We start from the raw sequence: 57,671 nt of genomic DNA on the forward strand, positions 1-57,671 counted from the left end.
CTCCAGAGCGCCTATCTGCGCTGGGTGTACGAGCGGTCGGTGGCCGGCCTGCCGCCCGGGACCACCGTCCATGAGCACCGGGACCGGGCCGTCCGTGTCACCGGGCCGCGCGACGGACGTCAACAGGTGTGGCTGGAGGGGCGGACCGCACCGCTCACCGCCGACGCCGTGGTCCTCGCCCTCGGCCATCTCGACGCCGAACCCGGCGCCGAGCAACGGGCGCTCACCGCCTTCGCCGCCGAGCACGGCCTGGTCCACCTGCCGCCGGAGTTCACCGCCGACAGCGATCTGAGCGCGCTGCGCCCCGGCGAGCCGGTGCTCGTGCGCGGCCTCGGCCTCGCCTTCGTCGATCTGATGGTGCTGCTCACCGAGGGGCGCGGCGGACGCTATGAGCGCGGCTCGGACGGGGAGTTGGCCTACCGGCCCTCCGGCCGCGAGCCCGTGCTGTACGCCGGTTCGCGGCGCGGCGTTCCGTACCACGCCAAGATCGGCTACTCGCTGAGCGGTGAGCGGCCCCCGGTGCCGCGCTTCTTCGGCCCCGCCCAGGTCGACGCGTTGCGCTCGCTTCCCGGGCGTCCGGATTTCCGGCGCGACGTCTGGCCGCTGATCGCCAAGGAGCTGGGATTCGCCCACTACCACCGGCTGTTCACCGCCCATCCGGAGCGGACGGCCGGGGAGTGGCCCGCGTTCGAGGAGAAGTACGCCGCCTGCCCGCCCGGCAGCCCCGAACTGGACGCCCTGGTCGCCGCGGCCGTCCCCGACCCGGCCGACCGGCTCGATCTCGACGCCCTCGACCACCCCCTGGCCGGGCTGCGGTTCCCCGACCACGAGGCCCTGCAGCAGGGGCTGCGCGCCCATGTCGAGGCCGACCTCGCTCGCCGGCACAACCCCGAGCACAGCCCTGACCTGGCCGTCTTCCTCGCCCTGCTCTCCGTCTACGGCCAGTTGATCCGGCTCGGCGACATCGGCGGCTGGTGGCACGGCTTCTTCAGCTACCTTGCCTCCGGCCCGCCCGGCCCACGGCTCGAGCAGCTGCTCGCGCTCTCCCGCGCCGGAGTGGTCCGCTTCCTCGGCGCCGAGACGACCGTGACCGCCGATCCGCTGCGAGGGGTGTTCCGGGCGAGCTCCGCCAGCGTGCCCGGCCATGCCATCGAGGCCCGTGCGCTGGTCGAGGCCCGGCTGCCGGAGCCGACCGTGGACCGCTCCCGCGACACCCTGCTGCGCTCCCTGTACCGCGACGGCGCCGCCGCCACCCCGGCCGGACTGCTCGCGGTCAGCCCCGCCGACGCCCGGATCCTGGACCGGGCCGGCCGTCCGTATCCGCGCCGCTTCGCGCTCGGGCCGCACACCGACGCCCGCGCCTCCGGCGCCTTCGCCCGGCCCCGTACCAACGCCCCCGCGTTCCGGCAGAACGATGCCACCGCGCGGGCCCTGCTGCGCTGTCTGCGCGACCTGTCCTGTCGCGCCTCGCTCACCGCCTGAGCATCCCCCCGGACGACCGTTCCCGGGAAAACCTCCGCTCTCCTCCGAAGGACCCGAAGGACCCTCCATGTCGCTGACGTCCGATCCACCCCTCGACAAAGCCGCCGAAAGTGGCGCCGAACGCGAGGACTACTCCGCCCTCAAGGTCGTCCCGGTGCGCCACCCCTGGCGCTGGGCCGCCGTTGCCATCACCGCCGTCCTGGTGGCCCAGTTCGCCCACGGCCTGATCACCAACTCCGGCTGGGAGTGGGACGTCTTCGCCGAGTTCTTCACCACCCGGACCATCCTCAAGGCGGTCTGGATCACCATCCAGCTCACCTTCTACGGCACCGCGCTCGGCTTCGCCCTCGGGATCGTCCTCGCCTTCATGCGGCTGTCCCAGAGCCCGTTCCTGAAGTCGGTCGCCTTCACCTACATCTGGGCGTTCCGCTCCATCCCGCTCATCGTCCAGCTGCTCTTCTGGTTCAACCTCACCTATCTCTACAAGCGGCTCGACTTCGGCATCCCCTTCGGCCCCGGCTTCTTCTCCTTCGACACCGCGGGGCTGGTCGGCGCGATGAGCGCGGCGGTGCTCGGACTCGCCCTCCACCAGGCGGCCTACGCGGCGGAGATCGTGCGCGGCGGAGTCCTCGCCGTCGACGGCGGACAGCTCGAGGCGGCGGCCGCGCTCGGCATCCCCCGGCTGCGGCAGCTGCGCCGGATCGTGCTCCCGCAGGCGATGCGGTCGATCCTGCCGAACGCCGCCAACGAGGTCATCTCGCTCTTCAAGGGCACCTCGATCGTCTCCGTCATGGCGATCGGCGAGCTCTTCTACCAGGTGCAGGTCATCTACGGACGCAACGGCCGGGTCGTGCCGCTGCTGATGGTCGCGACCGTCTGGTACATCATCCTGACCACCGTGCTCTCGATCGCGCAGTACTACGTCGAGCGCCGCTTCTCACGGGGAGCCACCCGATGACCGCCATGGTCGACATCCGTTCCGTCCACAAGAGCTTCGGGTCGCTGGAGGTGCTGCGCGGCATCGACCTGGAGGTGCGCTCCGGAGAGGTGGCCGTCGTCCTCGGGCCGTCGGGCTCCGGCAAGTCCACCCTGCTGCGCGCCATCAACCACCTGGAGAAGGTGGACAGCGGCTGGATCAGCGTCGGCGGCTCGCTGGTCGGCTACCGCCGCCAGGGCGACCGCCTCTATGAGCTGCGCGAACGCGAGATCCTCAAGCAGCGCACCCGGATCGGCTTCGTCTTCCAGAACTTCAACCTCTTTCCGCATCTGACGGTGCTGGAGAACATCATCGAGGCACCGGTCTCGGCCCTGCGCCGCCCCAGGAAAGAGGCGGTCCACAGCGCCGAGACGCTGCTCGCCCGGGTCGGTCTGGCCGACAAGGCGGCCGCGTACCCCCGGCAGCTCTCCGGCGGACAGCAGCAGCGGGTGGCGATCGCCCGCGCCCTCGCTCTGGAGCCCGAGCTGCTGCTCTTCGACGAGCCGACCTCCGCCCTCGACCCCGAACTGGTCGGCGAGGTCCTCGACGTCATCAAGGGCCTGGCCCATCAGGGCACCACGATGATCGTCGTCACTCATGAGATCGGCTTCGCGCGGGAGGTCGCCGACACCGTCGTCTTCATGGACGACGGCCGGATCGTCGAGCAGGGCCCACCGGCCGAGGTGCTGGACGCCCCACGCCAGGAGCGCACCAAGGCGTTTCTCTCCAAAGTCCTCTGAGGCCACCGGTGTTCACGAGACCACCGAGGTCCGCGAGACGACCGGTGTCCACCAGGCCACCGATGTTCACCAGGCCACCGATGTTCACCCACGCAAGGAGCACCCCCGTGAAGACCCGCCGCACCCTCGTCACCGCCGTCGCCGCCCTCACCGCAGCCGCCCTGCTCGGCGGCTGCGGCGACGGCGATGGCCAGGAGACGGTGGGCTCCAAGGGCACGAAGGGCGCCATCAACATCGGCCCCGACCAGCACCGCGTCAGAGGGAAGAAGGTCGCCTCGATCGCGGCGAAGGTGCCGGCCGCGATCCGTGAGCGTGGCACCCTGCGCATCGGCGGCAGCGCCGACGCCTCCCCGCCGCTCGGCTTCTACGCGACCGACGACAAGACCCGGATCGGCTCCGAGATCGACCTCGCCACGCTGGTCGCCGACACCCTCGGGCTCAAGGTCGACTTCCAGGCGGTCTCCTGGGAGAACCTCTTCGTCGGCCTCGACAGCTCCAAGTTCGACGCGGTCTTCTCCAATGTGACGGTCACCGAGGAGCGCAAGGAGAAGTACGACTTCGCCACCTACCGGCTGGACGACCTCGCCTTCGAGGCCAAGAAGGGCGCCTCCTGGAGGGTCAAGGGCCCCAAGGACGTGGCGGGCAAGACCATCTCGGTCTCCTCCGGCACCAACCAGGAGAAGATCCTGGTCGACTGGAGCAAGGAGAACGAGAAGGCGGGCCGCGAGCCCGTGGACATCAAGTACTTCCAGAAGGACACCGATTACTACCTCGCCCTCCAGTCCGGCCGTATCGACGCCTACTTCGGCCCCCACCCCACCTCCGCCTACCACGTCGCCTCGGCCGGCCAGACCCAGGTGATCGGCCGGTTCTCGGGCGGTGGAGAGCAGGTGCAGGGCAAGATCGCGGCCACTACCCGGAAGGGCAGCGGGCTGGTCGACGCCTACGCCGCGGCCATCGACCATGTGATCAAGGACGGTTCGTACGCCAAGGTCCTGAAGCGGTGGGGGCTCTCCAGCGAGGCGGTGAAGAAGTCCGAGATCAACCCGCCTGGTCTGCCCAAGCAGTGACCCCCCACCCCCGACCCAGGAAGGCCCCGGCCATGGCCGTACCGACCGGCACCCTGCACCTGGCCGCCGCCATCGACGGCGACGGGCAGTACCAGGCGCCGTACTACGTGGAGCTCGCCCGCCTCGCCGAGGGGGGCATGCTCGACTTCATCACCCTGGACGACACCTTCGGCCCTCCGGGGCCGGGCCGGGGCAGGCTCGACGCACTCGCCGTCCTCGCGCGTGTCGCGCCCGCCACCGGGCGGATCGGACTGCTGCCGACCGTCACCACCACCCACACCGAGCCGTTCCATGTCTCCTCCGCCGTGGCCACCTTGGACTGGGTCAGCCGCGGCCGGGCGGGCTGGCGGGTCGAGGTGTCGGCGACGGAGGCGGAGGCGCGGCTGGTGGGCCGCCGCCCCGCCGCCCCCGCCGGGGAGCTGTGGGCCGAGGCGGGGGAGGTCGCCGATGTGGTGGCCCGGCTGTGGGACAGCTGGGAGGACGGCGCCGAGATCCGTGACACCGCCACCGGCCGTTTCATCGACCGCGACAAATTGCACTACGTGGACTTCGAGGGCGCGCACTTCTCGGTGCGCGGCCCGGCCATCGTGCCCCGGCCGCCGCAGGGCCACCCGGTGGTGGCCATCGCCGCCACCGACCCGGTGACCTGGCAGACCGCGGCCCGACACGCCGATGTGGTGTACCTCCGCGCCACCTCCCCGGAGGAGGCGGGCCGCATCCGCGACGAACTGCGGCGCCGCGCGGTGGCCCACGGCCGGGAGGCCCGCGCGCTCACCGTGCTCGCCGCCGTCGCGGTGGACCTGGCCGACGGGGAGGGCGCGGCCGGGAACGCCCCGCCGGTCGCGCTGACCGACACGCCCGGAGGGCTCCCGCTGTACCGCGGGGAGCCGGCCGGGCTCGCCGAGCTGATCACCGGCTGGCATCACGCCGACGCGGTGGACGGTTTCCACATCACCCCCGTCGCCCCACGCCATGACCTGGAGCGTTTCGTCAACGGCACCGTGGCGCTGCTCCAGCACCGAGGGCTGTTCCGCACCTTCTATCCCGGTGCGACACTCCGCGACCACCTGGGGCTTTCCCGCCCGGCCAGCCGCTACGCCCTGGCGAGGAAGGTCGCCCGATGAGCAGGCAGCACACGCAGATCCATCTCGCGGCCCACTTCCCGGGCGTCAACAACACCACCGTCTGGACGGATCCCCGCTCCAGAAGCCAGATCGACTTCGCCTCCTTCGAACATCTCGCGCGCACCGCCGAGCGCGGGCTGTTCGACTTCTTCTTCCTCGCCGAGGGGCTGCGGCTGCGCGAGCACAACGGCCGGATCCACGACCTCGACGTGGTCGGCAGGCCCGAGTCGATCACCGTGCTGAACGCGCTCGCGGCCGTCACCGAACGGCTGGGGCTGGCCGCCACCGTCAACGCCACGTTCAACGAACCGTACGAACTGGCCCGCCGGCTGGCCTCCCTGGACCATCTCAGCGGGGGCCGCGCCGCCTGGAACGTGGTCACCTCCTCCGACGCCTTCACCGGCGAGAACTTCCGGCGCGGCGGCTTCCTGGACCGGGCCGACCGCTACACCCGGGCCGCCGAGTTCGTCGCCACCGCCCGTGAGCTGTGGGACTCCTGGACGCCGGACGGCACGCCCCGCCCGTTCGCCCACACCGGCCGGCACTTCACCATCGACGGCGAGTTCGGCGTGGAGCGCTCACCGCAGGGCCATCCGGTGGTGATCCAGGCCGGGGACTCCGACGAGGGCCGGGAGTTCGCCGCCTCCGCCGCCGACATCATCTTCACCCGGCACGGCTCGCTGGAGGCCGGGCGCGCCTTCTACGCCGACGTCAAGCGGCGGCTGGCGCGGTACGGGCGCGCCCCGGAAGAGCTGAAGATCATGCCCGGGGTGACCCTGGTCCTCGGCGACACCGCGGCCGACGCCCAGGAGAAGGCGGCGGAGATCCGGCTCCAGCAGGTCTCACCGCAGACCGCGCTCCTCACCCTGGAACAGATCTGGGGTGTGGACCTGTCCGGCTACGACCCGGACGGGCCACTTCCGGACTTCGACCCCGCCCCCGACTCCCAGCTGGCCCAGGGCCGGGTGCGGCACGGTGATCCGCTGGCCGTCGCCGCCAAGTGGCGGGCGCTGTCGGAGGAGAAAGGGCTGTCCATCCGGCAGACCGTCATCCAGGCGAACGGACGTCAGTCGTTCATCGGCACCCCGGAGGCGGTCGCCGCGCAGATGGCGGAATTCGTCGCCGCCGACGCCGCCGACGGCTTCATCCTCGTCCCGCATCTGACCCCCGGCGGGCTCGATGACTTCGTGGACCGGGTGGTGCCGCTGCTCCAGGAGCGGGGGGTGTTCCGCACCGCGTACACCGGTACGACACTCCGTGACCACCTGGGACTTCCCTATCCGGGGGAGCGGGGCTGAGCGGCTTTGTGCCGGCCCGGCCGGGGGGTGTGACCGGCCGACGCCATAGCGGAACCCGATCGCCCGTGCGTCCGTCTCAGGGGTTACCCAGGGGATGGGAGCACAAGCCCCGGCGGCCTGAACCCGCCGGGGCTATGTGGCGTGTGCCCGAAGGCTGTTCCGAATTGTCCTCTTGCGCGGTCTGCCCGCGGCCACGAATACTTCCGGAAGCGCTTGTCAGGGGCACGCCGAATCGGGTCGTATCGGGTCATCGACGTGCTCATTGACTGCGCCTCACGGGCCTGCCCACCCAGGCGGACCCCCGATTCCCCCGGAGGAAGAGTTGAGGATCAAGCGCAACGCCCCCCACGGCAAGCAGGCGAGACGCATCGCCCTGATCGCCGCGACCTCCGCCCTGGTGGCCGGAGCGGCACTCGCCGCCCCCGCCGCCTACGCCGGAAGTGACGGCGCCCGCACCTTCAGCGCGGCGGAGGCCAAGTCGGCGAGCAACGCCGTCCTCGAGGCCGATGTCGCGGGCACCGCCTGGTATGTCGACAAGGCGACCAACAAGCTCGTCGTCACCGCCGACAGCACGGTGTCCCAGAGCGAGATAGCCAAGATCAAGAACACCGCCGGCGCGAGCGCCGACGCGATCGAGGTCAAGCGGACCTCGGGCAAGATTCAGAAGCTGATCTCGGGCGGAGACGCTATCTACGCGGATAGCTGGCGCTGCTCCCTCGGCTTCAACGTGCGCAACAGCAGTGGGGCCAACTACTTCGTCACCGCCGGTCACTGCACCGACGGTGCGGGTACCTGGTGGTCGAACTCCAGTCACTCCACCACCATCGGCCCGACGTCCGGCTCCAGCTTCCCGACCAACGACTACGGTCTGGTCCGGTACAGCGGCTCGGTCACCCCCCAGGGCACCGTCGGCAGCCAGGACATCACCTCGGCCGCCAACCCGACCGTGGGCCAGACGGTCACCCGGCGCGGCTCCACCACCGGCATCCACAGCGGCCGGGTCACCGCGCTGAACGCCACGGTCAACTACGGCAACGGCGACATCGTCTACGGCATGATCCAGACCACGGTCTGCGCCGAGCCCGGCGACAGCGGTGGCCCGCTCTACGCCGGCTCCACCGCCCTCGGCCTCACCTCCGGCGGCAGCGGTAACTGCACCTCCGGTGGCACCACGTTCTTCCAGCCGGTCGTCGAGGCGCTGAACGCGTACGGCGTGAGCGTCTACTGATCGGCGCCGTCCCTTCGCTGATCATCTCCGCACCAGGCTGAACGAGAGCCCCCGTCCGGGCCACCGGACGGGGGCTCTCCGCGCCTCCGGGCGGGAGCCTCGCCGCATCCCTGGGTGGAGCCATTCCGTGCCGCCGGAAGGGGGCATTCCGCAGCCCTCCCCACTGTCCGACGAGCGGACTATCGTGGACATGTACCCCACGAGGGGCATTGTTCACGATACGGACGGCAGGTGGCCGTGATGGTCGATGCGCTCGTGACATTGATAGTGGTACTGGCTTGCCTCGGCGCCCTTGGCGTGCTGGCCGCGGCCCGGGTGGTCAAGCAGTACGAGCGGGGTGTGGTCTTCCGGCTCGGGAGGCTGCGCTCGGATATCCGGGGGCCCGGGTTCACCATGATCACTCCGATGGTCGACCGGCTCCAGAAGGTCAATATGCAGATCGTGACGATGCCCGTGCCCGCCCAGGAGGGCATCACCCGGGACAATGTGACCGTGCGGGTCGACGCCGTCGTCTACTTCAGGGTCGTGGACCCGGCCGAAGCGCTCATCGAGGTCGAGGACTACCGCTTCGCCGTCTCCCAGATGGCCCAGACCTCGTTGCGGTCGATCATCGGGAAGAGCGATCTGGACGATCTGCTCTCCAACCGGGAGAAGCTCAACCAGGGCCTCGAGCTCATGATCGACAGCCCGGCCGTCGGCTGGGGCGTCCATATCGACCGGGTGGAGATCAAGGACGTGTCGCTGCCGGAGACCATGAAGCGGTCGATGGCCCGCCAGGCGGAGGCCGACCGGGAGCGTCGCGCCCGGGTCATCAACGCGGACGCGGAGCTGCAGGCGTCGCGGAAGCTGGCCGAGGCCGCCGCCCAGATGGCCGACACCCCCTCGGCCCTCCAGTTGCGGCTGCTGCAGACGGTGATGGCGGTCGCCGCCGAGAAGAACTCCACGCTGGTGCTGCCCATCCCGGTCGAGCTGCTGCGCTTCCTGGAGCGGGGTGCACAGGAGATCCCGGCCACGGCCCGGGCGGAGGGCGATGCGGAAGGCGGCGCCCCGGCCGCCGGTCCGGCCACCGCCCCGGAGCGGGAGACCGCGCCCGCGCAGCCGGCCCAGCCCGCCCGGCAGGCGATGCCGACGCTCACCGAGCGCGAGCCGGAGCCGCGTGGTGTGGACCGGTGAAAGGAAACCCCGCCTCTCCCGCCGGAGTCGATCTGATCCGTCAAGAGGGCTCTCGCCAGAGGGTCTTTCGCCAGGGGATCCCGCGAGGTTGATTCGCCCGGTTTGACGGCCCGTCCGGATACCTGATTCGGTGCCCGTACACCCAGAAGGTGTGCGGGCACCGCCATGTCCGGACATGAGGCCGCCGGGTAAATTTCACGCCCGTGACGCGAACGCACCCTTGTGCGCGGCCGGTGGTGATGGGAATACTCGGCGGCGCAATTTGGCATGGACGCGCCCCTGAGTGGGGAGAAGCGCCATGTCACTACGCCCTCCGGGCCCTGGCACCCCACTGCCGTCGGGCCCAACCCCCCACTGGAAGGCAGAGACTTGAAGCACCGCCGCATACCCAAGCGTCGTGTCGCCATAGCCGGAGCCGGCATCGCGGCCCTGGTCGCCACGGGCATCACCCTGCAGAGCGCCAACGCCGCCCCCGGTGAGACCCAGCCCGATACCCTCTCGGTCGGCGCCGCCGGAAAGCTCGCCAACACCCTCACCTCCTCGCTCAAGAGCGACACGGCGGGTGCGTACTACGACGCCAAGGCCAAGAAGCTGGTCGTCAATGTGGTCAACAAGGGCGTCGTGGACAAGGTCCGGGACGCCGGGGCTGAGGTCAAGGTCGTCAAGCACACCCTGGCCGAGCTGAGCGAGGCGCGTCAGACGCTCAAGGAGAAGGCCACCATCCCCGGCACCTCGTGGTCGGTGGACCCCAGAAGCAACAAGGTCGTCGTCACCGCGGACAGCTCCGTCAAGGGCGCCCGGATGGCCACCCTCGACAAGGTCGCCGACGCGCTGGGCGACAAGGTCGAGGTGAAGCGCTCGGCCGGTAAGTTCTCCACCTTCATCGCCGGTGGCGACGCCATCTGGGGCAACGGCGGGCGCTGCTCGCTGGGCTTCAACGTGGTCAAGGGTGGTCAGCCGTACTTCCTGACCGCCGGTCACTGCACCGAGGCCATCAGCAGCTGGTCGGACTCGCAGGGCGGCGAGGAGATCGGCACCAACGAGGGCAGCGACTTCCCCGGTAACGACTACGGGCTGGTCAAGTACACCAAGGACACCGACCACCCGAGCGCGGTCGACCTCTACAACGGCAGCACCCAGGCCATCTCCAAGGCCGGTGACGCCACGGTCGGCCAGAAGGTGACGCGCAGCGGCTCCACCACTCAGGTGCACGACGGCGAGGTCACCGGCCTCAACGCGACCGTCAACTACCAGGAGGGGACGGTCGAGGGGCTGATCCAGACCACGGTCTGCGCCGAGCCCGGCGACAGTGGCGGCGCGCTCTTCGCGGGCGACACGGCGCTGGGTCTGACCTCCGGCGGCAGCGGTGACTGCTCCTCGGGCGGCGAGACCTTCTTCCAGCCGGTGCCGGAGGCGCTGCAGGCGTTCGGCGCCGAGATCGGCTGACCTGGGAGGCGTTTCGCTCCCGTGTGAACAAGAGCAGGCCCCCGGACACCCGTGGACGGTGTCCGGGGGCCTTCCCTTGCTGCGCTCAGTCTGTCGTACTCATTGCCGTACTCGTCGGTCGTTCAGCCGGTCAGAACTCGAAGACCATCGTCGGGGCCGCGCTCTTGAAGCAGTTGTTCGCGAAGGTGTGCTCGTACGACACCCGGCGGCCGTCCCAGATCCCCTCGGCGGTGACCGTGATGGGGTGCCACTCCTTGGTGCACACCCGGCCGGGCTCCGCGCCGGTGCGCAGCTGGCCGAACGTGCCGCCCACGGAGCGGAGTTCGGCGCATGCCTTGGCGGGTGCCGGGTGGGTGCCGGTGGCGGTGGGGCGACAGCTCAGTGTCACCGCTCGCTGGACCTCGGTCGTGGCCCCGTCGGCCCCCCAGCCGACGGTGAGGACCAGTGCGGAGGGCGGGTACAGGCTCTGCGGCTTGGCGGGCTGGGCGCTCGCCGTGCCGCTCGTGCCGATCCCCAGCACGGCGCTCACGGCCAGAGCGGCTCCGAGCCCGATCGCCCCAGTAGTCTTCCGCATTTCGAACACTCCCTTGCTCGTCGTTGCAGATACCGGACGGAGTCTTACGCGGTGCGCGTCAGGAACGCACGTCGATCGAGCACTTCCGGTCGCTACAAGTAGTCGTTCGGTGGCTTATTGTCGCGTGCGGGAGATGGCCGGGCGCGGAACGCCGCGTGGCGACCGGGTGCGCGACGGCGCGCCGTTGCGCCCCTCGGAGGACCCCGGCGCCGTTTCGCGCCCCCGGTGGAGGGCGTGCTCAGCGAGGTGCCCGATGCGCTCAAATCGATTCAAGGACGCTCAAATGGGCAATCCCGGGCGATGTCCATGATGCCTCTGGGGCGAGGGCTGCCGCATGCCCCGCCAGAGCGAGAACCTGCCAGGGCAAGCTGACCGGTGGTGGCCGCTCTAGCCCAGCTCTCCACTCAGGGCCCCGGCCTGCCGGCCCCAGCCATAGCCGCGCCCCACGCGCAACCGCAGCACCAGCCGCCGCTCGGCCACCATCGCGGTGCGGAACTCCTGCCAGTCCGGATGGTCGCCCTGGATCGCGCGGTAGACCTCCACCAGCTCATCGGCGGTGGCGTCATGGGGGTCGGCGGCGACCGGCGTCAGCTCGGCGTCGCCCTCGGTCACCAGATAGGAGGAGTGGTCCCCGCTGGTGACGTAGAAACTCGCGCGCGGATCGCGGCGCAGATTGCGGGTCTTGGCGCGGTCATCGGTGACCGAGATCCGGATGAGGCGCGTCGCGGGGGCATAGGTGAAGGCGACATTGGACAGCTGCGGCCGTCCATCACGCTTGAGGGTGACGAGCGCGCCGGTGCGCTGCTCCCGTAGCAGATCGAGCAGGGATCCCTCCGTCATGGTGATCAGCATACGCGCGGGCCGGTGGCCGGCCCATGGATTCGACCGACCGGCTTCCGCGCGTCGCGTTCGCAAGGCGACACGCGGGATTAAAGGGCGTTTTAGGTGCTTATGGTGGAGAGAGGGAGCGCGATCGAACCGACTCGCACGCTTGTTCGAGAATGGGGTTATGGTGGGGCGTGGGACAAGCAGGGTCGGTCAGGGGGTGTGAGCAGCGGGAGGTGCGGATGCCAGGCTTCACGCATCTGCACACCGCGTCCGGGTTCTCCATGCGGTACGGGGCCGCACACCCGGAGCGGCTGGCGCAGCGTGCCGCCGAGCGCGGTATGGACGCGATCGCGCTGACCGACCGCGACAGCCTCGCCGGAGCGGTGCGGTTCGCCCGGGCGTGCGAGCGCGCGGGGGTGCGGCCGCTCTTCGGGGTGGACCTCGCCGTACGGAGGGAGGACCCGGAGCCGGGGCGCACCGTTCGGCGCCGTACGCCGGTGCGCGGCGGGGCGTTCATCGACGAGTCCACCCCCCGGGCGGTCTTTCTCGCCCGGGACGGCGCGGCCGGCTGGGCCGCGCTGTGCGGGCTGGTTTCCGCCGCCCACGCGGGGCTCACCCACTCCGGATCCGCCCGGACGAACGGCGACGGGCCGCCCCTGCTGCACTGGCGCGACCTGGTGAGCGACCCCGGCGCGCTCGCCCCGCTGACCGTGCTGCTCGGCCCGGACTCCGACGTCGGCCGGGCCCTGGCCGCCGGGCGCCCCGACCGGGCCGCGCGGCTGATCGCCCCCTGGCGTGAACTCTTCGGCGACGCGCTGCGGCTGGAAGCCGTATGGCACGACCGCACCGGCACCGGCCCGGGCTCGCTGCGGCTCGCCGCCCGTACCGTCGGCTTCGCCGCCGACCAGGGCATCCCGGCCGTCCTGAGCAACGCCGCCCGTTACGCCGACCCGGGGGAGGGGCCGGTCGCCGATGTCCTGGACGCGGCCCGCCGGCTCGTCCCCATCGACCCGCGCACCCCCGGGGCGCTCGACAGCGGTGAGCGCTGGCTCAAGGGGCCCCGGGACATGGCGAAGGCGGCCGAGCGGATCGTGGAGGCGGCCGGGATGCGGCGGGACGCCGCGCACGGCCTGCTGGAGGAGACCCGGCGCACCGCCGCCGCGTGTCTGGTCGACCCCGAGGACCACATCGGCCTGGGCAGCATCCACTTCCCCGAGCCCCGGCTGGTCGGGGCCGGGCGGCGGAGCGCCGAGCGGGTGCTGCGGTCGCGCTGCGCCGCCGCCATGGTGCTGCGGGGGTACGACCGGGACCGGGTGCGCTGGGAGCGGCTCGAGGACGAGCTGCGCACCATCGAACGGCTCGGCTTCGCCTCGTACTTCCTCACCGTCGCGCAGGTCGTCGACGACACCCGGGAGCTCGGCATCCGAGTGGCCGCCCGTGGTTCCGGCGCCGGGTCGTTCGTCAACCATCTGCTGGGCATCAGCCACGCCGACCCGGTGGCGGGCGGCCTGCTGATGGAGCGCTTCCTGTCGGTGCGGCGCGCCGCGCTGCCCGATATCGACATCGATGTGGAGTCCGCGCGCCGGCTCGACGTCTATCGCGCGATCTTCGAGCGGTTCGGGGCGGAGCGGGTCGCGACCGTCTCGATGCCGGAGACCTACCGGGTGCGCCATGCCGTACGGGACGTGGGTGCGGCGCTCGGCATGGACCCGGCCGAGGTGGACCGGCTCGCCAAGTCCTTCCCGCACATCCGCGCCCGCGATGCGCGCGCGGCGCTCGCGGAACTGCCCGAGCTACGGGCGGTCGCTGCCGAGCAGGAACGTTTCGGCAAGCTCTGGGACCTGGTCGAGGCGCTCGACGGGCTGCCCCGTGGCATCGCCATGCACCCCTGCGGCGTGCTGCTCTCGGACGCCGGGCTGCTGGCCCGTACGCCCATCGTGCCGACCAGCGGCGAGGGCTTTCCCATGTCGCAGTTCGACAAGGACGACGTGGAGGAGCTCGGACTGCTCAAGCTCGATGTCCTCGGGGTGCGGATGCAGTCCGCGATGGCGCACGCGGTCGCGGAGATCCGGCGGACCACCGGGCGGGTCGTGGACATCGACGACCCCGGGCAGGTCCGGCCCGGCGATCCGGCCACCTACGACCTGATCCGCTCCACCGAGACGCTCGGCTGCTTCCAGATCGAATCGCCCGGTCAGCGCGATCTCCTTGGCCGGCTGCAGCCCACCTCCTTCCACGATCTCGTGGTCGACATATCGCTCTTCCGGCCGGGTCCGGTCGCCGCCGACATGGTCCGGCCCTTCATCGACGCCCGGCACGGCCGCAAGCCCGCGCGCTATCCGCATCCGGACCTGGAGGACGCGCTGCGCGAGACCCACGGGGTCGTGGTCTTCCACGAGCAGATCATCAAGATCGTGTCGATCATGACCGGATGTGAACGGGACCTCGCCGACGAGGCGCGGCGCGCGCTGTCCGATCCCGAGCGGCAGGGGCGGGTGCGGGCCTGGTTCCACGCGGAGGCGGAGAAGCGGGGCTACGCGCCGGAGGTACGGCTGCGCACCTGGGAGATCGTCGAGGCGTTCGGCTCGTACGGCTTCTGCAAGGCGCATGCCGTCGCCTTCGCGGTCCCGACGTATCAGTCCGCCTGGCTCAAGGCACACCATCCGGCCGCCTTCTACGCCGGGCTGCTCACCCATGACCCCGGGATGTACCCGAAGCGGCTGCTGCTGGCGGACGCGCGGCGGCGCGGGGTGCCGATCCTGCCGCTGGATGTGAACCGGTCGGGCGCCGCCTATCGAATCGAACTGACGTCTGGTGATTCTCGGGGCGGACGCGATGAGGAGGACAGGCACAGCAAGGGGAACGGGCACAACGAGGAGGACAGGCACAGCAAGGGGAGCGGAGACAGCATCGGCGTCCGGCTGGCGCTGAGCGACGTCCACGGCATCAGCGAGGCCGAGACCGAGCGGATCGCGGCCGGACAGCCCTACTCCTCGCTCCAGGACCTGTGGCTGCGCGCCCACCCCGGGCGGCCGGTCGCCGAACGGCTGGCCCAGGTCGGCGCGTTGGACGCGTTCGGCACCAGCCGCCGCGATCTGCTGCTGCAGATCGCCGAACTGCACCGGCAACAGCGGGGCACCGCCGCCCGGCATAACGCGGAGGGTCAGCTTCCGCTGGCCGAAACCGGCCCCGCCGCCCCCGCCGGGCTTCCCGACCTCGACGCGGACGAACGCCTCGGCGCCGAACTCGGCATCCTCGGCATGGACGTCTCCCGCCATCTGATGGGCGACCACCGGGACTTCCTGGAGGAATTGGGCGCGATCCCCGCGAAGCGGCTGCGCGACGCGCCGCACGGGGAGGTCGTGCTCGTCGCCGGCGCCAAGGCCGCCACCCAGACCCCGCCGATCCGCTCGGGGCGCCGGGTCATCTTCACCACGCTCGACGACGGTACGGGGCTGGTCGACTGCGCCTTCTTCGACGACAGCCACGCGGCGTGCGCGCACACCGTCTTCCACTCCTGGCTGCTGCTCGTACGCGGCGTGGTCCAGCGGCGCGGCCCGCGCAGCCTCAGCGTCGTCGGCTCGGCCGTGTGGAACCTCGCCGAACTGGCCCAGCTCAGGAAGGAGGGCGGCCTCGAAGCGGTCGCCGCCGAACTGGCGGGGGCGGGCCCGGAGACGGCCGAAGCGGGCTCCGGTACCGGCCGCGAAGCGGGCCCCGATTCCGGCAGTGACTCCGACTCCGGCCGCCGGATCGAGATGCCCACCGGTTACGCCATGCACCCCTGGGCCGACCTCCAGCCCGCGGGCGACCAGGCCGCCACCGGCCGCAAGTTGTGGCATGCGAGCCCGGGGAGCGCGGGATGATTTTCGGCCACCCCCTCCAGGTCCGCCCGCCGGGCAGCACCCTGCCGGGTGCCGTGGCAGGGGCGTATCCGCTCGATTCGCCCCGCCCGCCGGGCACTACCCGGCCCGGGGCCGGGGCCGAGGCGCGTCCGGCCGGTGCCGTGGCTGGGGCACGTCTGCCCGCCGTTGTGGCCGGGACGCACCCGGTCGCGCCGACGGCCGTGGCCAGGGTGCGTGGTGGTGTGGTCTCCTTGGCCTCCTTCGTCACCTTGGCCGCCTCCGCCGAACGCCCGGCGGGCGCCGTTGTGTGCCCGCCCGCGGCGGCGTCGCCGAAGTCGCCCGTGCCGAAGGACCGACAGCCGCGCCGTGCTTCCGGGGCCACCTCGCCCGGCCACCTGGCCGAGGCGCGCTCGGCCGCGCCGGCGCCCGAGGGCGGGGTGGACGAAGGGGCCTCGGGGGCCTCGGGTGGCGTCGGGGGAGTGACCGAAGAGGGCGACGTGGCCGAGGATTCGTCGGCCGGGCCCCGGGCCGGAGGCTCGGGCGGCGGGGGCTCGGCTGGGGCGGGCGAGGATTCGGCTGAGGCGGGTGGGGGCGGCGGGGGCCGGGCCCCGGGCCCGGGCCAGCAGAACGACGTGCCGCATGTGTTGTACGTGCGGTTTCATCCCGCGCCCGGGGAGGACGTCTACCAGGGCCTGCTCACCCTGCTCGGCGAGCTGACGCCCGTCGTCGAGGCGCTGCCGCCCGATGCCGCGTTCGCGGATGTGCGGGGTGCGCTGCGGTACTTCGGGCGGGACGCGGCGGGGCTGGCCGAGATCGTACGGGTCCGGGCGCTGGCCCGGTACGGCGTGGACTGCACCGTCGGCGTCGCCGCCAACCCCCTGCTCGCCCGCATGGCCGCCCAGGAGGCCCAGGAGTCCGGTGCCCCCGCATCCAGGGGCGGCCGGTCCGGCGGCGGGTCCGGCCAAGCGGCCGGGTCCGTCCGTACCGTTCCCGGCGACCCGGACGCCGTCGCCGCGTTCCTGGCGCGCAAGCCGCCCATCGCCCTGCCCGGGGTGGGGCCCGCGACCGCGCGCACCCTGAGCGCGTACGGGCTGGACAGCGCCGCGCGGATCGCCGCCGCGCCGCTGTCCACCCTGCAGCGGATCCTCGGCGCGACGACCGCGCGCCGCGTCCACGCGTGGGCGCGCGGTATCGATCCGGCGCCGGTCACCCCGAACGCCCCCGCCCGTGCGATGGGTGCGGAACACCGCTTCCGTCACGACGAGTTGGACCCCGTCCGCAGGCGCCGCGCGCTGCTCACCCTCGCCGACGGGCTCGGTGTCCGGCTGCGGACGAGCGGGCAGGTCGCGGCCGCGATCAGCGTCACCGTGCGCTACGCCGACCGCTCCACGACCACCCGCTCCCGCACCCTGACCGAGCCGACCGCGCACACCCCCGCACTGACCGCCGCCGCGTACGCGCTGCATGACGCGCTCGGGCTGCAGCGGGCCCGGGTGCGGTCCGTGGCGTTGCGCGTCGAGGGGCTGATGGACGCCGAACTCGCCTCCCATCAGCTCACGTTCGACCCCGCGGACGAGAAGTCACGCCGCCTGGAGGCCGCCGCCGACCGGGCCCGGGCCCGCTTCGGCATCTCCGCGGTCCGGCCCGCCGGATTCCTCGACGTCGCATAGCGTCGCCGGATTCCTGGGCGTGGCGTGGCCCCGCCGGACTCCTCGACGTCGCGTAACCTCGCCAGCACCACGGATGTCGGGTAACCCCACCAGTTCCCTGGTTGTCACGTAGCCCATCGGATTCCTGGACGTCGCGTGAAAAGGGTGTAAACGTTCCTTCACCGGCGAATGGCTGGATGCCTTTGCTACTCGCGCGTAATTTCGATTGAGCGCACCACTTCTTGTGATCCGGATCGCAGGGCGCAGCGCAAGCGCACCGTCAGCGCGACTCTCCCCCACCAGCGAGGAGTTCATGTGATGCTGCCCCGGAGGCGTATCCGGCGATTCCGGAAGACCACGAAGACCAAGCCCCGTACCTTACTACCCGCCCTGGCCCTCGCGGTCGCGGCGACCGCGGCGACCCCCACCGCCGCGCTCGCCACGGACACCGCGTCGCAGGGGGTGAGCAGCGGCTGGAACGACTACTCCTGCAAGCCCTCGGCCCAACACCCCCGCCCCGTCGTCCTGGTGCACGGCACCCTCGGCAACTCCGTCGACAACTGGCTCGGCTTCGCGCCCTACCTGGTCAAGCGGGGTTACTGCGTCTTCTCCCTCGACTACGGCCAACTGCCCGCCGTGCCGTTCTTCCACGGTCTCGGGGCGGTCGACCAGTCCGCGAAGCAACTCTCCACCCATGTGGACCGGGTGCTCGCCGCCACCGGCGCCGCCAAGGTCGACATGGTCGGGCATTCGCAGGGCGGGATGATGCCCCGCTACTACCTCAAGTTCCTCGGTGGCGCGCCGAAGGTGAACGCCCTGGTCGGCATCGCCCCCACCAACCACGGCACCACCCTGTCCGGGCTGACGAAGCTGCTGGACTACTTCCCCGGGGTCGGCGACCTCATCGCCAAGGGCGCCCCGGGGCTGATGGACCAGGTGGTCGGCTCGGACTTCCTGCGGCGCCTCAACGAGGGCGGCGACACCGTCCCCGGAGTGCGCTACACCGTCATCGCGACCAAGTACGACGAGGTCGCGACCCCCTATCAGGCGCAGTTCCTCTCCGGTCCGAACGTCAAGAACGTGGTGATCCAGGATCTGTGCGCGACCGACATCTCGGAGCATCTGGCCATCGGGCTGACCGACGGTCTGGCCTTCCACGAGGCCGTCAACGCCCTCGATCCGGATCACGCCACCCCGACCACCTGTGCGTCGGACGACTGACGTTTGCCCGTCATGGCGCGCCCTGCCTCGGTCCGTACGAGCAGGGCGCGTCGCCCGTCGGGCTGGTCCGCCTCGCGCCGCGACCAGCCCGCCCTCGACCGCCCCGGCGACGAGCGGCCGTCGTCCGATTACTCGGCGACGAGCTCGACCTCGAGGTTGCCCTTCGTCGCCTTGGAGTACGGGCACACCTGATGCGCCTGCTCGACCAGCTTGCGGCCGGTCTCGTTCTCCAGGTCGCTCGGCAGCTCGACGCGCAGCGTCACCTTGAGCCCGAAGCCGCCGTCCGCCTCGTCCTTGCCGATGCCGACCTCGGCGGTGACGGAGATGTCCTTGGTGTCGACCTTGGTCTGGCGGCCGACGAGGCCGAGCGCGGACGCGAAGCAGGCGGCGTAGCCCGCGGCGAAGAGCTGCTCGGGGTTGGTGCCCTGGCCGTTGCCGCCGAGGGCGGGCGGCATGGCGAGCGGCAGGTCGAGCTGTCCGTCGGAGCTCACGGCCCGGCCGTCGCGTCCGTTGGCAGTGGCCACCGCGGTGTAGATCGCGTCCATGAAGACCATCTCTTTCGTGTTCAGGCAGTCGGTGAGGCGGGGGCTCGGGGGCCCCGCCTTCGAGCAGAAGTACAGCACACAATTAAGTTGTGCACAACTAAAGGGTACGCTGGGCACATGTCACACCAGTCCGACCGCACCACCGACCCCACGACCGAGGGCGCCGACCCCGAGCCGCCGTCCGCCGATGAACTGCTCCGGCTCGATCGGCAGCTCTGCTTCACCCTGCACGCCGCCTCCCGCGCCTTCGACGGTCTCTACCGCCGGGTGCTGAGCGACACGGGGCTGACCTATCCGCAGTACCTGGCCATGCTGGTGCTCTGGGAGTACGGGGAGATGCCGGTCAAGCGGCTGGGGGAGTTCCTGCGGCTGGACTCGGGTACCCTCTCGCCGCTGCTCAAGCGGATGCAGTCGGCCGGACTCGTCCAGCGCGAGCGCAGCGCACACGACGAGCGCTCGGTGACGGTCCGGCTGACGGCGGAGGGGGCGGCGCTGAAGGGGCGCGCCCAGGGCGTACCCCTGGCGGCGATCGAGGCCAGCGGCCTCGGTCTGGAGGAGGCGGTGGATCTGCAGGCGCGGGTCCGGCGGCTGACGGCGGCCCTGGACGCGGCGCTGGCCGAGGAGGCGTAGTCACCGCGCTGGAGTGATGGCGAGGGGCGCGAAGAGAGCCGTGCCCGGCCGCGAGTGTGGCCGGGAGGTGACCTGCCCCACATTTGGATCGTACGATCCGTAATTCGTTGACGGTCACGCGATGCCGGAGTACGAATTACGGCATGAACGATCCACAATTCGTCGCGAGCGATGCGGCCCGCCCTCGCACAGCGCCCGCTGACGAGCCCGGTACCGGCCCTCCGACCCTGAGCCGGGCGACGGTGCTGCTGCTGGCCGTGGTGTGTGGCGCGGCGGTGGCGAACATCTACTACGCCCAGCCATTGATGCCCGTGATATCGCGGGCGCTCGGGGTGTCCCAGGGGGCCGGCGGCCTGGTGATCACCGTCTCGCAGGTCGGCTACGCGCTCTCGCTGGCACTGCTGGTGCCCCTGGGGGACGTACTGGAACGGCGCCGTCTGGTGACCGTGCTGCTGGGCCTGAGCGCCCTCGCGCTCCTCGGTGCGGCGGCGTCCCCGTCGCTGGGGCTGCTGCTCGCCGCGATCGCCGTGGTCGGGGCGACCTCCGCGGTGGCGCAGATCGTGGTGCCCATGGCCACGTCACTGGCGCCGGATCACCAGCGCGGGTCGGCGGTGGGCACGGTGATGAGCGGGCTGCTGATCGGGATCATGGTCGCGCGTACCGTCGCCGGGGTGCTCGCCCAGATCGGTGACTGGCAGCTGGTGTTCGTCTTCGCCGCGGTCCTGATGGCGGCCCTGGCGGTCACCCTGCGCCTGGTCCTGCGCCCTGTCCCGCGGCCGGAGAGCAGCACCTATCGCCAGCTGCTGCGCTCGGTGCTTGCGCTGGTTCGCGGCGAATCGCTGCTGCGCAGGCGCATGGCCCTGGCGGCGGTCGGCATGGGCTGTTTCACCGTCCTGTGGACCGCGTCGTCGTTCCTGCTGGCCGGCCCGCCGTACGAGTTCGGCCCCGCCGTCATCGGCCTGTTCGGCCTGGCCGGGGTCGTCGGAGCCGCCGCTGCGGCGAGGGCCGGCCGGCTCGCCGACCGCGGACACGGCCGTCGGGTGACCACGGGCGGACTGGTCCTGCTGGCGGTCAGCTGGCCCGTGCTCGCCATCGCCGGCGTGGGCGGGCCGAGCGGCCTGATCGCGTTGACCGTCGGCATCATCGTGCTCAACCTTGCCCAGCAGTCCCTGTTGATCAGCCACCAGAGTGCGATCTACCGCCGGGCCCCGCACGCACGGAGCCGCGTGACGACGGCCCTCATGGTGTCCGCGTTCGCCGGGGCCACCGTCGCCTCGGCGCTGACCGCGGCGCTGTACCAGTTCGTGGGGTGGCCGGGCGTGTGCGGGCTCGGCCTGGTCATCGCACTGGCCGGAGCCGGCATCTGGATTCTGGAGCTGGTCCACCCCAGCCCCGCCGAACCGCCGGCCGCCCCGTCGGCGGCCGTGCGTCACCCGGTAGGAGCGGGCCGTGTGAGCTCGTGCCGTGAGGAGGTCGGCCGTGCCTGAGATCCACCGAGTGGCGATCCTCGACGACTACCAGGGAGTCGCGCGCGGGTACGCCGACTGGGGCACCCTGCCGGACGGCGCGCACCTCAGGGTCTTCACCGAGCCCCTGGGCGGTTCCGAGGACGTGATCGCCGCGCTGGAGCCGTTCGACGTCATCGTGGCCATGCGGGAGCGCACCGCGTTCCCGGCCGCGGTCATCGACAGGCTGCCGCACCTGCGCCTGCTGGTGACGACGGGCCCGGCCAACACGGCCATCGACGTGGCCGCGGCCCGGCGGCGCGGAATCGTGGTGGCGGGTACCCGTGGGGCGGGGCTGACATCGACGGCCGAGCTCACCTGGGGCCTGATCCACGCCCTTGCCCGCTCCATTCCCGCCGAGGACCGCGGCGTACGCGGGGGTGCCTGGCAGCGGACCGTCGGGCGCGATCTGCACGGCGCCCGCCTCGGCGTCATCGGGCTCGGCGGCGTGGGCACCCGGGTGGCCCGCGTGGGGCTCGCCTTCGGCATGGACGTCGTCGCCTGGAGCGCCCAGCTCGACGCCGAGCACGCCCGTGCCGTCGGGGTCACCCCGGTCGACAAGCGGGAACTGCTGGCCACGTCCGACGTGGTGACGATCCACCTCAAGCTCTCCGCCCGCACCACCGGACTCCTGGGCCGCGACGACCTCGCGCTCATGCGACCGGACTCGCTGCTGGTCAACACCTCGCGCGCACCCGTCGTGGACGAGGAGGCGCTGCTCGCGGCCCTGCACGCCGGGGCCATCGGCGGAGCCGGTCTGGACGTCCACTCCACCGAGCCCCTCCCGGCCGACTCGCCGTGGCGCACGGCCCCGCGCACGGTGCTCACCCCGCATCTGGGCTACGTCACCGCGGGCACCTACGACGTCTTCTACTCCGACGCGATCGAGGACATCATCGCGTACGCCGCGGGCCATCCGGTCCGCGTGGTCGCCGCGTGAGCGGACCACCCACCACCACGTACGGCACCCACGAACACGAAAGGCACGGCTCCGTGGCAACGCATGAGCAGCACACCACGACGAAAAGCGTCGAGGACGGCGACGACTCGGGATTCCGGCTCCCTGCCATCTGGACACGCACCCTGGGTGAACTCACCTTGAGCTACGTTCCCGACGCGGGCGTCGACATGATCCCGACCCGGGTCTACCCGGCCTCCGTCGAGGAGGACTGGCACGCGCACCGCACGCACATGACCGAGGCGGGCCATCTGCCCATGGGATGCGGGGCGCTGCTCGTCGAGCGGGGCGGCACCCGCCTGCTCATCGACGCCGGCCATGGCCGCATATCGGGCGAGGACCCGGAGCACTTCCAGCACGCCTTCGGCCATGTGCGGGACCTGCCCGAGTCACTGGCGGCCCTCGGCGTGGACCCGGCCGAGCTGGAGACAGTGGCCTTCACCCACTTCCACGGCGACCACACCGGGTGGGCCAGGACCGACGCGGTCGAGGATCCGCGGAGCCTCTTCACGAAAGCGCGCTGGATGGTCGGGAAGGGCGAGCTGGAGAGCGTTCCGCCCGGGACCGGCCCGATACTGGCCGGCCAGGACGAACGCACCGTGGTCGTGACCGACGGAACCGAGATCGCCGACGGCGTCCGCGCGTGGTCCCTCCCCGGGCACACCCCCGGGCACACCGCCTGGATCCTCGACACCGGCGACGGCCGGGAGGTCGTGGCCTTCGGCGACGCCATGCACTCACCGGTCCAGGTCCAGCACCCGGACTGGGAAGTGGTCCTGGACACCGACCGGAACGAGGCCGAACGGTCCCGGCGCCGGCTCGTGGACTACCTGGCTCGGGACGGGGTCTACGGCTTCGGTGTCCACTTCGCCGACCAGCAGCTGGGAACCGTCGACGGCTCCGGCCGCTGGCGCCCCTGGCCCACGCCGTCGGCCGAGTGGGGACACGGCGTCCCCGCCCGCTAAACTGGATTGATCGTTCCTTTATGGAGGAGGTATGCCGTGTCCCCCGCCGGCCGCCCCCGCGCCTTCGTTACCGAGGGCGTCCTGGAAGCCGCGATGCGGCTGTTCTGGGAGCAGGGCTATGAAGCGACATCGATGGCCCAGCTCCGGGAGGGCACCGGCCTGTCCTCGGCAAGCCTGTACGGTGCGTTCGGTTCGAAACAGGGTCTGTTCGAGCGGGTGGTTGAGCACTACATCGCCGGGCCGGGCAGCGTCACCGACGTCATCGGAGACGAAGCTCTGAGCCCGCGCGAGGCCGTCGCCCGGATGCTGCACGGATCCATCGACATGCAGACCGACACCTCCCACCCGCGCGGCTGCCTCGTAGCCCTGTCGGGTACCGTCCGGGCCCCCGGTGACGACGAAGCCGCAGTGCGCCGGACAATCGCGGCGCGCCGTGCGACGGACCGGGCACGTATCAGAGAGTGCGTCGTGCGTGGCATCGCGACGGGAGAACTCGCCGAGGAAACCGACGTGGACGGTTTCACATCCATGATCCACGGCTTCCTGCTCGGCGTCTCCACGCAAGTGTGCGACGGCACGCCCGCCCGGGATCTGCATGCCGCGGCGGACGCCGCCCTCGCTGCCTGGCACGTGGCGTCCGCGCGGACGGCCGACGCGTAGGCGAGCCGGTCCCGGGTGTGCCGTCATCCTCCCCGGAACCGACTCCGTCCGATCGGCCGCGGACGACTACGGCGTCAGCGGCGACCTGGTCGTGTTGTCCCGGCACGTTGGTGACGGGACAACACACCCAGGGCCTCAGCCGCGGCCGCGGCGTACGGCCTTGCGGCGGTTGGCCGCGGCGAACAGCACGGCCGCGCCGGCGGCGAGGACCGCGGCGCCGCCGATGGCCATGGGGGCGGTGGACCCGTCGCCCCCGGTCTCGGCGAGACGCTGCCCGTCGGCGGCGCTGCCGTCCTGCGGTTCGGCGTCCGAGGCCATGACCTTGGCGCTCTTGGCCTCGGGCTGGTTCGCCTCCGTGCTCTTCTCGTCCGCCGCCTTCGGCTGGTGGTTGGCCTCGGGGCCGTCGTCACCGCCGTGGCCGTGGTGATCGACGGTCGACTTCTCGGCGCCCTCCGCTATCTGTGCGTCATTGGGCGCGGCGGCGGTCGGTGCGGAACTCGCGCTCGTCCCGGCGCCCTTGGCCGTCGCGGCCCCGGCCCCGTTCCCGCCTCCGCCGAAGGTCACGTCCGAGCAGGTGTAGAACGCCTCCGGGCTGTCCGAGCGCTGCCAGACGCTGTAGATCAGATGGCGGCCCGACTTGTCGGGGACGTTCCCCGTGAAGACGTAACTCCCGTCCTTCAGCGTGGGATCGGTGACCTTGGCGAACGGCTCCGACTCCAGGTCCGCCCAGGTCAGCGGCTTCGTCGGGTCGTATCCGTCCTTGGTGACGTACAGCTCGAAGCTGCCCCGGTGGGGCGCGGTGGCCCGGTAGGTGAAGGTGTGCTCACCGGCCGTCATGGCGGTGGCGGGCCAGTCGGCGCGCGGCAGGTCCAGGCCCTTGTACTTGTCGCGGCCCGCGCTGCACAGCTTTCCGTCCGGGATGATCTCCTTGTGGCGCCCGGCGGCGTCCGGGATGTTGACCTCGTTCCAGTCGTAGAGCGCCTGGGTGCCGCCCGCCTGGACGGCCGCCTTGCAGGCCGCCGAGTCCGGGCTCTCCGGCCCCTCCGCGAAACACGCCGACACCCGGCTGACCGGGTCCTGCATCGAACCGTGGGCGGTGGCCGGGTCGGCGTTCAGCGCGGTGAGGGCGAGCGGCACCACGCCGAGTACGGCGAGCCGGGCGGTTCTGCGGTGAGCGGTCGCACGAGCGGTCATCGTCGGGGACTCCTTCGGTGGGGGGCGCGCTGGGAGGTCACGCGGTTGGGGGGTGATGCGGTTGGGGGGTCACGCTGTTGGGGGGGGTGATGCGGTTGGGGGGTGACGCGCAGCACGCTAGCCCCGCCCAACGGCTCCCTCGCCGGTCTTATGGCGCCGTTAAGGAGCAGCTCAGGCAGAGCTGAGACTGGGCCGGTTCCGGGGGCACCCGAGGTGATCGCCGATGATTGCGGGGGGTCGGTGGCGTGGAAGGGTGACACATATGACCGCAACGAACTCCTCCGGCGGCTCGGGCGCCTCCCGTGGCGCCGCCCGCGCCTCGGCCCGTGAGCTGATCGAGGCCATCGTCGACCCCGGCAGCTGGCACGGCTGGGACGAACCGGTGGCGATCACCACGGACGACCCCGACTACCGGGCCGACCTGGAGCGGGCACGTGAGCGCACCGGGCTGGACGAGTCGGTCATCACCGGTGAGGGCCGTATCGAGGGGCGCAGGGTGGCGCTGGTCGCCTGCGAGTTCCGCTTCCTGGCCGGTTCGATAGGGGTCGCCGCGGGGGAGCGGCTGGTACGGGCCGTGGAGCGGGCCACGGCGGAGCGGTTGCCCCTGCTCGCCGCCCCGGCGTCGGGCGGCACCCGGATGCAGGAGGGCACGGTCGCGTTTCTGCAGATGGTGAAGGTGGCCGCGGCGATCACCGACCACAAGGCGGCGGGCCTGCCGTATCTCGTCCACCTCCGCCACCCCACGACCGGCGGCGTCCTCGCCTCCTGGGGCTCCCTCGGCCATGTCACCGCCGCCGAGCCGGGCGCCCTGATCGGCTTCATGGGCCCGCGGGTGCACGAGGCCCTGTACGGGGAGGAGTTTCCGCCCGGCGTGCAGAACGCCGAGAACCTGATGAACCACGGCCTGATCGACGCGGTCCTCCCGCTGAGCCGCCTGTCGGGCGTGGCCGCCCGAGTATTGAGGGTCCTCTGCGCGGGCGACACCGCGCCCGCCCCCGCCCCGGCCCCCGCCCCCGCCCCGGCCGCCGGGCCCGGGGCGGCCCCGGCGGCGACCGCCCCCGGTCAGCCGGGGGACGCAGGCGGGGCATCCACCGAGCCCACGCCCGACCCCGGTGCGCCGGGTGACGCGCCCGGCGGGACACCGGAGCGGCGCGGGGGTTCGTCGGCCGGGGGCGGCCCGTCAGCCGTGTCCGGCAGTCGGCGTGGCGGCGCGGGTGGCGCCGACGCCACGGAGCCGAAGGGAACCGCCGCACGCGGCGAGACGACCGAGGGCAGGGGTGTCGAGGGTCGGTGGGACGCGGAGGCCGGGCCCTCGTCCGCCGTCCACGGGTACGTCGCGCCTGGCGGGCGCAGTGCTGAGCGGGGCGCAGATGGCGCCGCCACGCCGGAGGCGGCAGGGGTCGCCGGGGGCGTGGGGGCCGCCCACGATCAGGCCGGGGTCGCCGCCCTCGCCGGGGCATCCGACGGCGCGGGGCCGGAGGCCGTGGTGCCGTCGGCGGAGGTGCCGTCGGCGGAGGTGTCGATACGGGCTTCGCGGCGGGCCGAGCGGCCCGGGGTGCGGGATCTGTTGCGGGTTGCCGCCGAGGATGTGAGTCCGCTCAGCGGTACGGGGGCCGGGGAGCATGATCCCGGGTTGTTGCTCGCGCTCGCCCGGGTCGGCGGGACGCCCTGCGTCGTCCTCGGCCACAACCGGCGCAGCGCCCGCAAAGGCGATACGGCCGAGGGGCCGGGGGAGGGGCAGGCGCTGGGCCCGGCGGGGCTGCGGACCGCGCGGCGCGGGATGCACATCGCCGCCGAACTAGGGCTGCCGCTGCTCACCGTCATCGACACCGCGGGCGCCGCGCTCAGCCGTGAGGCCGAGGAGGGCGGGCTCGCGGCGGAGATAGCGCGGTGCCTCGCCGACATGGTGACCCTGCCCGCGCCCACCCTCTGCCTGCTGCTCGGCCAGGGCGCCGGCGGCGCCGCGCTCGCGCTGCTGCCCGCCGACCGGGTCGTGGCCGCGCGCCACGCCTGGCTGTCGCCCCTCCCGCCGGAGGGCGCGTCCGCGATCCTCCACCGCACGACGGAGCGGGCGTACGAGGTCGCCGCCCGCCAGGGCGTACGCTCCGCCGACCTCCTCGCCCAGGGCATCGTCGACCGCATTGTGGAAGAGGATGCCTCCGACTCCGGGGACGGCTCTCGGGCCGGGGACGCTTCCCAGGTCGAGGGCGCCTCCGGGGCCCCGGAGGCCTCCCGAGCCGGGGACGCCTCCCGCGCCCCCGACGCCTTTCTCGGCCGCCTGGGCCATCTCCTCGGTGCCGAACTCGCCGCTCTCCGCGCCCAGGACCCGGGTGAGCGGCTCGCCGCGCGCCGCGTCCGTCATCGCCGGATCGGGCTGGGCCGTTGATGCCGACCGTTGACGGTTGTTGACGGCTAATCAGGGCCAAACGGGCGGACTGGCACGTCGAATTAGCGGTCTTAGGCATGCCTAACCTAATCTCGGGCCGTGAACGAGAATGATCTCGACGCGGCGTCTCGGCCGTCCTCCTCCCCTGCCCTCGGGGGCTCCTCGGCCGCCCCGGTCTCGGCCCCTTCAGCCGCCCAGGCGGCCCAAGCCGCCCCCGCCCCGCCGCCGCCTCGGCTCCACCTCCTGGCCCTCAACCCCACCGACTCCGTCACCGAGGGCTTCCTCCCCGCGGCGGCCCGGCTCGGCCTGGCGGTCACCCTGCTCACCGACCAGCCCGAGGCCCATGAACGCGCCTACGGACGACAGGGCCACGCGTTCCCCGCGCTCGACATCGTCCCCTGCGACGTACGGGACTTCGCCGAGGTCATCAGCCGTATCGCCGCCGACGGTCGCCCCGACGCCGTCTTCACCAACAGCGACCACCTCCAGACCCAGGCCGCCCTCGCCGCCGAGTACTTCGGCCTCCCGGGCAAGGACTGGCGCGCCGCGCTGCGCACCAAGAACAAGGCCGAGCTGCGCCGCGCCCTCGCCGCCGCGGGCCCGGACGCCGCCGACCCTCTCTGGTCCGCAGACCCCGTCTGGTCCGCCGAACTCGCCACCGGACAGAAACCCGCCACCCTCGCCGGACTCGACGCGCCCTACCCCTGCGTGGTCAAACCGCGAGAGGGCGTGGCCAGCGAGGACGTCGTCCTCGTCGCCGACGCCGACGAACTCGTCCGGCGCAGCGTCGAGATACGGGCCCGGCGGCCCGGAGCGGCCCTGGTCGTCGAGGAGTTCCTGGACGGCGAGCTGCGCACCCTCGAAACCCTCGGCGACGGCCGCACCCTGCATGTCCTCGGCGGCTTCCGCACCGAGCTCTCGCCGCCCCCGCACTTCATCGAGGAACGGCTGCACCTGCTGCCCGCCCCGCCGCCGCAGCCGCACACCGATCAGGTGCTGGCGCAGCTGCGCGCGCTGGGCGTCGGCTTCGGCGTGTGCCACACCGAGTACGTCGTCCAGGGTGACCGGGCCCGCCTCATCGAGGTCAACTACCGTGCCATAGGCGACCAGTGCGACCTCGTCCTCGCCGAACTCCTCGGCATCCCCCTCTTCGAGTACATCCTCCGTACGCACCTGGGCGAGCCGCTGCCGGACGACCTCGGCGCGCGCACCGACGGCAGGGTTCGCATGGAGTACGTCCTGGCCGACCGCGCCGGGCGGCTCGCCTCCGCCCCTCCGGCGAGCGTGACCGAGCGCGACGGCGTACGACTGGACTACCGGCCGTTGCGCGGGGTCGGCGAGGAACATCCGCTCCACCGCACCAATCGGGACTTCCTCGGTGTGCTCCGGGCCACCGGCACCGACCAGGGGCGGATCGACGCGGCGGTGGCGCAGTTCCTCGCGGCCCACCGATGGGAGATCGTGTGACAGAGGAAGCGGAGCTTCTCGGACGGGTGCTCGACACGCTCCTCCGAGAGGACGCCTACAAGCTGCGCAGCCGCGCCACCCCGGAACGGCGCGCCGACGGCGACTGGCTGCGCATCGCGCTCGAGGGGGGCGAAAGCGTGCTGCTGCCGGTGGAACCCGAGGGCTTCCAGTGCGACATCCGTGCCCGTCGCCGGCCCCTGCGGTTGTGCGCTCCCGCGACTGCCGAATGGACCCTGGCCGAACGGGCTGATGCCGAGCGGACTTTGGCCGAGCGGGTTGACGCCGAGCGGACTCCGGCCTCCCCGGGCGATGCCGAACGGACCTCCGCCGAACCGGCCGATGCCGATCGCGCCGATGCCGAACCGGGCGGTGCTGATCGGGTGGACGCCGAACCGGGCGGTGCCGAACGGTCCCCGGCTGAACCGGCCCCGGCTGAACCGGCCTGCGCCGAACCGGCCTGCGCCGAACCGGCCCCCGCCGAGCCGCCGTCCGCGCCCGGCCCGGCCAGCGAGTCCAGGGACCGTGCCCCGGCCGAACGGCCGCTCACCGGTCTCGCCCCCGTCCTCGCGCGCCTGCGGGCCGCCGTGCCGGACGAGGACCGGCCGCTGTACGACGTCTTCGTGACCGAGTGCCGACAGGCCCTCGACGCCATGCGGCTGCACACCCGCATCCGGCCCGCCGTCGTCGCCGAGCTGGGCGCGCGCCACGGCGAGGGGCGATGGACGGGGATGCCCGGGGCGGTCGCGTACGACACACTCGCCGCCTTCCGGGACCACCCGGTCTATCCGACCAGCCGCGGCCGGGCCGTCTTCACCGAGAGCCAATTACGCGCTCATGCACCCGAGTTCGCCCCCGCCTTCCCGCTGCGCTGGCTCGTCCTCCCCCGCGAGGCGGTGGGCGGCGACCCGGCGCGGCTGCCCGACTGGTGGCCAACGCCCGCTCAGCTCGGCCTCGGAAGCGGGCGGTCCTCCGACGAGCGGCTGGCCTTCCCCGTGCATCCGCTCACCGTCGGCCGCCCGCTGGAGGCCGCGCTCCGGGCGGTCGGGCTCGAGAGCGAAGCCCGGCTCGCGGACCGCCCTCTGCTGGACGTACGGCCCACCCTCTCCATGCGGACCGTGGCCGTCGCCGACGACCCTCTCGTCCACCTCAAACTGCCGCTCACCACCTCCACGCTGGGGATGCGCAACCGGCGGTCGGTCAAACCCGGCACGCTGATCGACGGCGAGGTGGCGCAGCGCCTGGTGGAGGCGGTGATCGCGCGCGAGCCGCGATTCGGCGCGACCGTGCTGCTCGCCGACGAGACCACCCACCTCCACGCCGGACACGAGCTGCTGGCCACGCTCGTGCGCCGCTACCCGCCCGGTCTGGAGAACGCCACGGTCGTGCCGCTGGCCGGGCTGCTCGCCGCCGCCCCGGACGGCACGCTCGTCATCGACGGGCTCGCCGAGCGCCACTACGGCGGGGACGTCCTCGCCCTGCTCGACGACTACCTCACCCTGCTGTTCGACTTCCACACCACCCTCTTCGCGTACGGCATCGCGCTGGAGTCCCATCAGCAGAACATCTCGCTGGTCTTCGAGGGCGGCGGCGGGGGCGGCGGTGACGACGCCGGTGCCGTGCCCCGGCTGCGGCTGCTCATCAAGGACCACGACGGCCCCCGCGTCCACGCGATACGGCTCGCCGCCATGGTCGGCGGAGGGGTGGCCGCCGACCTGTGCGGCTTCGACGACCGCAGAATCCTGACCTCCGGCGACGGGCCGGTGGCCGATGTGTTCACCACCATCACCGTCCATCTGTGCGCCGCCGCCCCCGTCTTCGAACTCGCCCGCCTCGGCCGGGCCCCGCTCGACACCCTGCTGCGGCGGCTGCGCGACCGGCTCACCGACGCCGTCGACCGGCTCGCCGTCACCCGGCCCGGTGCCGCCGCCGCACTGCTGCGGCGGCGGGTGCTGGACGCGGATCGGCTGCCGGTCAAGGCGATGGTCACCGCCGGCACCTTGTTCACCAAGGAGCGCTCCGGCGCCGCGGACATCAACAAGCACTACGTCACGGGGCCCAACTATCTGCTGCGGGGAAGCGGCAGATGACCGCCGCGCCCCTCTTGCCGTTACCGCCAAGGCCCCTCCTGCCCCTCTCTCCTCCGCACCCGCTGGAGCCGCCCCATGCCCATGACCTCCTCGCCCGCCGCGACCGTGGCCTCCGCCGACCACGCCACCGCCCACACCCTGCTCAACTGTCTGCTCCGCGAGGTGTCGGGGCCGGAGCATCAGACCGTCGTGGCCGACGGGTGGCTGCGGCTGAGGCTGCCGCGCTGCGGGGTGCTGTTGCGCGTCGGGCTGCGGCGCACCTCCCTCATCGGGGCGCACCGCTTCATCGGGCCGGTCAGCGAGCAGCGCGAGGGCGGCTGGACCGAGGTGTCCTGGCGCGAGCTGGCCGAGCGCATCCGCCGGGAGCTGGAGCTGCGCACGGGCGTGCACAACGATGAGTTCCTGGACCAGGTCGCCTCCAGCCACGCGGGCATGACGGCGGCCCTGGCGGCTCTGGAGGGCCGGGATGCGTTGGAGGGCCGGGATGCGTTGGAGGACCGGGACACACCGCCCGTGAGCGGCAGCGGAGAGGACCCCTATCTCGCCTCCGAGCAGTCCCTGCTCTTCGGCCACCGCTTCCACCCCACCCCCAAGGCCCGCACCGGCAGTGCCGACTCGTGGGCGCGGTTCGCCCCCGAGGCCGGGGCGCGTTTCCCGCTGCACCACCTCGCGGTACGCGAGGAGTACGTCCGCGAGGAGTACGTCCGCGACGAGACCGCGCAGCCCGGAGCCCTCGCCGCGCTCGACCGGCAGGCCGCCGTCCCCGAGGGCTACCGGCTGCTGCCCGCGCACCCCTGGCAGTACGCGATGCTGCGCGAGCACCGTCTGCTGCGGGCGGCCATCGCCCGGGGCGAGGTGCTGGACCTCGGGCCCGGAGGCGCCCAGTTCGCGCCCACCGCGTCGGTCCGCACGCTTTACGACGGCCGGGACTTCCTCAAGTTCAGCCTCAATGTGCGGATCACCAACTGCCTGCGCAAGAACGCCGACTACGAGCTGTCCGGCGCCGTCGCCCTGACCCGGCTGCTGGAGCCGGTCGCCGCCGATCTCGCCACCCGCTTCCCCGGCTGTGAGCTGCTGCGCGAACCCGCCTACCGGACGCTGGACCTCGGCGGCGACCAGCAGCTGATCGAGGGCTTCGGAGTGATCGTCCGCGAGGGGCTGGCCGCCCGGCTGAGGCCGGGGCTGACCGCGCTGCTCGCGGCGGCTGTCGCCGATGAGTACCCGACCAGCGGCGCCCAGATCTCCCGGCTCCTCCCCGATGTCGGCCCCGACCGGCTTTCCGCGTGGTGGCAGGCGTATCTCAACCTTCTCGTACCGCCCGTGCTGGCCGCCTACTTCGACCACGGCGTGGTCCTGGAACCCCACCTCCAGAACGTCGTCATCGGCGTCGATCCCGCCGACGGCACCCCCCGGCAGGTGCTCTTCCGCGATCTGGAGGGCACCAAGCTGGTGCCCGAGCGGCACGCCGCCGCGCTCGCCGCGCTGCCCGAGGCGGTGGCCCGCCCGCTGACGTACGAGCGCGAGCGCGGCTGGGACCGGGTGGTGTACTGCCTGCTGGTCAACCACATCGCCGAGATGGTGGCCGCCCTCGCCGACCGCTGTCCGCGTCTGGAGCCCGCGCTGTGGTCGGCGGTCCGCCGGGTGCTGTGCGAGCGCTCCGCGGCCCATGACCACCCGCCCGCGCTGCGCGCCCTCGTGGCGGGTGTGCCGCTGCCCGCCAAGGCCAACCTCCTGACCCGCTGGGCTCGTCGGGCCGACCGCCACGCGGGCTATGTCCGCATCGCCAGCCCGCTCGCCTCCGCCCTGCTGTCCGAGGCGGCGCATGTGTCGGAAGCGGCTCACGTGTCCGAAGAAGCCCACGTCATCCACCCCGGGAGCAGCCGTTGATCACCCCTGCCGTCCGTACCCTCGCCACGGAGCTGACCGGCGACGACCTTCCCGCCTACGTCTACGACCTGACCGTGCTCCGCGCCCACGCGCAGGCCGTACGGGACGCGCTGCCGCCGGGCCTCGAGCTCTACTACGCCGCGAAGGCCAACCCGGCGCCCGCCATCCTCCAGGCCCTCGCGCCCCACGTCACCGGCTACGAGGTCGCCTCCGGCGGTGAGGTGGAGCATGTCCGCGCGGCCGTGCCCGGGGCGCCGCTGGCCTTCGGCGGGCCGGGCAAGACCGAGGGGGAGCTGCGGCGGGCGCTGACGCTGGGCGTGGAGCGGTTCCATGTGGAGAGCGAGCAGGAGCTGCGGCTGCTGGCCGGGGCGGCGCAGGACGCGGGGATCCCGGACGTGGACGTCCTCCTGCGCGTCAACCTCCCGGTGGCCGGTGACGAGCTGGGTGGCGCGGCGCTCGCCATGGGCGGCCGCCCCAGCCCCTTCGGCCTCGACCCCGAGGCCGTGGAGCGCTGCCTTCCGCTGTTCGCCGAAGCGCGCCCGGGCGGTGGCCCGCCCCGGCTGTCGGGCGGCGGCCCCCTCCGGCTGCGCGGCATCCATGCCCATCTCGCCAGCGGCCTCGACGCCCCCGCCCAGGTCGCCGTCGCCGCCGCGATCGCCGACTGGGCGGCGAAGCTGTCCGAACGCCACGGGCTGGGCCTCACCGAGGTGAACGTCGGCGGCGGGATGGGCGTGGACTACGCCCACCCCGACCGCTCCTTCGACTGGGCCGCCTACGGCCAGGGCATGGCGGACCTCGCCCTCCGCCACCCCGGCCGCACCCTGCGGATCGAGCCCGGCCGGGCGCTGACCGTCCACTGCGGCTGGTACGTCACCGAGGTACTGGACATCAAGCACAGCGGGGGCGAGGCGTTCGCGGTGCTGCGCGGCGGCACCCACCACCTCCGCACCCCCGCCACCAAACAGCACGACCAGCCCTTCCAGGTGCTCCCCATGGACACCGGGGACACCTGGTCCCGGCCCTGGGCGCGCCCGGCCGTACGGGCGGAGCCGGTCACGCTGGTCGGCCAGCTCTGCACCCCCAAGGACGTGCTGGCCCGCCGGATCCCGGTGACGGAGCTACGGGTGGGGGACCGCGTCGCGTTCGCGATGGCGGGCGCGTACGCGTGGAACATCTCGCACCACGACTTCCTGATGCACCCCCGGCCGGGCTTCCACTACCTGGAGGAGTGAGGGCGGACAGCTCTCAGCCGGTCGCGGGCCGGGGCTCGCCCCGGTACGTGCCGAAGGACCACTTGTTGCCCTCCGGGTCGGCGATGGCGAACTCACGGCTGCCGTACGGCTGGTCCTCGATCGGCCGGAGCACCCGCACACCGGCCGCCGTGAGCCGTTCGTACAGCGCGTCGACGTGGTCGGTGACGACATACGCCCCGAAGGTGCCCGGCTCCAGGCAAAAGCTCTTGGTGGCCGGGTCGTACGAGCCGAGCATGACGCCGCCGCCGTCGGGCCAGTCGAGCTGGGCATGGGCGACGCGGTCCTCGTCCTGGTAGACGGCCGTGCGCAGAAAGCCGACCGTGTCGACCAGGAAGTCGATGAGGGCGATGGCGTCATGGGCCTGGAGCGTGGGCCAGATGGCCGGTTCACGCGGCTGCTTCTGCTGCTCTTGCTGCTGGTTCGGTGCGGTGTTCATGGGCTCTACTCTTCGCCGTAGAGATGCCCCCCGGCTTGGATATTCCGGCACTCTTCGGCCAACCAGGCGGTTGGGCTCACCCCGGTGTACTGACGGAAGTCGCGCACCAGGTGGGAGTGGTCGAAGTAGCCGCACTCGGCGGCGACCCGGGCCAGGTCCGGCGCCCGGCCCACCGCCACGGACCGGACCACCGTGTTTCTGGCGTGCTGGAAGCGCATCAGCCGCGCGGCCTGCTTGGGGCTCAGCCCGGTCTCGGCCCGGAACACGCCTGTCAGACGGCGCGGGCTGAGCGCCACATGCTCGGCCAGACCCGTCAGCGTCCCGGCCCCGCGATGCCGGGCCAGCCATGCCCACGCCTCGGCGACCTCGCTGCGCACCGGCGCCCCGTCCTCGCCCGCCGCCGCGCGCTCCCGCAGATACGTGCCCAGCGTGGCGAACCGGTCCGCCCACGTTTGCTGCTGGCACAGCCGCTCCCACACCTCGGCGGCCCGCTTGCCCAGCACGTCCGCCCCGGAGGTGACCAGCTCGGAGGTGAGCGCCCCGGCCGGAAGCCCCAGCAGCGTGCGCGCCGCCAGCGGATGCACCGCGAGCTGCACTCCGGCCTCTCTTCCGGCCTGGGCGATATACGCGGGCTGCTGGTGCAGCCCACCCACGACGATCTCCGTCCGCGAGGCGCCGGGCCCCCGCGCCTGCTCGGGCGTGACACCGCCGACGACGGGGCCCTCCAGGGAGAAGATCAGCGTCAGGTAGGGGGAGGGCAGCCCCCGGTGCAACGTCGGCGGTATCCCCTGGGAGCGATAGCCGACGGCGGTCACCACCATCCCACCGAGCCCGCGCCCGAGCCCGGCCCCGGCCCGCACGAACTCGTGGCTGCTCATGGGCCCAGTATCACCCGCCCGCAGGCGATGGGGCTTGGCTGCCGTCCCCCCGCTACCCAGCGCCGTTACCGTGCGGCGTCCGGCGGTGGGGTGGACTCCACCGCGTGGCCGGGCCGCCTCAGGCCCGCGCGAGATACTTCACGATGGCGATGTCAGAGCCGGGGATTACGTTCACCGCATGTCAGACGCATCCGTGTTGCTGAGGAGCGAAATACCTTCCTCCTCCCTGATCATTGACCTTGCGGTGGTCGAGGTGGGCGGCGGTCCGCTGGTGGTCTGCGCCGACGGCGAGGATGCCGTGTGGACCTGGGACCCGCAGCGGGACCTGTGGCAGAAGCGGCCATTGACATACGCCTTTGCCGAAGATCCGCTCGCCGTCGAGTACCCCGACGCCGGCAACGAGCTGAGCTCGCTGGCCGCGGCCGTTTCCGGCAGCCGCGTGCTGCTGGCGGCTGGTGGTCATGAGCAGGGCTCCGCCCTGTGGGATGTGGAGAGCGGTGAACTGCTCCGGGGGGCGATGTATGGCGAGCCCTACGTCGGGTCCATGGCCACCGTGAAGGGGGAGGGGCCACCGCGGTTCGTGACGGGTTCGGATGCCGGGGTCCTGGTGTGGGGGCTGTCTGCCGAGGAGCCCCCGGTGGAGCTACCGGACAGCGAGATCCACGGCATCCGCACGGTCGCCACCGCACAGATCAATGGCCGTTCGTTGGTCGTGGCGGGCGGTAGCGACGTGGGCGTGTGGGATCTGGCGCGGGACGAGCAACTGGCTTCGTTTTACCCTGATGACGGCAGTATCGAAGCGGTTGCTGTGTCCCAGATCGCCGATCGTCCGATCGTGGTGGCGGCGGCGGATCTGGGACAGGTTTACGTATGGGGACTGTCGGAGGACGAGGGCGATGAGCCGATCTACGATCCGATCGTCGGTCACGAGGGCGGTATCTCCGCCATGGACACCGCCACGGTCGGCGACCGGTTCCTCGCGGTGACCGGGGGTGCGGACGGGACCGTACGCATGTGGGACCTGGCCGAGGGCGCGGGAGTCGGTGCCCCGCTGACCGGCCATCGGGGTGGCGTCGCGGTAGTGCGGACCACCATGCTCGGCGGCCGCGAAGTCGCCTTGAGCGCGGGCCTGGACGGCGTGATCCGCGTCTGGGACCTGGCCGCCTTGGTGTCGTAATGGTCGGCGGCCAGGGCCTCGAGGTCGAGACGTACCGCAATGGCCATGCGCGCCCGAGGGGACCCGCGCCCGCGCCGGTCGGCGTCACGCCCGACACCCAGCCGCTCCAGGGCTGGGTGCGCTGAGGTCCCTGCCTGCGGTGGGTGCACGCTGGCCTGGAATCATCCGGTGGCATGTACACCGTTACCCTCTGGGAGTTCGCCGCGCTCGCGGCGGCATCCATACTCGTCGGCTTCTCGAAGACCGCCGTCAGCGGCGCCAATACCGTCAGCCTTGCGATCTTCGCGGCGGTGCTTCCGGCCCGGGAGTCGACCGGTGTGCTGCTGCCCCTGCTGATCGTCGGCGATCTGCTCGCGGTGCGCACCTATCGGCGGCACGCGCACTGGGGGACCCTGGTGCGGCTGTTCCCGGCGGTCGCGGCCGGGGTGGTGGTGGGCACGGCGTTCTTGGTCTGGGCCGGGGACGCGGAGGTGCGCACATCCATCGGGGCGATCCTGCTGCTCATGGCCGGGGTCACGGTGTGGCGGCGGCGCGCGGCGGCCCGGGCGGCGGCCCCCGCGACGTCCGACGCGGACGGGGCGGGCGCCCGGCTCAAGGCCGGTTCGTACGGTGTGCTCGGCGGCTTCACCACGATGGTGGCCAACGCGGGCGGCCCCGTGATGTCGCTCTACCTGCTCTCCGCCGGCTTCCGGAAGCTGGGCTTCCTGGGCACCTCGGCCTGGTTCTTCCTGATCGTGAACGTCGCCAAGGTGCCCTTCAGCGTCGGCCTCGGCCTCATCGACGGCCGCTCCCTGCTCCTGGACGCGCTGCTCGCGCTCTTCGTCCTGCCCGGTGCGTACATCGGTAAGGCGTGCGTGGACCGGATCAATCAGCGGCTCTTCGAGCGGCTGGTCATCGGGGCCACGGTGCTGGGCGGTCTTCAGTTGCTGCTGCGCTGAGCCCCACGGACTTACGAGGCCCGGGTCGGCGATGCGTCCGCGGCCCGGCGGACCACATCGGCGAAGTTCGCCGCCAGTCGCCGCGCCGTACGCATGGACTCCGGCTCGACCCGCTCGGCCTCGGCCCGGAGCGCGCGCAGGTCCAGGCCCGCGTCGGCCAGGGCGGCTTCGTCCCAGCCGTCGAGGCGGTCTGCCCCCGCCTCCGGATGAAACTGCACGCCCCAGGCCCGCTCGCCCATCCGGAACGCCTGCACCGGACAGGCGTCGCTCGAGGCGAGCCAGACGGCGCCGGAGGGAAGCGCGGTGATCTGGTCACGATGGTTCTGAATGGCCCGGAACTCACGCGGTACCCCGGCGAACAGCGCGTCGGTGTCGGCTTCCGGCCTCAACCGGACAGCACAGGAGCCCCGTTCGGGCCGACCGTGATCGCCGAGCACTGTCCCGCCCGCCGCGACGGCGAGCACCTGGGCCCCCAGGCAGATACCCAGCAACGGGACGCCCTCGGCGAGGGCACGCCGGGTGAGCTCCCGTTCGGCCGGTAGCCAGGGCGCGTAGGCGTCGGCATCCGGCAGGAAGCCACCACCGAGCAGGACCACCGCGTCGAAACCCTCCGGGGACGCGGGGGCCGACGCGCCGTCGGTTTCGACCACCGTCAGCCCCATCTCCGCCCACCACGGCCGGAACCGCCCCGGACCACTGCGCTCCGCGTTGCGGACGACGAGGAGGCGGCTCACATCCCTGCCTTCTTCAGGCTCGCTATGAAGGCGCTCCACGAGCCGTTGGGGAATATGAGGGTGGGGCCGTCGGGGTTCTTGGAGTCGCGTACGGGGACGATGCCGGCGAGGTTGTCGGCGACCTCGACGCATTCGCCGCCCCCGTTGCTGCTGTAGCTGCTCTTGTGCCACGAAGCGGTTCTCAGGTCTGGGGCGGTTCCCATGAGGTCCAGTCCTTCATCACGGCTCGGATCATCGCCTCGGAGTCGAGGGGCGAGAGGGCCATGGCCCTGAGCAGATCGTAGTTCTTCCGACGCTCCGGGACCCGGCCCACGTCCTCGATGAAAGTCCCGAAGCGGCTGCCTCTTCATAGGCCAGCAACGGCTCGTTCGGCAACGTGTAGAGCAGCAAGGAACCGCCCGCCTCCACGTGCTGGCCCGCCCTGAACGGCAGCACCTGAATGGTTACGTATGGCTGTGTCCCGCGCTCAAGGAGGGACACCAACTGGCGGCGCATCACCTCGGGTCCGCCCGCCGCGCGGCGCAATGCCGCCTCGTCCACGATGAACCAACAGTGCGGTGGCCGTGGTTCGGCCAGCCGCGCCTGTCGAGCGATGCGGGCGTTCGCCCACGCCTCGATTTCCGCGTCAGGGGCGAACCGATTGCCGATGCGCAGCGACGCCTTCGCGAGTTCGGGAGTCTGGAGCAGGCCAGGGATGGTTGCGCACGCGTCCAACTTGGCCGGAAGGTCGTCGTACGGCAGGGACTCCGCCGCCTCGATCCGCGCCAGATGCGATTTGCTGTAGTTCAGTACCTCGGACAGCCGCCGCAGCGACATGTCCGCCTTCTCGCGGTGACGGCGGATCTCCGCGCCGAAGAGGTCGCGGGCGGAGCGGTCGGGAAACAGTTCGCGTGGCTGGAACGGCATCGTGCATCCCCTCTTGTCCCGCGATCTTGGCTGGGACGTGTCGCCTTTTTCCAGCCTGCGCGCCGGAACGCAACGGTATGTGCACACAACGTAATTGGCCGACCGGAAAGACAGGTCAACGTGTTCTCACACACCGAATCCACCGCTCCACGCATGACGATGCGCGTCTACCGCGTCTCGCCGGATGGCGCGGTCGTGACGCAGGAGCTCGGCAGGGTGGTCGTCGTGGTCAAGGACAAGCTCGAACCCTTGCGATCCAGCCAGTTCCCGCCCTGCCGCTGCCCGCGCCACCGCGGCCGTGCGGACCCGTGACCCCGGTGAACACCCGCCACATGGGGGTGCCGACGCGGTCCGCGACGACGTGCGTGCGCGGGCTACGGTGCTGAAGTCGGGGATCCGCTCGCAACCGGGTGTCCAAAACCGTTGGGTACCGTCGAGAGGTGCTTGATCACATAGACGTCGAAGATGATGAGCAGGGAACTGTGCGGAAACGGGGCGGCAAACGCCGGTGGGTGATCGCGGGCGGTGCGGCTGTCGTCGCGGTCGTCGTCGCGGTCGGAGTGGTTCTGGCTCAGTCCGGGCCCCAGGGCATCGCCGCACCCCACACCTGCCACACTGCGGCTCACGGAACCGCGCCCTCCAGCGCCCCGGCGAAGGGCGCCCCGGCGAAGGGCGCCCCGGCGAAGGGCGGACAGGCACCGGCCGGTACCGCGCCCGCCGCTGACTTCGACGGTGACGGCCACCCCGACCTGGCCATGGGAGCACTGGGCGACGTAGACAAGGGCAGCGGCGGCGGCAGCATCGCGGTGGCCTACGGATCGGGCGACGGGACCGGTCTCGCCCGCTGCCAGTACCTCACGCAGAACGACGCCGGGATACCGGGGGAGGCCCGGGACGAGGCGTTCTTCGGGACCGATGTGGTGGCCCGAGACTTCGACGGGGACGGGTACACCGACCTCGCCACCGCCGTCTTCGACTGGAAACCGAGCGTGATCATCTTGTGGGGTTCCCCGGACGGGCTGAAGAGCGCTGTCCGGGTGCCGGGGACGGACGGCAGCCACGTCTCCTGGGCGCTGGACCCGATCCTGGAGGAGCAACTCGTCGCTGGTGACTTCGACGGGGACGGGCATGCCGATCTGGTCTTCGGGCTCGGTTCCAACAAGGGCCTGCTCAAGGGGCCTTTCAAACGCGACGGAACCCCGGTGGGCACCGGCCCGGTGTCCGCACCGCGCCGGCCCGCAAAAGACATCGACACCGCGAACTACCGCGGCCTCGTCGCCGGGGACCTGGACGGTGACGGTGCCGACGAGTTGATGGCCTTCCACCACGACAAGCCCCTCGGCACAGCCCGGTTCGAGGAGCGCTGGCCGGTCAGTTACTTCCACGCCCGCCGCGGCGGCCTCGCCCAACCAGATGACATCGACCTCCCCGACGCGGCGGCCGGGGCGGTCGGCGACGTGGACGGCGACGGCGTCGCGGACCTCGTGCTCAGTCCCCGGCGCGGCAAGGCGAGCCATAGCTCGGTGACCGTCGTGTACGGCTCCAAGGCCGGGCCGGGGGAGGGAAAACGGTCGACGACCATCGACCGCGACACCCCGGGCGTACCCGGCGAGGAACCTCAGGACGAGGACGCCGCCTTCACCTCCCTGGACACCGGTGACGTCAACGGTGACGGCTACGCGGACGTGGTGGCCGGCTCACCCCGGAGCGAGGAGTACGCGAAGACGGGCCCGGAACAGGTGCTGCTCCTGCTGGGCGGTCCAAACGGCCTGACCGGTGAGGGAGCCCGAGTCATCGATGCGGGCGACATCGGCGGCAAGAAGAGCGCGCGGGCCACGTTCGGGATGTCGGTGCGTCTCGTCGACATGGACGGCGACCACCGGGCCGACCTGACGGTGGCCGCGCCGGGCGACGACAAGATTCGCAGCTCCGCATGGCTGTTGCCCGGCACGGACCAGGGGCTGTCGACCGGCGGTGTCACCCGGCTGTACGGCGACAGTTTCGAGCGGACCGGGAAGCTGGACCTCTATATGGGAGGCGGCGGGATCGCCCGCTAGTCCTCTAATCCCTGGGTGCAGGGCCGCTGCTGCGGCGTACGACCAGCTCCGTAGGGATGGTCACGCGCACCCCCGGCTCGGGGGTGCGCTCCAGATGGTCCAGCATCAGGGTCATGCAGCGGCGACCGATCTCCGCGAAGTCCGTACGGACCGTGGTCAGCGGCGGGAGCAGATGCTCGGCCTCGGGGATGTCGTCGTAGCAGACCACGCTGACGTCCTCGGGCACCCGGCGCCCCGCCTCGTGCAGGGCGCGCAGCACGCCCACCGCCATCTGGTCGTTGGAGACGAGCACCGCCGACGTCGGGGTCATCAGCGATTCCGCGGCCCGGCGCCGCCGGACGGGCTGGGGCCCGCCCGTTTGCTCCTCCGGTTCGCCCATGCGGATGCGGTTCCTCCTCGTACTCCTACGTCTGGGTACTCCCACGTCTTGTACGTCTCGCCGCATCCCGGCACAACTCGTCATCAACTAGTGGACAGATGCCGAGGTGGCGGTGGTTTCGCCCCATCGACATCGGCCGCGCACTCCTAGTATTTTTACCTGAAAGTGCCATAGAGACAGGGGCCTGCCGTTCCTGTTGGCATTCACTTGTTGTGCGCTCTACGGAGGGCGCACTCATCTGAGTGACGATTGGAGGCAGGGGATGGCGGGTTCCGCATCGGACACGATCGCTGTCGTCGGCGCCGGGGTAATGGGACGCAACATCACCGCACTCGCGCTGGGCCGTGGGGTCGATGTCGTGCTGGTCGATGTCTCGGGTGACGTGCTGGAGAGCGCCCGAGCGGAAATCGCCCAACTGGTGCGGCACGGGCAGTTCATGGGCGCCTTCCCCGCCTCCCAGGCCACCGGGACACTGACCACGACGCTCTCCAGCGGCGATGTCGCGGACGCCGATGTGGTGATCGAGGCCATCACCGAGGACGCCGCGCTCAAGGCGCGGGTCATGGCGGACCTCTCCGGCACGGTCCCCGCCGGGATTCCGCTGATCACCAACACCTCGGGAATTCCCATCGCCGAACTGGCGAAGTCGGTGCGGCGGCCCGCCGAACTGGCCGGGGTGCACTTCATGAATCCGTCCTATCTCATCGAGATGGTGGAAGTGGTGCGCGGCCCGCAGACCGGCGAGGACGCCATGGCCGCGATCCTGTCCCTGCTGGACCGGCTGGGGAGGAAGACCGTCGTCGTGCGTGACGCGCCCGGGTTCGTCACCAGCAGGCTGCTGCACCCCATGATCAATGAAGCGGCACGCATCGTGGCCGAGGGCACCGCGAGTGTCGAGGACGTGGACCAGCTCATGCACGGCTGCCTCGGGCATCCGACCGGCCCGCTGCGCACCGCCGACCTGATCGGACTCGACAATCTTGCGGACGCTCTTCGGCTGCTTGCCGAGCGGACCGGAAATTCCACCTTCGAGCCCTGTGAACTTCTGATGGAGAAGGTGCGCCGCGGTGATCTGGGGCGTAAGACAGGGCGCGGGTTCTACAACTATGGAGAGGTGCTTTCGTGAGTATGGACCAGGCAGTCACCGCCGAGGCGACCGAGCAGGCGATCACGGCGTTCGTCTCGGAGCGGGTGAAGGCGGAGGTCCCCGCCGACCAGGACCTCTTCGGGTCCGGGCTGGTGTCGTCGATGTTCGCGATGGAGCTCGTGGTCCATCTGGAACAGGCCTTCTCCGTGCAGATCCTGGGGGACGACCTCAAGCGGGACAACTTCCGCACCATCGAGGCCATGACCGCGCTGGTGGTGCGGTTGCACGGCGCCGAGAAGCCCGCCGATGACTGAGCCGCTCGCCGGCGCCCGTGACCTCGTCGACGACCTCGTCGGCGACCGGGCCGCCGAGTGGGACCGGACCGGTCTGATACCCGACGACGTACTGCGCACGCTGTCCGCTCGCGGCCTGCTGTGCGCCGGGGTGCCGGAGGCGTCCGGCGGACTCGGCGCGAGCAGCGCGGCGAACGGCGAGTTCACCGCGTTCGTGGGCAGCCGGTGCAGCTCCCTGCGGAGCGTGATGACCTCGCAGGGCATGGCCGCGTGGACCATTCAGCGCCTGGGCAGCGCGCAACAGCACGCCGAGTACCTGCCGAAACTGGCCGGGGGTCAGCTCGCCGCCGTCGCGTTCAGCGAGCCGGAGGCGGGCAGCGATCTGTCGGCGATGACCACGACCATCGAGCGGGACGACGACACCGTCATCGTCCGTGGCCAGAAGGTCTGGACGACCGCGGCCCACTACGCCGACATGATCGTTGTCGTCGGCCGCTACGGCTCCGGGGCGGCCGCCGTCGTGGTGCCCGCCTCGGCTCCGGGCGTCACCGTGACCAGGGTGGCGCAGCCGTCCGGCTGCCGGGCCGCGGGCCACGCGGATGTGCGGCTCGACGAGGTGCGGCTGCCCGCCACCGCCGTGCTCGGCGGCGGACAGCCCCTGATGCTCCTGGTGACCACCGCGCTGGCGTACGGGCGGATCTCGGTCGCCTGGGGCTGTGTCGGCATCCTCCGGGCCTGTCTCGACGCCGCCCGGGGGCATGCCCGCACCCGGACGCAGTTCGGAAAGCGGCTCGCGGAGCACCAGCTCGTCGCCCGACACCTGGCGAATCTGCTGACCTCCGAGCAGATCGCCACCCGGGTGTGTGAACACGCCAGCCGGTGCTGGGACGAGGGCTCTCCCGAGATGGTCGTCGCCACCGTCCTCGCCAAGCAGGTGAGCGCCGTCCAGGCCGCGCAGGGCGCCGCCACGGCGGTGCAGGTCCTGGGCTCGGCGGCGGCACACGAGGGCCATGTGGTCGAGCGCGCGTACCGCGACGCGAAGCTCATGGAACTCATCGAGGGCAGTACGGAGATCTGTCAGCTGATCCTCGCCGACCACGCCGTGTCGATGCCCTCGACATGAGTCGGCGAACCGAGACAAGGAAGAGCCGTGGCCGAACAGACCTCGATCGTGAAGTGTCTGGTGTGGGACCTCGACAACACCCTGTGGCGGGGCACGTTGCTGGAGGACGGGACGGTGACGCTCCCCGCCCCGGTCAGAGAACTCATCGCCGAACTGGACAGCCGCGGCATCCTGCAGTCGGTGGCCAGCAAGAACGACCACGACCTGGCCTGGAAGCAGCTCGAGGCGCTGGGCGTCGCCGAGTACTTCGTGCTGCCGCGCATCGGCTGGGGTCCGAAGTCCGATTCGGTGCGGGAGATCGCCACCGAACTCAACTTCGCGCTCGGCACGATCGCCTTCATCGACGACCAGCCGACGGAGCGGGCGGAGGTCCAGTTCCATCTGCCCGAGGTCCGCTGCTATGACGCCGAGCAGTTGTCCGAGCTCTCCGCGCTGCCGGAGTTCAACCCGGCGACGGTGACCGTGGACGCGCGCCGCCGTCGCCAGATGTACCAGGCCGGATTCCAGCGGAAGGCGGCCGAGGCGGAGTTCCAGGGGCCGAGCGAAGACTTCCTGCGCTCGCTGGAACTGGTGATGCGCATCGGACGCGCGACCGAGGAGGAGCTCTCCCGGGTGGAGGAGCTGACGCTGCGCACCAGCCAGATGAACGCCACCGGTGTGCACTACTCCATCACCGATCTGCGGGCGCTGCTGGCCGATCCACGCCATGAGGTGCTGGTGACCACGCTCACCGACCGGTTCGGACCGCATGGCGCGGTCGGTCTCCAACTGCTGGAGAAGCACGACGGCGTCTGGCATCTCAAGCTGCTGGCCACGTCGTGCCGTGTGGTGTCGTTCGGCGCCGGTTCGGTCATCCTCCGCTGGCTCGGCGACCAGGCCGCCCGGGCGGGGGTCCATCTGGCCGCCGACTTCCGGCAGACCGAGCGCAACCGGATGATGGAGATCGCCTACCGCTTCGCCGGTTTCACCGACGAGCCGTGCGACTGCCGGGCCGAACTGCCCGCGCCCGCACAGGAGGACATCCAGCGGCTGCATCTGTCCCCGGTGCCGTCCGACCCGCCGCCCACGATGGAGCTGCACGCCGTCAGCCTCCAGGGCGTCTGAGCCCTCGCCGGCCGGGAGGCAGCACCTCCCGGCCGGTTCCGATGCGAGAAGACCAGAGAAGATGGATGACGCATGGCGAACCAGGTAGGTCTCCCGGCCGCGCTCTCGGAGTACATCCGGGAGTTCTCCCTGCGGGAGGACGAGGTCCTGCGGCAGCTTCGCGAGACGACGGCGGAGCTTCCCGCGGGCACCGCGATGCAGGTCATGCCCGAGGAGGGCCAGCTGCTGACGCTGCTGGCCGGACTCACCCCGGCGAAAAGGATCCTGGAGATCGGCACGTTCACCGGGTACAGCACCCTGTGCCTGGCCCGTGCGCTCGCGCCCGGCGGACAGCTCGTCACCTGTGACATCACCGACCGCTGGGCAAGCATCGGCGCCGACTACTGGGCCAGGGCGGGCGTCGAGGGGCGGATCGACCTGCGCGTCGGTGACGCGGCCGACACCCTCAAGACGATCCTCGCGGAGGAGGGCCCCGGCACGTTCGACTTCGTGTTCATCGACGCCGACAAGCAGGGCTACCCGCACTACTACGAGATGGCGCTGACGCTCCTCGGCGACCGCGGCCTGATCGTGGTCGACAACACCCTGTTCTTCGGCAAGGTCGTGGACCCCGAGGCGCAGGACGTCGACACCGCCGGTATCCGCGCGTTCAACAAGCTGGTCCACGACGATCCGCGGGTGGAGATGTCGCTGGTCCCCATGGCGGACGGCATCACACTGATCCGCAAGACGCGCCCCGCGGGTGAGTGAACGGGCCCGCGGGTGAGTGGACCGGCCGATGGGTGACTGAACGGGCCGATGGGTGAAGGAAGGCGGGCCGGGGCGTCGGCCCCGGCCCGCCTCGGCCGTCCGCGGGGGCTTCCCCGCTCAGGTGACCACCCGCGGTATGTACGCCGCGTGGGACCCGTCGGAGAAGCGGCGCAGTTCGACGCCGTACACCTCGGCGGGGCGGAGCTGCTGGCCGAGGAACGAGATGACCCGGTTGAATTCGGGCGGGAATTGACTGGCCACAATGACCATACGGAGCCTGCCCAGGGCCAGATTCCCCTCGATCGTGCGCAGGAACGAGCCCTGGTCGATCGGATAGCCCATCTCCGCCAGCAAACCGTCCGCGGTGGTGTCCTGCAATTGCGCGGTGTACTCGAGCGAGCGCTGCAGTATGTGGAGCGGCCAGTGCCGGGCCCCGCTGCCCGCGTAGTCGAGGATTTTGGACAGCGCGCTGTGGGCGTTCCAGGTGTCGTGCGGTTCCACCACTTCGGCGAGAATCGGGACACCCGTGGAATCGGCGAACAGATGGGTGGCGCTGAAGGAGTAGCCGTCCGTGTCCGGCATGATGTCCGAGGAGTTCCTGCGGATCAGCAGGAGCGGCGAGCCGGTCTCGCGGGACTGCGCGGCCGTGGACATCAGGTCCGGATAGCGGACGAGGATCTCATGAAGTGGCGGCTCGGGATGGGCCGCCGAGGGCGTGAGCTGCGAGAGCCCGGTGTCGTTCTGCAACACGATGCGCCGGTTCCATGTCTCGGCGCCCGATCCCGGAAGCGACTCGCGCGGGCGGGCATGCCTGCCGGAGGTGAGCTGCCCCGGGTCCACCGGCAGCAGCGCCGGACGCTCCATCCAGCTGTCGACCGGGACCAGGCAGGAATTCAGGATGAACGCCAGGGTCTTGTACGTTCCGGCGAGGGCCAGCAGTTCGAGGATCTGCTCCTCGCTGTACTGCTCGGCGAGCTGCTTCCAGGTGCTGTCCGATATCGCCGACTTGGTGTGGAGCTCGTCGACCGCCGTGAGCAGGGCGGCCTCGAAGGGCGTCCAGCCGGTGGCGTCCTCCGAGGCGGCTCGGGCGATCTCCGTCTCGGTCAGCCCGACGAAGAGCCCCGCGGCATGGTGATGCGCCCAGACGTACGACGCCTGTGAACGCCACGCCGTCCGCAGGATGATGAGCTCGCGCTCGCGCGGCGGGAGGATGTCGCCCGCCACATGAGACATCAGCGGCTGCATCGCGGGCAGCAGCGTCGGGTGGTTGGCGATGGTCCGGTGGACGTTCGGCGGCGGCCGGTCCGCGAGGATCCCGTTCAATGACCGGCTGACCTCCTGGAGGTAGACCTGGCCGGCCGGTGTGACGGCGAAGTCGTCCGCGTCCTGCGGATCGATCCTGGGCCGCATTTCCTCACCCTCGCGCTTGTGTTGTCACGTCGGCGTCCCGACGGACGCGCTGTCGGCTGTCGGGCAGCGGGCAGCTTGACGTTCGGCAGCTCTTTTCGGCCGACCCCGCCCAACGATAGGCGATGGCATGGGTTTTCAAACACCGGAGGTCTAGGTGAATTCCCAGCAACCTTCGCATGCGTTGGCATGCATCTACGAGAGGGGAAACAGGCGACGAATAGCCCCAAAGGGAGAGTGGCGCCACGCGGGGGGAGGCTCAGGGATTTCATCCGACCATACATGTACTATTTCGCGCATTGTTGATCACGACTTGAACGGCAGTCCGGTGTCACCGGATTCTCGGAGAACCGGCGTGTGCCAGTACTTGCCACTCCTGCCGGGCCCGTGAGGACGACGAGTGGGGAGCGGCACCGTGAGCCGACCTGATTCCATATCCGCTGGCCGAATCCAGCCGCAGGACACCGCCGTCGCGGTAGTGGGGATCTCCTGCCGGTTGCCGTCCGCGCAGGATCCCGCGCGGTTCTGGCAGCTGCTGACCGGCGGGATGAGCGCGGTGTCACAGGTCCCGCCGGGCCGCTGGGGCGACGACGGGGCGGCGGACTCCGGCGAGACCGGGTGGGGCGCCTTCCTGGACGAAGTCGACCGTTTCGACCCCGAGTTCTTCGGGATCTCGCCGCGTGAGGCGCGGGCGATGGACCCGCAGCAGCGGCTCGCGCTGGAGCTGGGCTGGGAGGTCCTGGAGGACGCGGGCGTCCTGCCGGCCGAGGTACGGGGCGAGGACACCGGCGTGTTCATCGGTGCGACCGCGGACGACTACGGCGTACTGGACCGGCGCAGGGGACCCGCGGCCATCGCTCATCACACCCTGACCGGACTGAACCGCAGCGTGATCGCGAACCGGGTGTCCTACTTCCTCGGCCTGCGGGGGCCGAGCCTGGTGGTGGACACCGGGCAGTCGTCGTCGCTGGTCGCGGTGCATCTGGCCTGCGAGAGCCTGCGGCGCGGGGAGTCGGCCACGGCACTGGCCGGCGGTGTGCACCTCAACCTGGTGCGGGACAGCGCGCTGGCGGCGGCCCGGCTCGGCGCGCTGTCCCCGGACGGCCGCTGCTTCACTTTCGACGAGCGCGCCAATGGGTATGTCCGCGGCGAGGGCGCGGGGATGGTGCTGCTCAAGCCACTGGCGAGGGCGCTGGCCGACGGGGACGAGATCTATTGCGTCATCGAGGGAAGCGCGGTGGGCAACGACGGCCCCGGCACGGCCCTGACCACCCCCGATCCCGAAGGACAGGGGGCGGTGCTGGCGGCGGCGTGCCGGCGTGCGGGGGTCGACCCGGCGGCGGTCCAGTATGTGGAGCTGCACGGGACCGGCACCCGGGTGGGCGATCCGGTGGAGGCGGAGGCGCTCGGCGCGGTGTACGGAGCGGGCCGTGCCGCGGACCGTCCGCTGCTGGTCGGCTCGGCGAAGACGAACGTGGGGCACCTGGAGGGCGCCGCGGGCATCGTGGGCCTGCTGAAGGTCGTGTTGTCGCTGCGGAACGGCGAGCTTCCGGCCGGCCTGAACTTCGAGCGGCCCAACCCGCGGATCCGTTTCGACGAGTGGCACCTGGACGTGGTGTCGGCGACCCGCCCGTGGCCCTACCGCGACGGCCGCGCCCTGGCCGGAGTGTCGTCGTTCGGCATGGGCGGCACCAACTGCCATCTGCTGGTGTCCGCCACCGAGCCGACGCCCGAGGACCCGCCCGCGACGACTGACATGGGCTCGGGCCCGGCGGACGGCACTCGTGTGGCGGGTGGCGCCGTGCCGTGGCCGCTGTCGGGCCGGACCCGGGACGCGCTGCGCGCGCAGGCCGCCCGCCTCGCCTCCCATCTGGCGGAGAACGAGCGGCTCGATCCGGTGGACGTGGGCTTCTCCCTGGCCACCACACGAACCGCGTTCGACCATCGCGCCGTTGTCCTCGCGCCGGACCGGCCGGAGGCCCTGGGCGCGCTGGCGGCGCTGGCCGACGGACGGTCCGCGCCGGGCGTGGTGCGGGGAGTGGCCGACGTCGAGGGCCGGACGGTGTTCGTCTTTCCCGGCCAGGGTTCGCAATGGGCGGGCATGGGCGTCCAGCTGATGGCGGAGTCCCCGGTCTTCGCCGAGCGGCTGGCCGAGTGCGCCGCCGCGCTCGCGCCCCATGTGGACTGGTCGCTGCCGGAGGTGCTGCGACAGGCCGAGGGCGCCCCGTCGCTGGAACGGGTCGATGTGGTCCAGCCCGCCTCCTGGGCGGTGATGGTCTCCCTCGCGGCGGTGTGGCGGGCGCACGGGGTCGTCCCGGACGCGGTGCTGGGCCATTCGCAGGGGGAGATCGCGGCGGCGTGCGTGGCCGGTGCGCTGTCGCTGGAGGACGCGGCCCGCGTGGTGGCGCTGCGCAGCCAGGCCATCGCACGCCGTCTCTCGGGGGCGGGCGGCATGCTGTCGGTGGCGCTGCCGCGGGCCGAGGCCGAGGCGCGGCTGGGCCGCTGGGACGGCCGGGTGTCGATCGCGGCGGTGAACGGGCCCGGCTCGGTGGTGGTCTCCGGTGAACTGGCGGCGCTGGACGAGCTGTTCGCGGAACTCACGGGCGCGGATGTGCGGGTGCGGCGGATCGCGGTGGACTACGCCTCGCACTCGGCGCAGGTGGAGCGGGTGCGCGAGGAGCTGTCCGCCGCACTGGAGGGCATCACCCCGCACCGGGCCGAGGTGCCGTTCTTCTCCACGGTGACCGGCGAGTGGCTGGACACCACCGGTATGGACGCCGGGTACTGGTACCGCAACCTCCGGCAGACCGTCGCCTTCGAACCCGCCGTCCGGGCGCTGCTCGGAGCAGGCCACCGGATCTTCGTCGAGGTCAGCTCCCATCCGGTGCTGACCCCCGCGGTGCACGACGCCATCGACGCGGCCGACGTCCGGGCGCTCGCCGTCGGCACACTGCGGCGGGAACTGGGCGGGATGGAGCGGTTCCTGAGCTGCCTGGCCGAGGTGTACGTCCGCGGGGCGCCGGTCGACTGGGCGCGGCCGTTCGCCGGTACCGGTGCCCGGCGGGTGGCCCTGCCGACGTACGGATTCCAGCGGGAGCGCTACTGGCTGCCGGAGCCCGCAGGGGGCGCCGCTGCGGCCGTTCCGGCGGCCATGGCCGGACACGTCACCGACCCGGAGCCGGAGCCGGAGCGTGCGGAATCCGGCACTTCGTGGACCCGCCCCGACCTGGCACGGCTGGTGCGCACGGAGACGGCCGTGGTGCTGGGCTTCGCCTCCGCGGAGCGGGTGAACCCGGCGCGGTCCTTCAAGGAGCTGGGCTTCGACTCGGCGATGACGGTGGAACTCGCGACCCGGCTGAAGGCCGCGACCGGGCTGCGGGTGGCCAACACCGCGCTGTTCGACCACCCCACGCCCGACGCCTGCGCGGACCATCTGGCCACCGAGCTCACCGCCCCGCCGACCGGCGGTGCGTCGCCCGCGCCCCGCGCCGTCCCGGCGGACGACCCGGTGGTGATCGTGGGCATGGCCTGCCGCTACCCGGGCGGGGTGAACTCGCCGGAGGGACTGTGGGACCTGGTGTCGGGCGAAGTGGACGCCGTCTCCGACCCGCCCGCCAACCGGGGATGGGCGCCGGAGACGACGGCGACCGGCAGGGCGGGCGGATTCCTCTACGACGCGGACCGTTTCGACGCGGCCCTGTTCGGGATCTCGCCGCGTGAGGCGGCAGCCATGGACCCCCAGCAGCGGCTGGCGCTGGAGATGAGCTGGGAGGCGGTCGAACGGGCCGAGATCGCCCCGTCGTCGCTGCACGGCAGCCGGACCGGCGTGTTCATGGGCGCGATGGCCCAGGACTACGGTCCGCGACTCAAGGACAGCTCCGGCGCCGCGGAGGGATATCTGCTCACCGGCACCTCGCCGAGCGTGCTGTCCGGGCGGATCGCCTATGCCCTGGGGCTGCGCGGGCCGGCGCTGACCGTGGACACGGCGTGCTCGTCGTCGCTGGTGGCGATGCACCTGGCGGCGCAGGCGCTGCGCAATGGCGAGTGCTCCCTGGCGCTGGCCGGCGGTGTCACCGTCATGTCGGAGCCCGGCATCTTCGTGGAGTTCGCCCGGCAGGGCGGCCTGTCGCCCGACGGCCGCTGCAAGGCGTACGCGGAGGCCGCGGACGGCACCGGCTGGTCCGAGGGCGTGGGCGTCCTGGTGCTGGAACGGCTCTCGGACGCGACCCGGGCCGGCCACCGGGTGCTGGCCGTACTGCGCGGTTCGGCGGTCAACTCCGACGGCGCGTCGAACGGCCTGACCGCGCCCAACGGAATCTCGCAGCGGCAGGTGATCGGCCAGGCCCTGGCCGGTGCCGGACTGGCCCCGTCGGACGTGGACGCGGTGGAGGGGCACGGCACCGGCACCCGGCTGGGCGACCCGATCGAGGCCCAGGCGCTGCTCGCCGCCTACGGGCAGGACCGGGACCCGGACCGACCGCTGCTGCTGGGGTCGCTCAAGTCCAACATCGGGCATACGCAGGCCGCCGCCGGTGTCGCGGGCGTCATCAAGATGATCCTGGCGATGCGGCATGGCGTACTGCCGCGCACGTTGCATGTGGACGCGCCGTCGTCGCAGGTGGACTGGGAGGCCGGTGCGGTGCAGCTGCTCACCGGGCCCACCCTGTGGCCACCGGCCGAACGGCCCCGCCGCGCGGGCGTGTCGTCGTTCGGGATCAGCGGCACCAACGCGCATGTGATCATCGAGCAGCCATCGCGGCACCGCAGCGATGAGACCGCCGAGCGGCCCTCGGGCGCGCCGCGGACGCAGGCCGGGCCGGACGTGGTGCCGTGGCCGGTGTCGGCTCGTGGCGAGGCGGCGCTGGAGGCGCAACTGGACCGGCTGGCCGCGTTCGTGGCCGACACCGGCGCGGCAGCGGCGGACATCGGCTACTCGCTGGCGACGACCCGCTCCGAGCTGGAGCACCGAGCGGTCCTCCTGGCCGCGACGGACCGTACGGAAGACGGCGACGCGCGGCCCGTGAAGGTGGCCGAGGGCATGGCGGGCGACCCCGGCCCGCTGGCGCTGCTCTTCGCCGGCCAAGGCGCCCAGCGACTGGGCATGGGGCGCGGACTGCACCGCCGGTTCCCGGTGTTCGCGGCCGCGTGGGACGAGATCTGCGCGCTGCTGGACGGCGAACTGGAACGGCCGCTGCGGGAGGCGGTGTTCGGCGACGACCCGGAGCTGCTGAACCGCACCGCATACGCCCAGCCCGCGCTGTTCGCCCTGGAAGTGGCCCTCTACCGGCTGGTGGAGTCGTGGGGGACGGCACCGGATCTGCTGATCGGGCATTCGGTCGGCGAGATCGCGGCGGCCCATGTGGCCGGAGTGCTGTCCCTGCCCGACGCGTGCACCCTCGTCGCCGCCCGCGGACGGCTGATGCAGGAGCTGCCGGAGGGCGGCGCCATGGTCGCGCTGCGCGCCACCGAGGACGAGGTGGCGGCGCTGCTCACCGGCTCCGAGGACCGCGTGCAACTGGCCGCGGTCAACGGCCCCGAGGCCGTGGTGGTGTCCGGGGAGGCCGACGCGGTCGAGGCGATCGCGGACCGGTTCGCGGCCGACGGCCGCAAGGCCACCCGGCTGCGGGTCAGCCACGCCTTCCACTCCCCGCTGATGGCCCCGATGCTGGACGGCTTCCGCGCGGTCGTCGAGGGCCTCGCTTTCGGCGAGCCGCGCATCCCGATCGTCTCGACCGTCACCGGTGAGCGGATCGACGCGGAGCGGATCCGTACCCCCGACTACTGGGTGCGGCACGTCAGGCTGGCGGTGCGGTTCGCCGACGCGGTCGGCGCCGCGGCGCGGGCCGGCGCGCACACCTTCCTCGAACTGGGCCCGGACGCGACGCTGTCGGTGCTGGCGCAGGACGCCCTGCCCGATGTGGCGCGCGTGGAGGCCGTGTCGCTGCTGGGCAAGGACCGCGGCGAGGAGTCCACCGCGCTGGCGGCGGCCGCCCGGCTGTATGTGCGGGGCGTCCCCGTCCGGTGGGCCGAACTGTTCACCGGGACCGGCGCGCACCGGGTCGCGCTGCCCACCTACGCGTTCCAGCGGGAGCGGTACTGGACCGCGTCCGTCGGCGACACCTCGGCGGGCGCGGTCCCGGCCGGGCTCGGCGCTGTGGAACATCCGCTGCTCGGCGCGGTCGTGGAGCTGCCCGAGACCGGTGGTCTGCTGTGCACCGGGCTGCTGTCGGTGGCGGCGCAGCCGTGGCTGGCCGACCATGTGGTGGCCGGGCACCTGACCTTCCCCGGCGCCGGATTCGTCGAGCTGGCGGTGCGCGCGGGCGACGAGGTCGGCTGTGGTCTCGTCGAGGAACTCACCCTGACCGCCCCGCTGGTGCTGCCCGGGCAGGACGACGACGGTGTGCGGATCCAGGTCGCGCTCGGCGGCCCCGGCGATGGCGGCCGACGCACCCTGGCCGTCTACGCGCGGCCCGCCGACACACCGGACGCGCCCTGGACACGGCACGCCACCGGCACGCTCGCGCCGGGCACACCCGGTGCCGGTGCCGATGCCGGGTCGGCGTGGCCGCCCGCGGACGCCGTACCCGTCGACCTGGACGGCTTCTACGAGCGGCGGCGCGAGGCCGGGCTCGCCTACGGGCCGTCGTTCCGGGCCGTCCGGGCGGTCTGGCGGGCCGGAGACGAGGTGCTGGCCGAGGTCGTCCTCCCCGAGCACATCGCCGAGGATGCCGATGCCTTCCGCCTCCACCCCGCGCTGCTGGACGCGGCGCTGCACCTCGCGTCGTCGACCGGGCTGGACGGCGGGGCGGACGGCGGGCGGTCGGCGTCGTCGGCTCGCTCCGAGGTGGCGGCCTGGTCCGGGGTGTCCCTGCACGCCGTGGGCGCGTCGGTGCTGCGCGTGCGGCTGCGCGCGACGGGCGAGGACACGGTCACGCTGAGCGCGGTGGACACCGAGGGCCATCCGGTGGTGTCGGCACGCACGCTGACGCTGCGTACGCCGGACGTCCACACCGCGGGGGCCATGGCGGCGCGGCCCCTGCTGCGCCTGGACTGGCTGCCCGCCCCGGTGCCGGACGCCGGTGGGCACGGCCCCGTGGGCGCCGGGGAGGCGGTGCTGGTCCCGGTCGCCGCACCGGTTGGTGTGCCGGTGCCGGAGGCGGTCCGTACGGTCACCGCGTCCGTACTCGACACGCTGCGGCACCACCTGAACGACGACGAGGCGGACGAGACCGGCGGGAGCCGGCCCGCCCGGGTGGTGTTCGTGACCCGTGGCGCGGTGGCCACGACCGCCGGTACGGCCCCTGACGTGGTGGCGGCCGCGGTGTGGGGGCTGGTGCGGTCGGCCCGGCAGGAGAGCCCCGACCGGTTCGTCCTGCTCGACCTGGACCCCGCGGAGGCCGGGGATCCGGTGGCGGCCGCCGCCGGGACCCTGCGCGCGGCGCTGGACGGCGACGAGCCCGAACTGGCGGTGCGCGCCGGTGGGTTGCTGATACCTCGGCTGGCTTGCGTCGACGCCCCGGACCCGGCCGCGCCGGGCACCGTCTGGGGCGGTGACGGCACCGTGCTGGTCACCGGCGGTCTGGGCGGTCTCGGCGCGCTGGTGGCCCGGCACCTGGTCACCGCGCACGGGGTGCGCCACCTGGTGCTGGCCGGCCGTCGCGGCGCCGACACCGAGGGCGCGGACGAACTGGTGGCCGAGCTGACCGGGCAGGGCGCGCGGGTGACCGCCGCCGCCTGCGACGTCTCCGACCGCGGGGCCGTGGCCGCCCTGCTGGCGGCGATCCCGGCCGAGCACCCGCTGACCGGTGTGGTGCACGCCGCCGGTGTGCTCGACGACGGGTTGATCGGGGCGCTGACCCCGGACCGGCTGGACACGGTGTTCCGCCCGAAACTGGACGGCGCCTGGCATCTGCATGAACTGACGCGTGACCACGGTCTGACCGCCTTCGTGATGTTCTCCTCGGTGTTCGGTGTCCTCGGCAACGCGGGGCAGGCCGGTTACACCGCGGCGAACGCGTTCCTGGACGCGCTGGCGCGGCGGCGGAGCGCGGCGGGGCTCGCGGGCCTGTCCATCGGCTGGGGCCTGTGGCCGCAGAGCGGCGGTATGTCCGCCGGGCTGAGCGCCGCTCAGCTGCGCAGGATCGCCGCGGCCGGGCTGCCGACGCTCACCGTCGAGGAGGGACTGGCCTGCTTCGACACCGCGGGTGCGGTGGGCGAGGCGTCCGTCCTCGCCACCCGCCTCGACCGGGCCGCCCTGCGGTCGCGTGGCACCGTGCCCGCCGTCCTCCGCGGCCTGGTCCCCACCGCCGCCGTCCGCCGGGCCGCTGCCACCGGTGGCGGCTCCGGCCTGCTGACCGGGCTGACGGCCGACCGGGCCCGGGACACCCTGCTCCAGCTGGTGCGGGAGCAGGTGGGTTCGGTGCTCGGGCTCGCTGGTCCGGCGGCGGCCGGGGGCGGGCGGACGTTCAAGGACATGGGCTTCGACTCCCTGACCGCCGGTCAGTTGCGCAACAGCCTGCGGAAGCGGACGGGCCTGAGCCTGCCCTCCACCCTGATCTACGACCATCCGACGCCGGAGGCCCTGGCCGGCCATCTGTGGACCGAGCTGGGCGGCGAGACCGACGAGCGGCGGACGAGCGCCGCACCGGCCGCGATCACGGCGGGCGGTAGGGGAGCTGGGGCGGCCGATCCGGAGCCGATCGCGATCATCGGAATGAGCTGCCGTTTCCCCGGTGGGGTGCGCTCGCCCGAGCAACTGTGGGAGTTGCTGACCGAGGGCACGGACGCCATCTCCCCGCTACCCGCCGACCGCGGCTGGGACACGGGCGCGTACCACCCCGACCCGGAGCGGACGGGCACGACCTACTCGGCGGCGGGTGGCTTTGTCGACGGCGTGGCAGAGTTCGACGCGGCGTTCTTCGGCATCTCGCCGCGTGAGGCGGTCTCGATGGACCCGCAGCAGCGGATGCTGCTGGAGCTCACCTGGGAAGCGTTCGAACGCGCCGGGATCGACCCCGCGTCCCTGCGGTCGAGCATGACCGGCACCTTCGTCTCGGCGACCGCCCAGAGTTATGGCACGGGGGTGTCGGCGGACTCCGACGGATACCAGCTCACCGGCACGCTCCCCAGCGTGCTCTCGGGCCGTCTGGCCTATCTGTTCGACCTCCACGGGCCGACCGTGACGGTGGACACCGCCTGCTCGGCCTCGCTGGTCGCGCTGCACATGGCGTGCCAGTCGCTGCGTTCGGGGGAGAGCACCCTGGCCCTCGCGGGCGGTGCCACCGTGCTGACCGGCCCGGACCTGCTGGTCTCGCTGAGCAGGCACCGGGTCATGGCGCCCGACGGGCGGAGCAAGCCGTTCGCCGAATCGGCGGACGGCATGGGCATCGCCGAAGGCGCCGGTCTCCTGGTGCTGGAGCGGCTCTCGGACGCGGTCCGGAACGGCCACCAGGTGCTGGCGGTGGTCCGCGGGTCGGCGGTGAACTCCGACGGCGCCTCCAACGGGCTGACCGCGCCGAGCGGGCCCGCGCAGCAGCGGGTCATCCGGCAGGCCCTCGCCAACAGCGGTCTCGCGGCGTGTGACGTCGATGTGGTCGAGGCACACGGAACCGGCACCGCACTGGGCGATCCGATCGAAGCGCACGCGCTGCTGGCCACCTACGGCCAGGACCGGGGCGGCAACCCGCCGCTGCTGGTCGGCTCGGTCAAGTCCAACATCGGACACACGCAGGTGGCCGCCGGTGTCGCGGGTGTCATCAAGATGGTGATGGCCATGCGGCACGGCGTCCTGCCGAAGACGCTGCACGCCGCCGAGCCGTCCTCCCGTATCGCCTGGGACTCGGGCGCGGTCGAGCTGCTGACCGAGGCGGCACCGTGGCCCGACCTCGGCCGTCCGCGGCGGGCCGCGGTCTCCGCGTTCGGCATGAGCGGGACCAACGCCCACGCCGTGCTGGAGCAGGCCCCGGCGCCCAGCGCCCCGGTCCCGGATCCGGTGTGGGACGGGCCGGTGGCATGGCCGCTGGCGGGCAAGTCGGCCGGAGCGCTGCGCGCCCAGGCCGCGAAACTGCTCGCACATCTGGACGCCCACCCGGGGGCGCACCCGGTGGACATCGGGCATTCCCTGGCCACGACCCGTGCCGCGTTCGAGCATCGGGCGGTGCTGGTCGGCGAGGATCCCGCGGCGCTGCGCGGAAGCCTGGCGGCCCTGGCCGGGG

At 72.2% G+C, this 57,671-nt stretch carries 43 protein-coding genes (2 of these 43 only partly in view); 32 read left to right on the top strand and 11 right to left on the bottom strand.

All coding sequences use genetic code 11. The features are described from left to right. The 9 genes from ACFYOY_RS18260 to ACFYOY_RS18300 all read left to right on the top strand — a co-directional run. Positions 1-1,482, top strand: the 3' portion of a protein-coding gene (locus ACFYOY_RS18260) for an FAD/NAD(P)-binding protein (RefSeq protein WP_388588018.1). Its footprint begins 408 nt before the window's first position; the window shows 1,482 of its 1,890 coding nt (coding positions 409-1,890); its start codon lies off the left edge, out of view; its stop codon occupies positions 1,480-1,482. Between the two features lie 67 nt (positions 1,483-1,549). Then, positions 1,550-2,440, top strand: coding sequence for an amino acid ABC transporter permease (locus ACFYOY_RS18265; RefSeq protein WP_388588020.1), 891 nt, complete (start codon positions 1,550-1,552; stop codon positions 2,438-2,440). A 5-nt stretch (positions 2,441-2,445) separates the two neighbouring features. Then, positions 2,446-3,198 carry an amino acid ABC transporter ATP-binding protein gene (locus tag ACFYOY_RS18270; protein WP_351886389.1) on the top strand — a complete coding sequence of 251 codons (753 nt, stop codon included), beginning with the start codon at positions 2,446-2,448 and terminating at the stop codon, positions 3,196-3,198. A gap of 107 nt (positions 3,199-3,305) precedes the next feature. Next, a complete protein-coding gene (locus ACFYOY_RS18275) occupies positions 3,306-4,268 on the top strand; it encodes an ABC transporter substrate-binding protein (RefSeq protein WP_351886242.1) in 963 nt (320 codons plus the stop codon). A gap of 32 nt (positions 4,269-4,300) precedes the next feature. Then, positions 4,301-5,392: an LLM class flavin-dependent oxidoreductase gene (locus ACFYOY_RS18280; protein WP_351886239.1), complete on the top strand. Its 1,092-nt coding sequence runs from the start codon at positions 4,301-4,303 to the stop codon at positions 5,390-5,392. Next, a complete protein-coding gene (locus ACFYOY_RS18285) occupies positions 5,389-6,690 on the top strand; it encodes an NtaA/DmoA family FMN-dependent monooxygenase (RefSeq protein ID WP_388588024.1) in 1,302 nt (433 codons plus the stop codon). The genes ACFYOY_RS18280 and ACFYOY_RS18285 overlap by 4 nt, the downstream gene beginning before the upstream one ends. A 322-nt stretch (positions 6,691-7,012) precedes the next feature. After that, positions 7,013-7,918, top strand: a complete 906-nt coding sequence (locus tag ACFYOY_RS18290) for a S1 family peptidase (protein WP_351886234.1) — start codon at positions 7,013-7,015, stop codon at positions 7,916-7,918. A 240-nt stretch (positions 7,919-8,158) separates the two neighbouring features. Then, positions 8,159-9,091, top strand: coding sequence for a slipin family protein (locus ACFYOY_RS18295; protein ID WP_351886231.1), 933 nt, complete (start codon positions 8,159-8,161; stop codon positions 9,089-9,091). Between the two features lie 369 nt (positions 9,092-9,460). Continuing rightward, positions 9,461-10,537: a S1 family peptidase gene (locus tag ACFYOY_RS18300; RefSeq protein ID WP_351886228.1), complete on the top strand. Its 1,077-nt coding sequence runs from the start codon at positions 9,461-9,463 to the stop codon at positions 10,535-10,537. 130 nt (positions 10,538-10,667) lie between these two features. On the opposite strand, the gene ACFYOY_RS18305 is transcribed toward ACFYOY_RS18300, so the two are convergent. Further along, positions 10,668-11,111: a subtilase-type protease inhibitor gene (locus ACFYOY_RS18305; RefSeq protein ID WP_059146915.1), complete on the bottom strand. Its 444-nt coding sequence runs from the start codon at positions 11,109-11,111 to the stop codon at positions 10,668-10,670. A 387-nt stretch (positions 11,112-11,498) separates the two neighbouring features. Continuing rightward, positions 11,499-11,951, bottom strand: coding sequence for a PPOX class F420-dependent oxidoreductase (locus ACFYOY_RS18310; RefSeq protein WP_351886224.1), 453 nt, complete (start codon positions 11,949-11,951; stop codon positions 11,499-11,501). A 227-nt stretch (positions 11,952-12,178) separates the two neighbouring features. Between ACFYOY_RS18310 and ACFYOY_RS18315 the strand changes: the two genes are divergently transcribed. The 3 genes from ACFYOY_RS18315 to ACFYOY_RS18325 all read left to right on the top strand — a co-directional run bounded on the left by ACFYOY_RS18315 (position 12,179) and on the right by ACFYOY_RS18325 (position 18,651). Next, a complete protein-coding gene (locus ACFYOY_RS18315) occupies positions 12,179-15,802 on the top strand; it encodes a DNA polymerase III subunit alpha (protein ID WP_351886221.1) in 3,624 nt (1,207 codons plus the stop codon). 611 nt (positions 15,803-16,413) lie between these two features. Then, positions 16,414-17,451, top strand: coding sequence for a helix-hairpin-helix domain-containing protein (locus ACFYOY_RS18320; RefSeq protein ID WP_351886386.1), 1,038 nt, complete (start codon positions 16,414-16,416; stop codon positions 17,449-17,451). Positions 17,452-17,748: 297 nt separating this feature from the next. Next, the gene (locus tag ACFYOY_RS18325) at positions 17,749-18,651 is read left to right on the top strand and encodes an alpha/beta fold hydrolase (RefSeq protein ID WP_351886218.1); all 903 of its coding nucleotides are present in this window, start codon (positions 17,749-17,751) and stop codon (positions 18,649-18,651) included. Positions 18,652-18,779: 128 nt separating this feature from the next. On the opposite strand, the gene ACFYOY_RS18330 is transcribed toward ACFYOY_RS18325, so the two are convergent. Continuing rightward, positions 18,780-19,196, bottom strand: coding sequence for an organic hydroperoxide resistance protein (locus tag ACFYOY_RS18330; protein ID WP_059147019.1), 417 nt, complete (start codon positions 19,194-19,196; stop codon positions 18,780-18,782). Positions 19,197-19,313: 117 nt separating this feature from the next. On the opposite strand from ACFYOY_RS18330, the gene ACFYOY_RS18335 reads away from it, so the two are divergent. From ACFYOY_RS18335 to ACFYOY_RS18355, 5 genes are all read left to right on the top strand, one after another. Continuing rightward, complete coding sequence (locus tag ACFYOY_RS18335; RefSeq protein ID WP_351886214.1) at positions 19,314-19,826, top strand: MarR family transcriptional regulator; 513 nt, start codon at positions 19,314-19,316, stop codon at positions 19,824-19,826. Between the two features lie 143 nt (positions 19,827-19,969). Continuing rightward, on the top strand, positions 19,970-21,313 hold the full coding sequence (locus tag ACFYOY_RS18340; RefSeq protein WP_388588032.1) for an MFS transporter: 1,344 nt from the start codon (positions 19,970-19,972) through the stop codon (positions 21,311-21,313). After that, on the top strand, positions 21,306-22,271 hold the full coding sequence (locus ACFYOY_RS18345) for a D-2-hydroxyacid dehydrogenase family protein (RefSeq protein ID WP_388588035.1): 966 nt from the start codon (positions 21,306-21,308) through the stop codon (positions 22,269-22,271). Before ACFYOY_RS18340 ends, ACFYOY_RS18345 begins: the two co-directional genes overlap by 8 nt. Beyond that, positions 22,268-23,254, top strand: a complete 987-nt coding sequence (locus ACFYOY_RS18350; RefSeq protein WP_351886206.1) for an MBL fold metallo-hydrolase — start codon at positions 22,268-22,270, stop codon at positions 23,252-23,254. Before ACFYOY_RS18345 ends, ACFYOY_RS18350 begins: the two co-directional genes overlap by 4 nt. Before the next feature lie 36 nt (positions 23,255-23,290). Beyond that, on the top strand, positions 23,291-23,914 hold the full coding sequence (locus ACFYOY_RS18355) for a TetR/AcrR family transcriptional regulator (protein WP_388588038.1): 624 nt from the start codon (positions 23,291-23,293) through the stop codon (positions 23,912-23,914). A 135-nt stretch (positions 23,915-24,049) separates the two neighbouring features. Here ACFYOY_RS18355 and ACFYOY_RS18360 read toward each other — a convergent pair whose 3' ends face one another. After that, positions 24,050-25,108 carry a lytic polysaccharide monooxygenase gene (locus ACFYOY_RS18360; RefSeq protein WP_351886200.1) on the bottom strand — a complete coding sequence of 353 codons (1,059 nt, stop codon included), beginning with the start codon at positions 25,106-25,108 and terminating at the stop codon, positions 24,050-24,052. Positions 25,109-25,370: 262 nt separating this feature from the next. Between ACFYOY_RS18360 and ACFYOY_RS18365 the strand changes: the two genes are divergently transcribed. The 5 genes from ACFYOY_RS18365 to ACFYOY_RS18385 all read left to right on the top strand — a co-directional run bounded on the left by ACFYOY_RS18365 (position 25,371) and on the right by ACFYOY_RS18385 (position 34,167). Further along, positions 25,371-27,494 carry a carboxyl transferase domain-containing protein gene (locus ACFYOY_RS18365; RefSeq protein WP_388588042.1) on the top strand — a complete coding sequence of 708 codons (2,124 nt, stop codon included), beginning with the start codon at positions 25,371-25,373 and terminating at the stop codon, positions 27,492-27,494. A gap of 243 nt (positions 27,495-27,737) precedes the next feature. Continuing rightward, a complete protein-coding gene (locus tag ACFYOY_RS18370) occupies positions 27,738-28,961 on the top strand; it encodes an ATP-grasp domain-containing protein (protein WP_351886383.1) in 1,224 nt (407 codons plus the stop codon). Further along, on the top strand, positions 28,958-31,048 hold the full coding sequence (locus tag ACFYOY_RS18375) for an IucA/IucC family protein (protein WP_388588045.1): 2,091 nt from the start codon (positions 28,958-28,960) through the stop codon (positions 31,046-31,048). Before ACFYOY_RS18370 ends, ACFYOY_RS18375 begins: the two co-directional genes overlap by 4 nt. A 75-nt stretch (positions 31,049-31,123) precedes the next feature. Beyond that, a complete protein-coding gene (locus tag ACFYOY_RS18380; RefSeq protein WP_388588048.1) occupies positions 31,124-32,935 on the top strand; it encodes an IucA/IucC family protein in 1,812 nt (603 codons plus the stop codon). Beyond that, positions 32,932-34,167, top strand: a complete 1,236-nt coding sequence (locus ACFYOY_RS18385; RefSeq protein WP_388588050.1) for a type III PLP-dependent enzyme — start codon at positions 32,932-32,934, stop codon at positions 34,165-34,167. Before ACFYOY_RS18380 ends, ACFYOY_RS18385 begins: the two co-directional genes overlap by 4 nt. A gap of 13 nt (positions 34,168-34,180) precedes the next feature. Here the strand turns inward: ACFYOY_RS18385 and ACFYOY_RS18390 are convergent, their stop codons facing one another. Next, the gene (locus ACFYOY_RS18390) at positions 34,181-34,624 is read right to left on the bottom strand and encodes a VOC family protein (protein WP_351886185.1); all 444 of its coding nucleotides are present in this window, start codon (positions 34,622-34,624) and stop codon (positions 34,181-34,183) included. Positions 34,625-34,629: 5 nt separating this feature from the next. Continuing rightward, positions 34,630-35,502, bottom strand: coding sequence for a helix-turn-helix domain-containing protein (locus ACFYOY_RS18395; RefSeq protein WP_388588053.1), 873 nt, complete (start codon positions 35,500-35,502; stop codon positions 34,630-34,632). A gap of 244 nt (positions 35,503-35,746) precedes the next feature. On the opposite strand from ACFYOY_RS18395, the gene ACFYOY_RS18400 reads away from it, so the two are divergent. Then, positions 35,747-36,679, top strand: a complete 933-nt coding sequence (locus ACFYOY_RS18400; protein ID WP_351886179.1) for a hypothetical protein — start codon at positions 35,747-35,749, stop codon at positions 36,677-36,679. Positions 36,680-36,852: 173 nt separating this feature from the next. Next, complete coding sequence (locus ACFYOY_RS18405; protein ID WP_351886176.1) at positions 36,853-37,617, top strand: sulfite exporter TauE/SafE family protein; 765 nt, start codon at positions 36,853-36,855, stop codon at positions 37,615-37,617. An 11-nt stretch (positions 37,618-37,628) separates the two neighbouring features. Here the strand turns inward: ACFYOY_RS18405 and ACFYOY_RS18410 are convergent, their stop codons facing one another. Genes ACFYOY_RS18410 through ACFYOY_RS18420 form a run of 3 tightly spaced genes read right to left on the bottom strand, consistent with a single transcriptional unit; the run spans position 37,629 to position 39,257 of the window. Continuing rightward, the gene (locus tag ACFYOY_RS18410) at positions 37,629-38,351 is read right to left on the bottom strand and encodes a type 1 glutamine amidotransferase (protein ID WP_351886173.1); all 723 of its coding nucleotides are present in this window, start codon (positions 38,349-38,351) and stop codon (positions 37,629-37,631) included. Beyond that, positions 38,348-38,554: a DUF397 domain-containing protein gene (locus tag ACFYOY_RS18415; RefSeq protein ID WP_351886170.1), complete on the bottom strand. Its 207-nt coding sequence runs from the start codon at positions 38,552-38,554 to the stop codon at positions 38,348-38,350. Before ACFYOY_RS18415 ends, ACFYOY_RS18410 begins: the two co-directional genes overlap by 4 nt. A 28-nt stretch (positions 38,555-38,582) precedes the next feature. Beyond that, positions 38,583-39,257: a helix-turn-helix transcriptional regulator gene (locus ACFYOY_RS18420; protein WP_351886167.1), complete on the bottom strand. Its 675-nt coding sequence runs from the start codon at positions 39,255-39,257 to the stop codon at positions 38,583-38,585. A gap of 153 nt (positions 39,258-39,410) precedes the next feature. Between ACFYOY_RS18420 and ACFYOY_RS18425 the strand changes: the two genes are divergently transcribed. Next, positions 39,411-39,569 carry a hypothetical protein gene (locus ACFYOY_RS18425; protein ID WP_351886164.1) on the top strand — a complete coding sequence of 53 codons (159 nt, stop codon included), beginning with the start codon at positions 39,411-39,413 and terminating at the stop codon, positions 39,567-39,569. 170 nt (positions 39,570-39,739) lie between these two features. Continuing rightward, entirely contained in the window at positions 39,740-41,314 is a 1,575-nt protein-coding gene (locus ACFYOY_RS18430) for an FG-GAP repeat domain-containing protein (protein ID WP_388588059.1), read from the top strand. A gap of 4 nt (positions 41,315-41,318) precedes the next feature. Here the strand turns inward: ACFYOY_RS18430 and ACFYOY_RS18435 are convergent, their stop codons facing one another. Beyond that, positions 41,319-41,693: a substrate-binding domain-containing protein gene (locus ACFYOY_RS18435; RefSeq protein WP_388588062.1), complete on the bottom strand. Its 375-nt coding sequence runs from the start codon at positions 41,691-41,693 to the stop codon at positions 41,319-41,321. A 262-nt stretch (positions 41,694-41,955) separates the two neighbouring features. Between ACFYOY_RS18435 and ACFYOY_RS18440 the strand changes: the two genes are divergently transcribed. The 5 genes from ACFYOY_RS18440 (at position 41,956) to ACFYOY_RS18460 (ending at position 46,050) form a co-directional block, all read left to right on the top strand. Continuing rightward, a complete protein-coding gene (locus ACFYOY_RS18440; RefSeq protein WP_351886159.1) occupies positions 41,956-42,819 on the top strand; it encodes a 3-hydroxyacyl-CoA dehydrogenase family protein in 864 nt (287 codons plus the stop codon). 2 nt (positions 42,820-42,821) lie between these two features. Next, positions 42,822-43,094, top strand: a complete 273-nt coding sequence (locus ACFYOY_RS18445; RefSeq protein ID WP_351886380.1) for an acyl carrier protein — start codon at positions 42,822-42,824, stop codon at positions 43,092-43,094. Further along, positions 43,087-44,196, top strand: a complete 1,110-nt coding sequence (locus tag ACFYOY_RS18450; RefSeq protein WP_351886156.1) for an acyl-CoA dehydrogenase family protein — start codon at positions 43,087-43,089, stop codon at positions 44,194-44,196. The genes ACFYOY_RS18445 and ACFYOY_RS18450 overlap by 8 nt, the downstream gene beginning before the upstream one ends. Positions 44,197-44,223: 27 nt before the next feature. Next, complete coding sequence (locus ACFYOY_RS18455) at positions 44,224-45,300, top strand: HAD-IIIC family phosphatase (protein ID WP_351886153.1); 1,077 nt, start codon at positions 44,224-44,226, stop codon at positions 45,298-45,300. Positions 45,301-45,372: 72 nt separating this feature from the next. Continuing rightward, positions 45,373-46,050 (top strand): class I SAM-dependent methyltransferase, encoded by a 678-nt coding sequence (locus tag ACFYOY_RS18460; RefSeq protein WP_351886150.1) that lies wholly within the window; start codon positions 45,373-45,375, stop codon positions 46,048-46,050. Between the two features lie 117 nt (positions 46,051-46,167). Here the strand turns inward: ACFYOY_RS18460 and ACFYOY_RS18465 are convergent, their stop codons facing one another. After that, on the bottom strand, positions 46,168-47,460 hold the full coding sequence (locus ACFYOY_RS18465; RefSeq protein ID WP_351886146.1) for a carboxymuconolactone decarboxylase family protein: 1,293 nt from the start codon (positions 47,458-47,460) through the stop codon (positions 46,168-46,170). 412 nt (positions 47,461-47,872) lie between these two features. Between ACFYOY_RS18465 and ACFYOY_RS18470 the strand changes: the two genes are divergently transcribed. Next, positions 47,873-57,671 carry the 5' portion of a type I polyketide synthase gene (locus ACFYOY_RS18470; protein WP_388588067.1) on the top strand. It continues 3,881 nt past the right edge of the window, so 9,799 of the gene's 13,680 nt are visible here — the first part of the coding sequence; its start codon is at positions 47,873-47,875; its stop codon lies off the right edge, out of view.

Source organism: Streptomyces sp. NPDC007875 (assembly GCF_042868035.1).
Taxonomy (GTDB): domain Bacteria; phylum Actinomycetota; class Actinomycetes; order Streptomycetales; family Streptomycetaceae; genus Streptomyces; species Streptomyces antimycoticus.

Coding starts and splice junctions, on each gene's coding strand:
- ACFYOY_RS18405 (WP_351886176.1), top strand. CDS start 36,853: ATGTACACCGTTACCCTCTGGGAGTTCGCCGCGCTCGCGGCGGCATCC.
- ACFYOY_RS18465 (WP_351886146.1), bottom strand. CDS start 47,460: ATGCGGCCCAGGATCGATCCGCAGGACGCGGACGACTTCGCCGTCACA.
- ACFYOY_RS18315 (WP_351886221.1), top strand. CDS start 12,179: ATGCCAGGCTTCACGCATCTGCACACCGCGTCCGGGTTCTCCATGCGG.
- ACFYOY_RS18265 (WP_388588020.1), top strand. CDS start 1,550: ATGTCGCTGACGTCCGATCCACCCCTCGACAAAGCCGCCGAAAGTGGC.
- ACFYOY_RS18390 (WP_351886185.1), bottom strand. CDS start 34,624: ATGAACACCGCACCGAACCAGCAGCAAGAGCAGCAGAAGCAGCCGCGT.
- ACFYOY_RS18450 (WP_351886156.1), top strand. CDS start 43,087: ATGACTGAGCCGCTCGCCGGCGCCCGTGACCTCGTCGACGACCTCGTC.
- ACFYOY_RS18380 (WP_388588048.1), top strand. CDS start 31,124: ATGCCCATGACCTCCTCGCCCGCCGCGACCGTGGCCTCCGCCGACCAC.
- ACFYOY_RS18415 (WP_351886170.1), bottom strand. CDS start 38,554: ATGGGAACCGCCCCAGACCTGAGAACCGCTTCGTGGCACAAGAGCAGC.
- ACFYOY_RS18305 (WP_059146915.1), bottom strand. CDS start 11,111: ATGCGGAAGACTACTGGGGCGATCGGGCTCGGAGCCGCTCTGGCCGTG.
- ACFYOY_RS18325 (WP_351886218.1), top strand. CDS start 17,749: ATGCTGCCCCGGAGGCGTATCCGGCGATTCCGGAAGACCACGAAGACC.
- ACFYOY_RS18310 (WP_351886224.1), bottom strand. CDS start 11,951: ATGACGGAGGGATCCCTGCTCGATCTGCTACGGGAGCAGCGCACCGGC.
- ACFYOY_RS18285 (WP_388588024.1), top strand. CDS start 5,389: ATGAGCAGGCAGCACACGCAGATCCATCTCGCGGCCCACTTCCCGGGC.
- ACFYOY_RS18425 (WP_351886164.1), top strand. CDS start 39,411: ATGACGATGCGCGTCTACCGCGTCTCGCCGGATGGCGCGGTCGTGACG.
- ACFYOY_RS18420 (WP_351886167.1), bottom strand. CDS start 39,257: ATGCCGTTCCAGCCACGCGAACTGTTTCCCGACCGCTCCGCCCGCGAC.
- ACFYOY_RS18460 (WP_351886150.1), top strand. CDS start 45,373: ATGGCGAACCAGGTAGGTCTCCCGGCCGCGCTCTCGGAGTACATCCGG.
- ACFYOY_RS18270 (WP_351886389.1), top strand. CDS start 2,446: ATGGTCGACATCCGTTCCGTCCACAAGAGCTTCGGGTCGCTGGAGGTG.
- ACFYOY_RS18280 (WP_351886239.1), top strand. CDS start 4,301: ATGGCCGTACCGACCGGCACCCTGCACCTGGCCGCCGCCATCGACGGC.
- ACFYOY_RS18440 (WP_351886159.1), top strand. CDS start 41,956: ATGGCGGGTTCCGCATCGGACACGATCGCTGTCGTCGGCGCCGGGGTA.
- ACFYOY_RS18395 (WP_388588053.1), bottom strand. CDS start 35,502: ATGAGCAGCCACGAGTTCGTGCGGGCCGGGGCCGGGCTCGGGCGCGGG.
- ACFYOY_RS18335 (WP_351886214.1), top strand. CDS start 19,314: ATGTCACACCAGTCCGACCGCACCACCGACCCCACGACCGAGGGCGCC.
- ACFYOY_RS18340 (WP_388588032.1), top strand. CDS start 19,970: ATGAACGATCCACAATTCGTCGCGAGCGATGCGGCCCGCCCTCGCACA.
- ACFYOY_RS18360 (WP_351886200.1), bottom strand. CDS start 25,108: ATGACCGCTCGTGCGACCGCTCACCGCAGAACCGCCCGGCTCGCCGTA.
- ACFYOY_RS18365 (WP_388588042.1), top strand. CDS start 25,371: ATGACCGCAACGAACTCCTCCGGCGGCTCGGGCGCCTCCCGTGGCGCC.
- ACFYOY_RS18295 (WP_351886231.1), top strand. CDS start 8,159: ATGGTCGATGCGCTCGTGACATTGATAGTGGTACTGGCTTGCCTCGGC.
- ACFYOY_RS18330 (WP_059147019.1), bottom strand. CDS start 19,196: ATGGACGCGATCTACACCGCGGTGGCCACTGCCAACGGACGCGACGGC.
- ACFYOY_RS18435 (WP_388588062.1), bottom strand. CDS start 41,693: ATGGGCGAACCGGAGGAGCAAACGGGCGGGCCCCAGCCCGTCCGGCGG.
- ACFYOY_RS18445 (WP_351886380.1), top strand. CDS start 42,822: ATGGACCAGGCAGTCACCGCCGAGGCGACCGAGCAGGCGATCACGGCG.